Source organism: Francisella sp. SYW-2 (genome assembly GCF_008711475.1).
In the GTDB taxonomy this organism is placed as follows: Bacteria; Pseudomonadota; Gammaproteobacteria; order Francisellales; family Francisellaceae; genus Francisella; species Francisella salimarina.
The window spans coordinates 1-56518 of the sequence record NZ_VXKO01000002.1 but is presented as its reverse complement, the minus strand read 5'-3'; the positions used below and the strand labels follow the sequence as shown (position 1 = coordinate 56518).

Sequence of the window (56518 nt, the reverse complement as noted above, 5' to 3'; positions counted from 1 at the left end):
TTTTATTTACAGCAAATCCATCAACGTAATGCTTTAACACAGCATCTTTACTTGTATAAGGTTTACCTCCGCTCATATACATAAAATCATCACTATAAAAGGAAACCACTTTTTCAAGATCTGCAGAATCCCAAGCTTGCTCCATTTGCCTAGCTTTAGCTCTTATTATAGTAAAGCTTTTATCAGCACAATCTGCGGCAGTTGCACTCAAAGCAATCAACATTGTAGATATCATTATCAATATTTTCTTCATATATACTCCTAGTCTAAAAGTGATAATACTGTCACATCTTTTATTAAAATCTTAGGGTGTTCCTCAAACGGTCGAAAACACTCAAAATGTAATACAATTTTATGAGGCACTTTTCTAAATTTCTTAGTAAGTTTAAGTTTAAAATTATCCATACCGCCCCATTTTGATTTTTCAACATTAACACTCTCATGGGTATAGCCACTATCATCTATATAATCATAATCTGGTGGAATAAGAAACCATCTATATCCATCTATCGAATCTACAGGTAACTCAACATTAAAAGTATAGTGCCTACTATCTAGAATGATTGGTTTTGTATATATCTTTTCTATATCTGCTTGAGTCATTTCTGCCAATCCTAAGCAAGGAAGAAGCAACAAAAACACTAGTATCTTATACATTTTCTAAGTTTAAGCTTACTACCTATATAAAATTATTATATACACAAAAGCACTCTAAATGCATAAATTTGTTCTAATGTATTTTACTAATTATCTAACAATATGATTTGATAGATATCTATATTTCTAGGTATTTTGAGTATATAATTATTGCTGTTATAAATACACATGACAATTTTTAATAAAATGGCTTTGGAAAAATTTGAACTTGAACTAGTTTCATTTAAAGATATTACAGACAATGTTAGACATTTCGTATTCAAAAGAACTGATGGTAAACCTCTTAACTTTATCGCTGGGCAATTTATTACATTCCTATTAACAGATCAGGAAGGTAACCTAAAACGCAGAAGCTACAGCTTAGGCTCACTACCTTCTGATAATATGCTTCTAGAAATAGGTATCACTTATGTAAAAGGCGGTGTAGCAACTGATACTTTCTTTAATATGAAAATTGGTGATACTGCTCCTGCTATGGGACCAGCGGGTAGACTTGTTCTAAAAGAAGAAGAAATTAATAAATTAGTTCTGGTTGGTACTGGTACTGGTATTGTACCATACAAAGCAATGTTCCCAGAGCTGTTAGAAAGGGCTGACAACACTGAAATACATATACTACTAGGAGTCCAATATCGCAAGGATGCTCTTTATCAAGATGATTTTATAGAGTTTGCAAAAAAGCATGATAACATTCACTTTAAGTTATGCCTCAGTAGAGAAACTCAAGATCTTAAAGATTATGAGATCTCTGGATATGTTCAAAATCAATTTGAAAGTATAGGGCTAAACCCTGAGACTGATATTGTTTACGTTTGTGGCAACCCCAATATGATTGATCAATCATATGAGATGCTTACAAATGCAGGTTTTGGACCTAAGAGTGTACGTAGAGAGAAGTATATTTCTTCGAATTAAGCTTGATACTGTGGATATTTTAAGCTACAATCTCTGAGCTATTCTAATAAGGGATATGGTGCTTAGATGAGATAGTCTAAGTGGCGATGTCAGATTATAAATATAAGGAAACTATAAAAATGAGACAAGAAATTCATCCTAAATATACTGAAGTAAAAGTAACTTGTAGTTGTGGAAATACTTTTGTTACTAAATCAACTTCTGGTAAAGATGCTATGAACATCGATATCTGTTCACAATGTCATCCGTTCTACACTGGTAAGCAAAGAATTGTTGATACAGCTGGACGTGTTGATAAGTTCAAGAAGAGATTCGGTGGTATCAAGAAAGTATAGTTTTTTACTTCACTTGTACCATAATATCAAAACCAGCCTTGAGCTGGTTTTTTTATGCCTATCAATTTATACAGAAATAACAAATTAAAACAAAGTTTAACAGCACCCTTTTGAAGATTCGTAATACCTATTAATATATTCGTCTAGAGATATGCTATCATTTGCAACCAACTCTTTTTCTGCAACTTCAGACTGAGAAACTTGACTTTGTAGTTCAGACTCAACATCTGCTGATAGCGCATAGCCTCTAAACTCTTCAGATGCTTTTTGAGATACCTTTAATGCAAATTTTTTATATCCTTGCTCCTCTGCAATCTTAACTATTTTAGATGATGGTGTTCTATTAATATCCAAAATCTTTTGCTTTTCTAGATATACTGCTTCAAGATACTCAGATGACATCTTTTCTGCCGTTGCTTCAATCTTATCAAACAACTCTAATGCATAATCCTTTAATAAGACTTCTCTAGCATCACCTAGTTTTTTTAGCTTAAGCTGTGGATTACGACCCTGTATTGCCACAGCAGTCAAATTTTGCTTAGCCTGCTTGATTTGTTCTTTACTATATCTTACTGCGCCTTCCTCCAAACAAGTCATCAACATTGCTTCAACGAAAAGGGCTGTATTTTTACTTATTCCAACTGGAGTAAACGGGTCAACATCAAGAACTCTAACCTCAATATACTCTACACCTCGGTTATATAATGCACATGCAGGTCTTTCACACCTTTTAGCTATCTGCTTAGGTCTAATCGCACTGTAGTACTCATTTTCTATCTGTAAAATACTCTCGTTTAGTTGCACTCTTTGACCTTCAGCATCATATAAACCCAAATTTCTATAATCATCAAAAATATTATCAGTCGCATGTATCAAATCTTTAACATAAGATTTAACGTCACTATAAGATATAGCCAGATCCTTTTGTGCTGGACTCGTATATCCAAGATCACTCATTCTCAAGCTTGTAGCATATTTGCCAACAAAAAACTCATCATCTAAATCTGACAAGTAGTTAGGCTTATTTTTAACAGAAGTCTTAGCACATATTGGACTAGCTCCAAATAGATATGGTAATAACCACATAAATTCAAAATATTTATTAAGAACATCAAAATAAACATCAGAAACTGAACTTTGCTTATCACTAGCGATATCTTCTATTAGCTTTCTATCAAAAGAGAAATTATAGTGTATGCCTGAGATTATTTGCATAATCTTACCATATCGAACAGACAGTCCCTTGCGATAAACTCTCTTCATCTGTCCAGAGTTCGAACTACCAAAATCAGCCTCTTCTATTTCACTTTCATCAGCTGAAAGAGGCATACTAGTATTAAGTATAATCTCATTATCTGCCATATTCGCTAATGTGAAAGCTGAAAGATCATATAGCTCACAAAAAGTACTTTCTATACTCTCATGAGGTCTAGTAATCAACTCAAGAAGATTCTCCGAAAAATCAACAGTTATACTACTATTAGTCAGTTTATGCCCAAGAGCATACGGGTGACACGAATCAGCAAGCACTCCATCACAAGTGATTCTCAAAGTTTCTCTTTCTATTCCCCTAAGATTATTTATTTTTTTGAAATCGTACATTTTTATCCTAAATAAATTTGTCCTGATAGCTCGATAAAACTATTACTGTTTTAAATCTTTCAAAGATCTAAAACCTCCCAGTACTATCATAACTACAGAATAAGCAATTACACCACTAGACACTATTAGAGCTATACTTTTGAGTCTATCAAACATTGATAAAGTAATCCAATAACTATCACTTAGATTAAATGATTTTAATACTAAAACCATACATATACTAGCAATTGTTATCCTAAAAATTGTCATCAAATCTAAATAACTGTCAACAAATAATCTAATATTAAAATCACAAAGTACCCACATCTGAATAACCAAATTGATTAATGCAACAGAGGAACTTACCAACGCTAAATACAAAAATGCATGATCATCTTTTGCAAACAAATTCACAACTAGCATATCAGCAACTATAGTAATTATTAGACATATTAAACTAATATAAAAAACTATTGAGGTTTTATTCTGTATGTAAAGTGCTGAAACAACTACTCTGACGATTACAAAACAAAACAATGATACTAAATAACCAAGCAAAGCCAGATAAGTAAAATCGATATCCTGCAAATTAAACTTACCATAGAAAAATAGTGAAATAACGATAGGCTTAGCCAATATAAATAGACCTATAACGGCAGGAACTGTTATTATTAAAGTAAACTTCATAATAAAGCTTAATGTCTGGAAAAATTTCTGCTGGTTTCTCTTATAGTTAATTAGGTACGGAATCATAACCGTTGCTATAGCTGTCCCAAAAACCCCATATAAGAATTGATTAACTCTATCTGCATAATATAGCCACGCCAAGCTTCCAGATAGCAAAAAAGATGCAAAAAATGTTTCTATCAATCCATTTATTTGTAATATTGCTGTTCCGAAAAATGCTGAAGGAAGTTTTTTTAAGAATGTTCTTGACCTGAGATCTTTAACCAAAAACACATCTTGATTAAGCTTAACCTTACCCATTAGTCTTTTAAGACTATACCCTCCAATGATAACTTGGATAATCCCTGCTAAGAGAACCGCATAAGCAACACTAAAGATAGGAATATTAAACATTGGTGAGATAATTATACCCACTATCATTAAAATATTTAGTACAATTGGTAGGATTGACGATATTAGATATTTACTATAACTATTTAAGATAGCCGATATCACTCCCATAATCCCATTGAACAACAAGTACGGGATCATGATCACAAACATGCTTTTGACTAAACTCAAAACACTTCTATCATCAACCAAGCCATATGCATATATTTCCACCCAAACATTACTAAAGACTATTGCTACAATAGTCAAAACCAATAACAATAAAGCTATGAAATAAAGTACAGTTATAATAAACTTTCTGTTTCTATCATTAGTACTACCATTTAAATATGGATTAATTATTTGTGTCAAAACACCAGATGACGTAACCTTGCGCATGAATTCAGGAAACCTAAAAGCTACCAAAAACGCTTGTAAAGCTGATCCACTACCAAAAAAACTAGCTAATAATAAGTCTCTAACAAAACCCAATAATTTCGATAAAAATAAGAATACGGATACAATTAAACTATTTGAGAAGAACTTTTTCATTTCCTCAAATCATAAACCTATTCATTAAGATTGACTTGATTCTACTTGTGTTTTTTCGCTAACTTGCTGCTGAACTTCAGAAGATTCCTGCTTTTGCTCTCCCTGTTTAGGTTGAACATTTGGATTCCAATATACTTCTAAACTCTCCTGCTCTTTAACGGCTAATTCTTTCTCTTCTGCTGTGAGCTTTATTTTAGCTAACTCCTGCTCAGCTTTCTTCAGCCCTCGCTTATCAGAAAGATCTGGCATACAGTAAGGATTAAACTGACGCCAGAAACCAAACAACGGATTATTATATAATTTGATAGCTTCTGACAAATAAGCATACTTAGCGACTTTATTATCAGTCAATTCTGCCATAATAACAAATGCTGGAGCATACGGTTGTATTATAGCTTCACGTGCGTACTTATATGCTCGTTGCTTATCATTTTTCGCGATAAGTGCTTGAGCCATTCCTGCATGCTTAAATGCATGCTTACCATGATTAATATTCTTATACTCTTTGTAGTATACTTCAGCCAATCCAGCTTCAATCTCAGCTGAATGGTCTAAATCATATGCTTTTTGGTACCATTTGATAGCATACTCAGGACTCTGAGGAAGTCCACCTGCTCCATTTAAATAAGCATCTGCAATAAAAGCTCTGCCCAGAGACATACAGTATGGATACTCTTGAATAAATTTTTGCTGATTATTAATTAAATAAGCTCCTCTAGCTTCTAAACTACCATTAGCTATAGCAAGTTTATACCACTTATAAGCCTTAGCAACATTCATACCAGGTACTTTATCATTTCTTACATATAAGTTACCTAACTGATTTTGTGCGATATCATAACCCAAATTCGCAGCCTTGGTTATATATTCAATTCCTTTAGGTTGATCAACCTCAACACCATCTGCTCCAAAGAAATACAACTCACCAATCAGATATACCAAATACGAATAAGTTCTAACACCCTCAGGATCAGTTGGAGTACCATTTTTCTCATAGAAATCAGCAGCCCAAAGAGCATAATCCAACGCATTTTTATCACTCATATCAAGTTGAACATTTGCTTCTGCCAAAAGCCCTGTAGCTCTAGCATCAGTTTTAAGATATGGCTTACATGATTCTAAGACTCTTTCATACTCTTGATCGACACCATCTTTATAACACTCTTTTAAAGTTGCGTATGATGAACCAAAGAACATAACTGATAAAAAGGTGATTATAAACCTAACTTTCATCCTTCTCTCCCACAGACAAATAATATAAATACAAAATATTTTTAACAGTATAATATACTTTCATACCATATTTATAGAGATTTTTAACAAAAATCTATTTGCCTACCATTAGGTAAATATTTTATATATATATCAATACTATTTTTTGGCAAGAATCCTTTACCTTTTTCTGGCCACTCAACAAAACAGATTGAATCATTATTAAAATAGTCTCTAACACCTATCCATTCAAGCTCTTCGGGGTCTGCTAATCTATACAAATCAAAATGATAAATATTAAAATTATCAAACTCATAACTCTCAACCAACGTATAAGTTGGACTTTTAACATTACCTTTATAGTCCAAAGACTTAAGCACTCCTTTTACAAAAGTAGTTTTGCCAGCACCCAAGTCCCCATGTAAATATATAATCTGACCTGCTTGAAGTTTTTTAGCATACTCTTGAGCAAACTCAAACATCTGCTTTTCACTTTTCACTATTATGCTTTTCATACTGCTTTATAAACTCTCCAGCTAATACAAATGATCCAAAAACAACTGTTACCGTATCTTTTTTTGACAAATATATACTACCTAGGTCTGTGTTAAAATCAACTCGCACAATTTTTTGTGATTCAAACTCTTGCTTTATTTTGTCTAAATCAGCCGCTCGACCATCTAAATATTTAAGATCCACAATATCCCATTTATGTATACGGTCTCTTGCTATATTTAATATCTCATGCAGATCCTTACTTGCTAAAATCCCAAATACCGCCTCATACCTGACATTATTATTGCCAAATTTTGCATCTAAAAGCTCAAATAGGTGCCTCACAGAAGCTGGATTATGTGCAACATCAACAACAACATAACTATTATTGAAACTATTATTTTTTAATATTGAAAATCTTGCTTTAGCTCTTATCTCTTCTAAATTTGGAATATAAGATATCAACAACTTATTAAAAAGATAATTAGCTATACTTACGGCAATATTATAACTATGTATAAAGCACTCGCTAGAACTATACTCATGATTTTCTTCATAAATTATTGCACCACAAGCTTCTGCATATTTATAAACACTATCAGGCATTTTTGTTCCTAAGAACAAAGGTACTCCTGCCCTAGCTATACCAGCCTTTTCATGTCCAATTTCATCTAACGTATCACCAAGAACTTCACAGTGATCAAAATCAATATTAGTAATAGCTGTAATGTCAGCATCTATTATATTTGCTGCATCTAAACGACCGCCTATACCGACTTCTAAAATCAGATAATCAATAGTAACCTTCTGAGAATACATACAAGCACACAAAAAAGCTATTTGATAATAAGATAGTCGATATTCAGGAGTTATCTCATCTAATCTTTCTAATAGTTCTAATAAAACATTATCTGGAATCGATTGCTTATTCAAAGATATTCTTTCATTAAATTTAAAGACATGCGGAGATGTATGACTTAACACCTGCTTGTTATTCGACACCAATAGCTCTTCTAACATAGCTACTGTAGTACCTTTACCATTTGTCCCCGCAATTGTTATTACTTTAAACTTTTTGGTAAAGTTAAATCTATCAAGAATAAGTAACAGATCTAAAAGATCACAGTTACGAGCATCTGGCTTAGCCATTATTTTAGCTATTTTGACTTCAATGCTCATTTTTAATTTAGGACTATACTTGCTGTTCAGATTTATATTCTAGAGATTGAGAATGATTAATTTTAGTCAAATTAGGCATAAGCTTATCTATTAACTTTGCAACTTCTTCTCTTAAGTTTCTACGATCAACGATCATATCTACCATGCCTTTCTCCACCAAAAACTCACTTCTTTGGAATCCTTCAGGTAATTTTTCTCTTACTGTCTGTTCAATCACTCTAGGTCCAGCAAAACCTATCAGAGCTTTTGGTTCAGCAAGATGTACATCACCAAGCATAGCTAAAGACGCAGATACACCACCTGTAGTAGGATCTGTCAATACAACTAAATACGGTAGCTTAGCTTCTGCCAATTTTTGTAAAGCAGCACTTGTCTTTGCCATCTGCATTAATGAAAATAGAGACTCTTGCATTCTAGCTCCGCCACTTGCTGTAAAGCACACAAAAGGAACTTTTTTCTCGATAGCAAGCTTAACACCTCTAGTAAATTTTTCACCTACAACAGAACCCATAGAACCACCCAAGAACATAAAGTTAAATGCTGCAGCAACTACTGGGAATCCTTTTACAGTTCCTTCCATCACTACCAATGCATCTTGTTCTTCAGTTTTTTTCTGTGCTTGAGAAAGTCTATCTTTATAAGACTTAGTATCTTTGAACTTAAGCATATCCACAGGAGATATATTAGCAAAATGCTCTTTTGTACTCTCTCTATCGAAGAATAAGTTTAGTCTGTGTCTAGCAGATATTCTGTAATGATAATTACAGTTTGGACACACTGACTTATTATTGTGTAACTCTTCAGAGTACAACGTTACTCCACAGCTTGGACACTGACTCCAAACTCCTGTAGGCATATCTTTTTTCTGCGCTTCTAAACCAAGACTTCTACCAATTACTCTAGTTAACCAACTCATTATCAATCTCCTCCTAGGTATTATTCGATATAGACCGGCTTAGCCAACAATCTCTATATCACTAAAGAAATACTTAATTTCTTGTGCTGCTGTTTCTGGAGCATCTGAACCGTGCACAGCATTAGCATCAATGCTATCAGCAAAATCAGCTCTAATTGTTCCAGCTTCTGCTTCTTTAGGGTTTGTAGCACCCATCAACTCACGATTCTTAGTTATCGCATTTTCACCTTCTAATACCTGTATCATCACAGGACCTGAAATCATAAACTCCACAAGAGCGCTAAAAAACGGTCTGTCTTTATGCACTGCATAGAAGCCTTCGGCCTCTGTTTTTGACAAATGTTTCATTTTAGCTGCAACAACTTTCAAACCAGACTTCTCAAAACGTCTGTAAATTTCTCCGATTATATTCTTTTCTACAGCATCAGGTTTAATAATAGATAAAGTTCTTTGATTACTCATTTAATTAATTCTCCAATTCTTAGTTAATTCAGATTATATCACTTTTATTGACAAAATTTCAAAACTAGGGATTATTTATTAGATTTTTCGATAGCTGCTTGAATGTATGATTCAAATAATTTATGCCCATATCTAGGAGTAGATGTAAATTCTGGATGAGCTTGGCAAGCTATAAACCATTTGTGTTCAGAAATTTCTATTAGCTCCATTAACTTATCATCTTCAGATCTTCCTGAGAAAATCAGACCCGCACTTTCTAAACGATCAACATAATTATTATTTACTTCATATCTATGACGGTGTCTTTCAATTACCTCATCTGCCTGATAAATTTCTCTAGCACGGGAACCTGCTTTTAACACACATTTATACCCACCTAGACGCATTGTACCACCTAGATCTGACTCATGAGTTCTTTGGTGTATAGTACCATCCTCTGCTTGCCACTCTGTTATTAAACCTATAACTGGATTAGAGGTTGATGGATCTAATTCACTTGAGTGTGCATCTTGTATACCCAATACATTTCTAGCATACTCCACAACTGCTAACTGCATCCCCAAACAAATACCCAAAAAAGGAATTTGATTTTCTCGAGCATACCTAATAGAGACTATTTTACCCTCAACACCTCTGCTACCGAAGCCACCAGGTACTAAAATAGCATCAGCATCGTTAAAGAATGACTCTACATTAGTATCATTAACCTCTTCAGAGTCAACAAATTTTATTTTCACTTTAACACCTCTTTTATAACCTGCATTATAAAGGGCTTCGTTAAGAGACTTATATGCTTCCGTAAGAGACACATACTTACCTACCATTGCGACAGTTACTTCACCTTTGACATTTCTAATGGTACTTACAACATTTTGCCACTCAGATAGATCTGCTTCTTTTGTGTTAAGGTTTAATAGTTCAACCAACTTAGCATCAAAACCTTGATGATTATATTTAAGTGGCACTTCATAAATAGTATCAACATCTTCAGCTGTGAATATACAATCTTGATCAACATTCGTGAAAAGAGCAATTTTACGCTTCTCACTTTCATCAAACTTTTTCTCACAGCGACAAACCAACATATCAGCCTGAATTCCAATTCCTCGTAACTCTTTAACTGAATGCTGCGTTGGCTTTGTCTTCAACTCTCCAGCTACTTTTATATATGGGAGCAGAGTCAGATGTACAAATAATGTCCTATTTCTACCAAGCTCAATTCTTAGCTGTCGTATTGCTTCTAAAAATGGCTGAGACTCTATATCACCTACAGTTCCACCAATTTCAACAATTGCCACATCGACATCCTCAGCAATCCCTTCAAATACTCGTCTTTTTATTTCATCTGTGATGTGAGGTATTACTTGTATAGTAGCACCGAGATAGTCGCCCTTACGCTCCCTTCTTAAAACACTTTGGTAAACCTTACCAGTTGTAAAGTTGCTTGCTTGAGTCATTTTATTACGAATAAAACGCTCATAGTGACCCAAGTCAAGATCAGTCTCTGCCCCATCTTCAGTTACAAAAACTTCACCATGCTGTAATGGGCTCATTGTCCCTGGATCAACATTTATATATGGGTCGAGCTTCATCATAGTTACATTTAAACCACGACTTTCTAAAAGAGTAGCTAAAGAAGCTGCCGTTACACCTTTACCCAACGACGATACAACGCCACCTGTTACAAAAATAATTTTAGTATTTGGATTCATTTGAACACATGAAAATATAAAAAATCATGGAACATAATAATAACATTTTTAAGGGCATGTTGCTATTTGAAAATATGACAATCTTCGTTAATTTTTGTATCCTTTTTTTATCAAATGCTGATAATCTAAATAAATACTCATAATAAAATTATTCCATAGATGAGAAGTCAAAAAAAAATACAAATGCCTGATACTTTAGTTATACTATTCTGTATCGCAATCCTCGTAGCTATCACAAGCTATTTCATACCAGTTGGTAAATTTGATGTAAAAAAAATCCAATACTCTTCAGATGGCCAAACATATTCTAGAAATGTATTAGTTGCTGATAGCTTTCAATATAAATTAGATTCTCAAGGCAATCCAGAAACATCTCCTGTCAAAGTTTTTGCAGCCGAAAATAATCAAAATCGAGGTTTTACTAATTTTATATATGATGGTATAACTTCAGGCTCAAAAGATGGTGGTGCTGTTGCAATTATAGCTTTCTTATTAATTATAGGAGGCTCTTTCGGAGTTCTTCTTAAAACAAAAGTTATTGACCAATCAATTCTTAGAGTAGTAAATAAATTCCAAAATAACAAAATCATCCTACTGCCTGTTTTATGTTTTATTTTTTCTTTAGGCGGCGCTGTATTTGGTATGGGAGAGGAAACGATTCCTTTTATAATGTTGCTTGTGCCAATTTTTGTACTTATTGGGTTTGACGCTCTGACTTGCACTGTGGTTATCTACTTAGCGACTCAAATAGGGTTTGCAACTTCTTGGATGAATCCTTTCTCAGTTAGTATTGCTCAAGGAATTGCAGAAATTCCAATATTATCAGGCAGCCTTTTTAGAATTATTATGTGGTTTGTATTTACTCTATCTATAAGTATTTTTGCAATCATCTATGCACTAAAAATACAAAAGAAACCTCAATCCTCACCTATGTATATTTATGATAATTTCTATAGAAACTCTGATGAACATAGCTTAGAACAAACACAAAAAATGTGTATTTATTCATGGTTAATACTCTTGAGTTTAATCGCTACGATAATATGGCTAGTGTATGGCGTAGTAGAACTAGGCTATTACATCCCCGAAATTGCGACACTTTTTACAATACTAGGACTATTAACTGGGCTGTTTGCTATAGTTGGTAAAGTAAATGGTATGAACTTAAGCATTGTTATTGATGCTTTCAAAAATGGTGCCAAAGATCTTTTACCTGTTTGTTTAATCATTGGTTTTGCTTATGGCCTGATATATCTTATGGGAGGCTCTAACCCCCAAGATTACACTATGCTAAACACCATATTACACTATGCTTCAGAAGCTATATCAGGTACCAATGAATATGTATCTGCTATAGGGATGTTTTTCTTCCAATCAATATTTAACTTCTTTGTTACATCTGGCTCAGGCCAAGCAGCTCTTACCATGCCAATTATGTCGCCATTAGCAGACCTAACGGGCCTAAGTAGGCAAATTGCTGTCTTAGCATTCCAACTTGGTGATGGCTGGACACATTGCTTAATGCCTACATCAGCTACACTTATGGCTGTACTTGGTGTTGCAAGAATACCTTATGGGTTATGGCTAAAATTCATCTTTAAATTCTATCTATATCTAATGACTTTAAGCTCTATTATGATAATTATAGCTGTGTACATAGGATATAAATAAAATCTCAACCATGTAAATATTTATTCACATTATACGCAATAAAATCCTTGATATCGAATATTAATTTGCTAATATGAATAAATATTCAAATAAACAACTGGTAGTACAAATGTCAATCTCATATCAAAAAGTCGCAAGTCATGAAGCAAAAAAAGGTGATTTCAAACGTTGTCTTCTACTATACTCAGGTGGGCTTGATACATCAGTTATGCTCAAGTGGATTCAAGAAGAATATGATGTTGAAGTTGTTGCTTTAACTATAGATATTGGTCAAGTTGCTGATAATCTAGAACAAATAAAACAAAAAGCTATCAGCTTAGGTGCTATAGATGCTGTGGTGTATGATGCCAAAAATCGTTTTGCAGATGAGGTTATAAGCAAAGCTATTAAAGCAAATGCTGATTATCAAGGTGGCTATGCTCTTTCAACTCCTCTTGGCAGAGTTATTATTTCAGAGATAGCTGTTGAAGTAGCTAAGAAATATGATTGTCAAGTTGTTGCTCATGGCTGTACAGGCAAAGGTAATGATCAAGTTCGTTTTGAAAGCTATCTAACAACATTAGATGAAAATATAAAAACAATTGCTCCTGTTAGAGAATGGGGAATGGGTAGAGAGCAAGAATTAGAATATGCTGAAAAACATGGTATTCCAGTTAAGCAACAAAAAGACAAGCCATACTCATATGATGAAAATATGTGGGGTAATACCGCAGAAGGTGGCGAAATAGAACATTCAAATTTAATTGCTCCTAAAGAGGCAATTTTACAATGGTGTAAGACTCCAGAAAATGCCCTTGATAAACCACAAAATATTACCCTAGAGTTTGTCGAAGGTATACCAACCAAGCTAGATGGAAAAGCTATGCCTTTATCAGAGCTAATAATGCAATCTAATAAAATAGGTGGCGAACATGGTGTTGGGGTATTTAACCTTATTGAAGATAGATTGATTGGTCTAAAAGTTAGAGGTATTTATGAAAACCCAGGTGCTAGCATTATAATAGCTGCTCACAAAAAGCTTGAGCAACTTGTTTCTACCCGTCAGGAAAATGAGCTAAAAACATTTATGGACAACAAATGGGCTTACCTTGCTTATGCTGCTGAATGGTATAACCCTGTTATGAATAATATTCTTGCATTTATCGAAGAGCAAAATAAAAAAGTAACAGGAAAAGTGACTGTATCTTTATATAAAGGTAATATAGAAGTAGTAGCAGTCGAATCACCATTTTCTATGCTAAAACCTGAGTTAGCAACTTTTGAAGCTGGTGGCGATTTATTTAATCATAATGCTTCTGCTGGATTTATAGAACTTCATAATTTAGCTCAACGTACAGCATATTCAATAATGAAAAATAAGAAGTAATATTATGAGCAAAAAACTTTGGCAAACAGAAACAGATAAGCTCTTACCTATAGTTGAAAAATATACTGTAGGTCAGGACCATATACTTGATCAGAAACTATTAAAATACGATCTACAAGCTAGTTTAGCTCATGCAAAAATGCTTTATAAGATGAAAATCATTACTAAAGATGAACTTAATCTTCTCAAAAAAGGATTACAAGAAATACAAGAGCTCCTATCTAACAATGAATTTAGAATAACTCAAGATCAAGAAGATGGTCATACTGCAATTGAACAGTATTTATGTATGCATTATGGTGAAGTTGGCAAAAAGATACACACAGGTAGAAGTAGAAATGATCAGTCATTAGTGATGCTACGTCTTTTCATGATAGATAAGATTCAATTCTTAGAAAAAACTATTCAAGAGAATATCTACACTCTTCGCTCTAAAGCTAGTAAATTCAAAAACATACCCATGCCTGGCTATACGCACATGCAAAAAGCAATGCCAACTACGGTTGCAACTTGGTTGGGTTCTTTTGCTGATGCACTAGCAGACACTCTGTTATTAATATCAGCTACTAGCAAAGTTATTAACCAAAACCCCCTAGGATCTGCATCAGGATTTGGTATCAGCAACTTCAAACATGATAAAGAATATACTACCGAACTACTTGGCTTTAATAGAACACAAGACAACCCTATTTATTGTGCATTCTCTAGAGGATATTTTGAAAAACTGATGCTACAAACATTCTCAAACCCTATAAGCATCTACTCAAGATTTGCTAATGATATGATGTTATTTACAATGGCAGAATTTGATTACTTTAGTCTAAGCAACTCATATACGACAGGGTCATCAATTATGCCTCAAAAACGTAATTATGATTTATTTGAAATTATGAGAGGCAATGCAAAACTGTATCAAGGTTACCTCCAACAAATCACTTCTATAATTGATAGTGTCCCTAGTGGTTATAATCGTGACTACCAACTAACAAAACTACCATTCTTTGAAGCTATAACTCTAATCGAAGATACCGCTTTATTATTTAACTCAACAATCAAGGATTTGAATGTTCATATAGATAAACTAGAGCAAGCAATGACCCCTGACTTGTATGCTACCGAAGAAGTATATAAATTAGTAGAACAAGGTCTGTCTTTCCGTGATGCTTATGTAGCTATCAAACTTAAACTAAATAAATAATTCTAGTATTTTTGCAAAAAATAGATATATTCTTCTGAAAAGCTTATAATTTCGATATCTCAATATCGTTAAAATAACGAAAGCTGAAGTTAGTTTATTTAAGGAAAATTTATGGATAAATCTGATATTTATAACGATCTAAGACAGCTCATTCTTAGCAAAGAATTTTCTTCTCAGAACGATATCTGTGATACTTTGGAGCGCCTAGGCTATAGTGCCAGTCAATCAAAAGTTAATAGAATGCTCAAAAAAATCGGTGCCGTTAAAGTCAAAAATGAAAAAAGTACTCTAGTATATAAAATACCTAATGAGCCAGCTCCTCCAATAATGACTGATAATATTTCATCTTTAGTTATCAAGATTGATGCAAATGAAGCTATTGTTATAATCGATACTGCACCAGGTGCTGCACAATTAGTAGCAAGAACTTTAGACTATAATAAAAATAGCTTTGAAATAATTGGTATAGTAGCCGGTGATGACACAATTTTTGTTGCTCCATCATCAATCAAAAATATTAAAAAATTAAAAACGAACATAGAAAACTTTTTATTTTCAAAGATTTAGATTTTTTATTATACTCACAGCTTCAGTAAGATTTTCTCTATCTATAGTTAGTGGTGGCAATAAACGAATAGTATTATTTCTAGTTTTTACAGCAAGTATGCCTAGATTTAAAAGCTCTTGATAAAAACTCTCAAAATATTGCGGATATATTTGCAAAGCAATAAATAAACCTTTTGCTCTTATTTCTTGGATATATTTAGAATTTATTTTTTTTAACTGATCTACAAATAAGCTTCCTAAAGCTTCTGCTCTCTCAGCTAAAGATTCTTCATCCAAAATACTAAGAGCCTTATACGCTATAGCAGAAGCCAATGGATTTCCTCCAAAAGTACTACCATGATCACCAGGGTGTAACACTTCCATAAGATCTTCTTTGCCTAGAAACAGTGAAATAGGTAATACTCCTCCTCCCAAAGATTTCCCCAATGTCATCCCATCAGGATCTAAACCATAATGCTCTTTAGCAAAATTTTTGCCAGTACGTCCCATACCTGTTTGTATCTCATCTAGAATAAACAACACATTATTCTTTTTGCAAATTTCTTGGCACTTATACAAATACTCCTCATCTGGAATAATCACTCCACCCTCACCTTGGATAGGCTCAATAATTATTGCTGCTGTATTTTTTGTAATAGCTTTTTCAAGAGCATCTAAATCATTATAAGGTATTGAGATAAACCCTTGAGGCATAGGACCAAACTTATCTTTATACGCATGATTCGATGATGTACCTATTGCCGTTATTGTTCTACCATGAAAGCTATTATCAAAAGTTATTATCTCTACCAAACCATCTGGAATCTGCTTTTTTACATATCCCCACTTTCTAGCTACTTTTATTGCAGTCTCTATAGCTTCAGCACCACTATTCATAACTATAGCCTTATCCATACTTGTTAGCTCACAAGCTTTCTTTAATAAATTTGCCAAAGGCTCATTGTGAAAAAGTCTTGGCACAACTGAAATTTTATTCACTTGCTCAAACAGAGCTGACAAAATTTTAGGGTTATTATGTCCAAAATTCACAGATGAAATACCTGTTGCCATATCGATATATTTTTTACCCAAACCATCATATACGTAAGCATTTTCCCCTTTGACTATATTTATAGGCATGGCTGCTACTATATTTGCACCATACTGCTTTGTAATATCAACAACTGTTTCCATAACTTTCTCCCTCACAACAAATGAATAAATAAACACAAATCAATCCTTATTGTAAATTTTTATTCTTTTTTGGTAAATAATTATTCACAGCAAGTTTTTAAAATGTTACAGTGTTCATCAAGTATTATGAGTTGTGAGCAAATAATGATTTCAAAAATATGCATAGCTGGAATAAATGGTTACACAGGCCAGCTTCTTAAAGAATTAATAAGTAAACACCCCCATTTTAAATTAGTTGGGAGCTTAGGAATATCTAAGCAAGAAAATAAAGAATACACATATTCTTTGGATGAATTAAGTGCTGAAAACTTCGACGTGGATTTTTTATTATTAGCTACACCAGCAGAGATTTCTATAGAGATACTACAGAAACTCTATGAGAAGAATATAAAAATAAAGGTCTTAGACTTAAGTGGCGCTTTTAGACTAGATAAAGATTTATTAGCATCTTGGTATGGATTATCTCACTCTATTGAAGGCATAGAACAAGGTGCCAAATATGGACTTTCTCCATATGTTAAATTTACTCAGCAAGATACTATAATAGCGAACCCTGGATGCTATGCGACATGTGCATTATTATCACTACTCCCTCTACTAAAGCATAATCTAATAAAACCCAACAATATAATTATAGATGCCAAATCAGGAGTCTCTGGAGCAGGAAAAAAACCAAGACAAGATTTAATGTTCTCAGAGATGCTTAACAACTTTTTTCCATATAAGATTGGTAAACATCAACATATTCCTGAGATTCTAAAAGCTTTAGCAGAGTTTGATATTAAAGAAGATGAGCTTTATTTCAACACAAGTATGTTACCGATTCATTCTGGCATTGCGATGACAGTTTATGCTGATTTAAATTCAGAAACTACAACTTCAGAAGAGAATATTAGTGATTTAGTTAGCGATGCTTATAACAACGAATATGCTGAGTACCCTTTATTTAAATTCATTGATATTGCAGCAACAACGAATTCAGAAATATCGTCATTTTTATCAATTAAAAGCATCGTTGGCACACCCAACACTCATTTAGGATTTTCGATTAAAAATAATAAAATCATAATTTTTTCTTTTATCGATAACTTACTAAAAGGCGCTGTTACTCAAGCAATTGAGAACTTAAACAATTATTACGGGCTTCCTATAACCACAGGATTATAAAAAAGGAGATAGACATGGAGAGCTTATTTAGAACAAAATTACCAAAAGGATTTTTAGCAGGTGGTGTAAACTGCGGGGTTAGGCTCTATCGTCCAGATCTAGGAGTTATAATTTCAGAAGAAAACTGTAAAGCTGTAGGAGTCTTCACAAAAAACAAATGTAAAGCTGCACCAATTAAATATTGCATGAATTTGTTACCTGCAGATAATATCAAAGCGATCATTACAAATAGTGGTCAAGCTAATGCTGCTACAGGAGAAATAGGCGATAAACATAATCAACAGGTAGTTGATAGTTTAGCGACAGAACTAAACTGTTCATCTGAGCAAGTCTTGATTGCCTCCACTGGTGTTATTGGTCAGCAAATATCTATTGATAAAATAACATCTGCTATACCAAAACTAATAAACAGCGTATCGAATATTGCCGATAAATTTGCGATCTCAATACTAACGACAGACCTACTACCCAAATCAGTTTACAAAAAAATACAGCTATCCACAGGGGAAATCACTATTACTGGAATTTGCAAAGGCTCTGGAATGATAAACCCAAATATGGCAACAATGCTTGGATATTTTCTAACAGATGCTGATATAGATATTCAGCTAGCTCAAGCAATACTTAGAGAATCAAGTGACAACAGTTTCAATATGATCTCAGTAGATGGTGATATGTCTACTAATGATTGTGTATTTATGTTGGCAAATGGCGCAAGTGGTATTGAGGTTTCATCTAATGAAGATATAAATATATTTAAAGAAGCATTACATGAAATAGCTGTGATTTTAGCTAAAAGCATTGCACGCGATGGCGAAGGAGCAACCAAGCTTATCGAGGCAAAAGTTACAGGTCTAAACGATGAAACACTTTCCAAAGAGTTAGCAAAGAAAATAATCTCTAGCTCTTTAGTCAAAACAGCCATATATGGCGAATCTCCAAATTGGGGAAGAGTTTTAGCAAAAATTGGCGAAGTTGATATAGATGAGCAGACTCTAGAAAGTTGCCAAATATTTATGCAAGGACAAAAGATCTTCACTAATGGTTTACCTGTTTTAGATGATTTAACAAATCTTAAAAATGCCATGAAAGAAGATACTGTAACTATTGATGTTACATTTTCTCAAGGAAACCAACAAGCAATAGCATGGGGCTGTGACCTAACTCAGCAATATGTAAATATAAATGCGGATTATTTATCATGAAAGAATTAGCAAATAAAAGAATCTTAATAAAACTAGGTGGCTCAGTACTTGAAGATGAAAAAGTGATGAAAAACCTATGTATTGATATAAAAAACCTAAAAGAAGCTGGGGCAGAAATAATCATTGTCCACGGTGGTGGTAAATTTATAACCAAGTGTCTAGAAAAGCACGATGTTCAAACAAAATTTCTAGATGGTTTAAGAGTTACTCCAAAAGAACATATGGAGATAATTCAAATGGCTCTATACAGAGTTAACAAAAAGCTCTCGCAAATGTTTAGTAGTATCAATTTAGATGGTATTAGCATATCTGGTGAGGATAGTAACTTAATTACTTGTAGCCTAATCGATAAAGATAAATATGGTTATGTTGGTTTAGTCAAAGATGTTGATCCTACAGTTATTCTAAAATCTCTACCTCAAGGGCTAATACCTATAGTTGCAACGATTTGTCTTACTGATAAATTTGAGTCAGTAAATGTCAATGCAGATAATGTTGCATCAGAGCTAGCTATTATTTGTGATGTCGATGAGCTTATCTATATTACTGATCAAAATGGTGTACTTGATAATAATGGTAATTTAATCAAAAGCCTTTCAGTGAAAGATATTTCAAAACTTATTGAAAATAAAACAGCTGTTGGTGGAATGAGTATCAAGCTTGACTCAATAAAAAACTTTTTAAATTGCTCAAAAAAAACCATTAGCATACTAAATGGTAATCAAGAAAAAATTTTAACAAAAAAAATATTATTTAATGCAGAAGAGCTAGGAACAACTTGTGTATTTGGAGGAGGAATATGAAAAACTTATCTTTTAATCATTTACTTTCTGGAGCAGAAATAACATCTAAGGATTTTGAAAATATAATGCAAATAGCCCAGGATATGAAAATTAATCCTCAAAAATATAACCATGCCTTAAAAGATAAGATTATTGCGCTGATTTTTGATAAACCATCTCTTAGAACTCGTTTTAGTTTTTCTGCTGCTATTATCGAAATGGGTGGTAATCTAATCGAGAGCGTCTCTGCCTCTAGAAAAAATGAACAACCCAAAGATTTTATTAGAGTGATACAAAACTATTGTTCTGCTGTTGTGATTAGAACTTTCGCAGATAGCGATGTTGAGGAAATGGTTTCTTACTCTAAAGTTCCAATTATAAATGCTTTGACAGATTTATATCATCCTTGTCAAACATTAGCAGACTTACTAACATTAAAAGAAGTTTTTGGTAGTTTAGACTCCCTAAAAATAGCTTATATAGGTGATTCTAACAATATCTTATACAGCTTGTTATTATTAGCTAATACTATCGGCTTAGAAATACACTACGCTTGTCCAGAAGGTCATAAACCAGATCAAAAGATTTTAGATCAACTTCAAGATCTAAGTATCGTTAAAGATTTTGATGATCCTAAAGAAGCTGTCAAAGGATGTGATGCTGTATATACTGATGTTTGGTGTAGCATGGGCTTTGAACCTACTGAAGATGATGCTTTCGCAGGATTCCAGGTAAATAAAGAACTAATGTCATACGCAAATGATAATGCTATCTTTATGCACTGTATGCCTATGGAAAGAGGCAAAGAAGTTAGCGAAGATCTCCCGGATGACAAATGTTCGGTTATTTTCCAACAGAGTTTAAATAGAAAATTTGTGCAAAAAGCTCTTTTATATATTTTGATGGGAGATTTAAAAACAAATTAAAAAATATATTTCTAGATAAGATGATTAAGAAAAAAGAATAGAATAAAAAGAAAAACTATTTGATATATTTGTTCACAAGCTTAACAAAGGCCATTGGATCTTCTATCTTAGCACCTTCAACAAACATTGCCTGAAGAAGTAAAAGCTCTGATAAGTCTCCAAATACTTCAGTATCAGCTTCATCTTTTAATTTTTGTACTAAATTATGTTCTGCATTAAGCTCAAGAATAGGCTTCATACCCATACCAGGCATAAATCCTTGACCAGCTTCTTCCATCATCTTCTGCATGTGTAGACTCATACCATAGTCATTTACAACCACACAGCTTGGAGAATCTGTCAAACGCTTAGACAAGCGTACATCTTCAACTTTATCTTTTAGAACTTCTTTGATTTCTTTTAAAACTTTCTCAAAGTCTTTCGCTTCTTTCTCGAATTTTTCTTTATTCTCTGGAGTCTCAAATTTATCAAGATCGATATCACCCTTGATAATAGACTTCATATGCTTACCATCAAACTCAGTCAAAGTAGACATCATCCACTCATCGATTCTATCTGTCATCAAGATAACTTCGATACCTTTCTTCTTGAATGCTTCAAGTTGTGGGTTATTTGCAGCAGCCTTATAACTATCAGATGTAATATAGTAGATAGTATCTTGACCATCTTTCATACGTGAGATGTAGTCAGCTAAAGAAACTGTTTGCTTGGCATCACCACTTTCTGTAGTTGCGAATCTCATTAAACCAGCAATTTTCTCTTTATTTGAATGATCATCAGAAACACCTTCTTTAAGCACTTGACCAAAGTTATCCCAGAATTTTTGATATTTCTCAGCATCTTTATTTGCAAGTTTTTTAAGCTCTCCTAATATCTTAGATGCAGTCGCTTTTCTGATTTTATCAATAACCTTGTTATGCTGTAAAATCTCACGCGATACATTAAGTGGTAAATCAGCAGAGTCAATAACACCTTTAACAAATCTTAAATATGGAGGTAATAGTTCTTTATTCTCCATAATAAATACTCTACGCACATATAAAGATAAACCATAATCTTTATCTCTATTCCAAAAATCAAAAGGCTTATTCTCTGGAATATATAGCAAGCTGTTGTACTCAAGATTACCCTCTACTTTATTATGAGACCACATCAAAGCATTAGCAAAATCATGAGATATATACTTATAAAACTCTTGGTACTCTTCGTCACTTATTTCATCTTTTGATCTTAACCAAATAGCTTTAGTATTGTTTACAGTCTCATACTCATCTTTGATTGTTTGCTCACCCTTATCATTAGTTTCAACTTTTTTCATTTGAATCGGTGTATTAATACAATCAGAATATTTATTAACTAAACCTTTTAGTAAGTGATACTCGAGCAGATCTAATTGATCTTCTTTAATATGAAGAGTTATTTCTGTACCACGCTTGTCTTTAGTTATAGTCTCGACTGTAAAGCCATTTTTTGCATCAGAAATCCATTTAGTTGCCTGAGCTTTATCTTGGCCTGCTTTTCTTGTTCTAACTGTAACCTTATCAGCAACGATAAATGAAGAGTAGAAACCAACACCAAACTGACCAATTAACTCATTATCTTTACTCTTGTCGCCTGTTAAGCTTTCTAAGAATTTTTTAGTTCCAGACTTTGCAATTGTACCAAGATTTTCAATAACCTCTTCTTCAGTCATACCAATACCATTATCGCTAACAGTAATTGTTTTTGCATCTTTATCAAAATCAATTCTAATAGCATAATCAGTATCATCCTCATTCAAAGCTGCATTAGAGATACTCTCATATCTTAGCTTCTCGATAGCATCAGAACTATTAGATACAAGCTCTCTTAAGAATATCTCACGGTTTGAATATAGTGAATGGATCACAAGATGAAGTAATTTATCAACTTCTGTTTCAAATGTATATTTTTTCTCTGACATTTATATAACCCTCTTTTGTTATACTTTTTTCAAATAACTTAATCACAAGTATCTATATGAGAGTCATTGCTATTTTTTCAAGATTTTTTAGTATATAAAAAATGTCTTTTTAGATAATTATTCTACTTTTTGTTTATTTTTGGCAGCCAGCTCTCTTTCTTGACGGATTTCGTCAATAAAAGCACCTCCAATCAAACCACTTGGAATAGCAAAAACACCAATTCCCAACATAGAAACTATAGCTGCTATTAATCTACCCAAGAGTGTAATTGGATACATATCTCCATAACCTACCGTTGTTAGAGTAATAACACCCCACCACAAAGTATTAGATATAGATGAAAAAACCTGAGGTTGGGCTTCATGCTCAGCATAAAACATCAAGATACAAGATATTATCAATATCACAAAAATTAAGCAGTATGATACTAACAGTTCGAGATAGATTTTTTTAAATACATTAATCAATCTATTCATTATCGCTGTATTTTGGAAAATTTTGAATACTCTTAGTAACCTCAAGGCTATTAATTCATGAGAGTTAATACCAAACAATGATAATATTAATGGTAAAAATATCGCTATAAAATCAATAACATTATAAAAACCAAAAACAAAAACAAACTTTCTCCGTGCTAAAAAAAATCTGATAATGTATTCTATAGAAAAAATAGCTGAAAAAGCTATATTTATATAATTCAAATAATTAATATCGCCATAATCGATCTGAGCAATTAAAGTAAATGAATTTATAATAACAAGAACAACTATTATACTCTGATAAATTTTTTGTAGCATATAATAAGATAATATTTTTCAAAACTCTATTATTAAGAGTTTAGCAAAATTTATAAGAGTAAGTTAAATTAAAAATAGATATATCTGTTTGAGATAAATATAGAATATAGAAAAAAGATTATTATTCTTCGTCAGCTGCTTCTTCTACTTGAGGTCTATCAACCAATTCGATGAAAGCCATAGGAGCTTTATCACCAAATCTATAACCACACTTAAGAATTCTAGTATAACCACCAGCTCTTTCTGCGTAACGAGCACCAAACTCTTCAAAAAGCTTAGTAACAGCAGCTTTATTTCTTAAGAAATCAAAAGCTTGTCTTCTAAGAGCAACAGATTGTGCTTTAAACTCATTAGAGTTAACATCTAATTCATTTCTTAGCTTATGTTCTCTTTTAGCTAAAGTTACTAAAGGCTCAACTATAGTTCTTAACTCTTTTGCTTTAGGTAAAGTAGTTTTAATAAGCTCATGATTAATCAAAGATGCTGACATATTCTTAAACATAGCTTTTCTATGACTACTAGTTCTTCCGAACTTACTTCCTTTTTTACGATGTCTCATAGTAATTACTCCTTTATAGTTAATATTATATGATTACTATATATTTATTTTCCTTCAACTAGTTCTCTAAAGTTATCAATTTGAACACCTAAAGATAAACTATTGTCTATTAATATTTGCTTGATCTCATTTAGAGATTTTTTACCTAAATTAGGTATCTTCATAAGCTGCGACTCTGAATATTGTACTAAGTCACCTAAATACTTAATATTCTCTGCTCTTAAGCAGTTAGATGATCTAACGGTTAACTCTAGGTCATCAATTGGTTTAAGTAATATAGGATCAATATTAGAATCTAATAGTGCATCTCCAGTCTTACCATTACTAGGTACTCTAAGAGATACAAATACAGATATTTGTTCACAGAAATACTCTAGCGCTTTTGTAACAGCTGCTAGTGGTTCAATAGTACCATTTGTTTTCACAAACACTTCTAATGTCTCACTATTCCCATTATCAAAAATTTCAAAAGCAACTCTTTTTATAGGATTAAAATCCGCATCAACAGCGATGTCTCCAACATTTTCTAGCTCAGTTGGTAGTGCCGAAAGAATTCCGACATTTCTACCCACACTAACAGTAGCTGTCAGACTAAACTCTCTTTCGTTGGTTAGAGTAGCAATAGGTTGATCTTTGTTGATAATTTCTATGCCTTGAGTTGTTTTAAAATCTCCTGCAGTTACAACACCAGATTTAGTTACTGATAGTTCTAATTCTACTTTTGCTACACTTTTATCAAGCTTTATTGCAACTTTTTTTAGATTAGAAACAATCTCAACAACATCTTCTTTAACATCTTCTAAAGTCGAATATTCGTGTAATACACCATCTATATTGACTTTGATTATAGAAGCACCTGATAATGAAGATAACAAAAATCTTCTAATAGAGTTACCAAGGATATGAGCCATACCTTTTTCTACAGGAGAAACTTGAATTTTATATCCAAAAGCCCCTAACTCTTCTTTAAGCTGTATATTAGGTACAAATTCCTGATTTGAATTATTATTACTCACTAAAAAAATCTCCTTGAAATAAGGCTATATACGAGTCTTTAAAAAATAATAAAATTATTACTTAGAGTAAAGCTCGATGATTAATTGTTCATTTATATCTGCAGATAATTCTGATCTATCCGGTGAAGACTTCATAGTACCTTCTAGTGAATCAGTATTCACATCAATCCAAGAAAGTTCTTTTCTGTGCTTAGCAAGCTCAACAGCATTTTGAATTCTTAACTGCTTTTTAGCTTTCTCTCTAACTGCAACTATATCACCAGATTTAACTTGCGCTGAAGGAACATTACAAGTATGTCCATTAAGCATAATACCTTTGTGTACAACAAGTTGTCTAGCTTCTGCACGCGTAGCAGCAAAGCCCATTCTATAAACAACATTGTCTAGTCTTGACTCTAATATCTCTAATAAAGTAGCACCTGTGTTACCTTTTCTTCTATTAGCTTCAAGATAGTATTTTTTGAATTGACCTTCTAAAACACCATACATACGACGAACTTTTTGCTTTTCTCTTAACTGTAAACCATAGTCAGATAGGCGCGCTCTTCTTGCTCCATGTTGACCCGGTGCAGTATTCATTTTACATTTTTCGTCGTTAGCTTTTACACCACTTTTTAAAAATAAGTCAGTACCTTCTCTTCTAGAAAGCTTACATTTTGGTCCTAGATATCTAGCCATTATTAATTTCCCTTTAAAATATTAAACACGACGTTTCTTAGGAGGACGACAACCATTATGCGGTAATGGAGTCACATCTGTTATGCTTGTAACTTTTAAGTTTTTAGCATTTAAAGCTCTAACAGCAGAGTCTCTACCTGAACCTGGTCCCTTTACTAAAACATCTACGTTTTTAACACCATATTCAAGAGCCATATCAGCGGCTCTTTCAGCAGCTACTTGAGCAGCAAAAGGTGTACTTTTTCTCGAACCTCTAAAGCCACTACCACCAGAAGTAGCCCAAGATAAAGCATTACCTTGTCTATCTGTGATAGTTACTATAGTGTTATTAAAAGATGAGTAAATATGAGCAACTGCATCAGTCACTACTCTTTTTACTTTTTTCTTTGATGATCTAACAGACTTAGCCATATAATCTACCCTTTAATCTTTATAGTTATAATTGTATTTTACGCCTTGATTGGCTTTCTTGGACCTTTACGAGTACGTGCATTAGTCTTCGTTCTTTGTCCTCTTACAGGAAGGCTACGACGATGTCTTCTACCTCTGAAACAACCTAAGTCCATAAGTCTTTTTATGTCCATAGAAACTTCACGGCGTAAATCACCTTCTACCGTAAATTTAGCAACTTCTGTTCTCAAAATTTCAATCTGTTCTTCAGATAAATCTTTAATTTTAACAGTTGGATCTACTTTGCAAGATTGGCAAATTTGTTGCGCTCTTGTTTTACCTATTCCATAAATTGAAGTTAATCCTATCACTGTATGTTTATGAACAGGAATATTAACACCAGCTATACGAGCCATCTAATTCACTCCTAATAATTATTCTTAATTTAGTTACTATCTATCGCATTTTGTAACTTGCTAGGATAGCTTTTTAAAAACAAATAATCAAGCTTTATTTAATTTGCTTGATTGTTTAACCTTGTCTTTGCTTATGTCTAGGGTCTGTACATATCACACGAACTACTCTATTACGTTTGATAACTTTACAGTTTCTACACATTTTCTTAACTGAAGCTCTAACTTTCATTTTAATTTCTCCAATAATATTTCTCTATTTTCTCTTACCACTAAGATTTGCTTTCTTTAGTAAAGAATCATATTGTGTTGACATCATATGAGATCTAACTTGAGCCATAAAGTCCATCATCACAACTACTACAATTAGCAAAGATGTACCACCAAATGTAAATGAAAGTCCTTGAGCGAAGAACTTAACCACAAAAATTGGTAATAAACATATAGCTGTAATATAAAGTGAACCTACTAAAGTTAGTCTAGTCATAACTGCATCAATATACTTAGCTGTCTGCTCACCAGGTCTTACACCAGAAATGTAAGCTCCAGATTTTTTCAGATTATCTGCTGTTTCTTTTGGATTAAACACCAATGAAGTATAGAAGAAACAAAAGAAAATAATTGTCGCAGCAAATACTACAGTATAGACAATACTTCCAGGTTGCAACATTTCTGCAACATCTGCAAACCAACCAAGTGAATTATAGTTAGATAACCAACCAAGCAACACACCAGGCACCATAAGTATAGATGAAGCAAAGATTGCTGGAATCACACCTGCCATATTTAACTTTAATGGTAGGTGGCTAGTCTGAGCAGCAAACATTTTTCTACCCTGCTGCCTTTTAGCATAGTTTACTGTAATTTTTCTTTGAGCACTCTCCATGAATACTACAAAAGCAATAACAAGCAAAAGAAGTATCAATAGAACCCAAACAGATAAATAAGATATTACATGTTGATTAGCTTGAGATAGCGTATTAGAAATTTCAAATGGTAGATTAGCAACGATACCAGAGAAGATTAGTAGTGATATACCGTTACCTACACCTCTTTCTGTAATTTGCTCACCCAACCACATTAAAAACATACTACCAGTAGTGACAGAAACAATTGTAGTTAAATAAAATAATCCCATATTGTTTGTAGTCACTAAGCCATCTTGATGCAATACAAATGCAACAATACCAAATGATTGTACTATAGCCAAAGCAAGTGTTAAATATCTTGTATATTGGGTTATCTTCTTTTGACCAGATTCACCTTCTTTTTTAAGCTCTATAAATTTAGGATATACAGCTGAAAGCATCTGAAAAATAATAGATGCCGAAATATATGGCATCACACCCAATGCAAAGATACTCATTTGAGTAAGAGCGCCACCAGAGAACATATTAAACATACTCATCAAACCACCTGTTGATGAGTGTTGATTTGATATAATCTCGACCAATTTAGTAGGATCAATATTTGGAATAGGAATATATACCCCTAATCTAAATACTAATATAGCGATAACCACAAAAATTAATCTAGATTTTAATTCACCTGTTGTACCAGAAGCACTGTTATACTTTGACATATCTTAAATCTTACTCTACCTTACCACCAGCTTTTTCGATAGCTTCTTTAGCACCTTTTGTGCAAGCTATACCTTTAAGGCTAACAGCTTTTTGGATTTCTCCACTTGCTATTACTTTTACTGATTTAATATCTTTTCTTATAAGACCAGAGTCTTTTAAAGCATCAAGAGTTACTTCTTCTAGAGCTACATTATTCAATTCATGTAGTCTAATTTCAGCAACAAATCTTTTAGATGCAGAAGTAAAACCAAACTTTGGTAGTCTTCTTTGTATAGGCATCTGACCGCCTTCAAAACCTACTTTATGATAGCCACCTGAACGTGCTTTTTGACCTTTGTGACCTTTACCAGAAGTTTTACCTAATCCACTTCCAATACCACGCCCAAGTCTTTTCGGAGCACTCTTAGAGCCAGCAGCAGGAGCAATTGTATTTAATTTCATCTTATACTACCCCTCTATCTTAACCATATAATATATTTTGTTCGCCATACCACGATTTTCAGGAGTATCTAACACCTCGACAGTATGGTTTATTTTTCTAAGACCTAAACCTCTAGCTGATGCTATATGGTTTTCTTTACGGCCAATTAAGCTTTTTGTTAAAGTAACTTTAAATGTTTTAGCTTGAGTCATTTTTAATTACCCCTGAATCTCTTCAACAGACAAACCTCTTTTCTCAGCGATCTCTTCTGGTGATTTAATTTTTGCCAAACCAGCTATCGTTGCTCTTACAACGTTTGCAGGATTAGTTGAGCCATAAGTTTTTGCTAAAACGTTGTGTACACCAACAGCCTCAAAAACCGAACGCATAGCACCACCAGCAATAATACCAGTACCAGCAGATGCAGGTTGCATAAATACTTTTGAAGCACCATGATTAGACATAGTAGCATACCATAACGTATCGTTATTAAGATTAACTGATACCATGTTTTTCTTAGCGTTTTCCATAGCTTTTTGGATAGCAGCAGGTACTTCTCTAGATTTACCTCTACCTACTCCAATTCTACCTTTACCATCACCCACAACAGTTAAAGCGGCAAAGCTCATAATTCTTCCACCTTTTACTGTCTTAGAGTGTCTCTTAACACTAACTAACTTTTCAATCAGCTCTTCGTTTTTTTTCACTTCATTAGACATAATGAATAATCATCCATATTTTATTTATTAAAACTGAAGACCATGCTCTCTAGCAGCCTCTGCTAAAGCTTTAACACGTCCATGATACTTATATCCAGATCTATCAAAAGCAACCTGTGAAATACCCTTTTCCTTACATCTGTTAGCAATAACTTCGCCAACAATTGCAGCAGAATTAACATTACCAGTATATTTACACTTTGCCTTCACGTCTTTTTCTACAGTAGACGCCGCAGCTATTACAGTAGAACCATCACCAGATATTACTTGAGCATATACATGCTTAGGTGTTCTATAAACACACAGTCTAGTATGACCAAGCTCTTTTAGTTTAATTCTAGTACGTTTACTACGACTTAAACGAGCAGTTTTTTTATTCATAATTATACTATCCCTTACCTAACTACTTCTTCTTAGCTTCTTTCTTCGCTACATACTCATCTTCGTAACGAACACCTTTACCTTTATATGGCTCAGGCTTTCTATAATCTCTGATTTCAGAAGCTACTTTACCTAAAAGCTCTTTATCAGCACCTTTAAGAACAATTTCTGTTGGAGCTGGAGTTTCAGCTGTTATACCCTGTGGTAATTTGTAAACCACAGGATGTGAAAAGCCTAAAGTAAGATTAAGTTCGCTACCCTGAGCTTTAGCACGATAACCAACCCCAATAATCTTCAATTTTCTTTCAAAACCTTTACTTACACCTTCAACCATATTGTTAAGTATAGCTCTTGCAGTACCAGATTGAGCAACAGCATTCTTACCGCTATTATTAGGTGATACAGTTGCAACGCCATCTTCAACATTAAAAGTTACTTCTGTAGAAAAAGTTTTGCTTAAAGTTGCTTTAGCTCCTTTAACTTCAACCTGATTACCAGCAGCAACATTTATCGTAACACCACTAGGGATAGCAACAGGTTTTTTACCTATTCTTGACATATCAAATCTCCTTGCTAACTTAAGCTACGTAGCCGATAATTTCGCCACCAACACCAAGATCTCTAGCCTTTCTATCACTTACCAAACCTTTAGATGTAGAGATAATAGCAACACCAAAACCACCATATACCTTAGGTAGCTCTTCATGAGACTTATAAATTCTCAAACTTGGTCTAGAAACTCTCTTTATCATCTCAATTACAGGCGTACCTGCATGATACTTAAGTTCAATTTCAATTGAAGGATGACCTGCTGAAGTTGTGCCTTTTGAACAACCTTTAATATAACCTTCGTTAACTAAAAAGTTCGCGATTTCCATCTTCATTTTTGAAAATGGTACAGAAATAACTTCCTTCTCTGCAGAAAGACCATTTCTAATTCTTGTAAACATATCCGCGATAGGATCTTGCATACTCATAACTTAAATTCCTTATTACCAACTAGCTTTTTTCAAACCAGGAACATCACCTGCCATTGCATACTCTCTAAGCTTATTACGGCATAAACCAAACTTTCTGTATACAGCATGTGGTCTACCTGTAACTTTACATCTTCTTTGAACTCTAGAAGCTGAAGAGTTTACCGGTAACTTCTGCAGTTTAATTTGAGCTTCCCATTTTTGTTCTTCAGTAGAGTTTGTATCAAGAATAATAGCTTTTAGCTCAGCTCTTTTTTGAGCATATTTAGCTACTAATTTTTCTCTCTTCAACTCTCTCTGAATCATTGATTTTTTTGCCATTTAAAACCCCAATTTAAATTAAGACTTAAAAGGAAAACCAAATGCTTTAAGCAAAGCTCTTCCTTGATCATCATTTTTAGCTGTAGTAGTTATCGAAATATCTAAACCTCTGATAGAGTCAACTTTATCATAATCAATTTCAGGGAAAGAAATTTGCTCTCTCATACCTAAGCTATAATTACCTCTTCCATCAAAAGATTTAGCACTTAACCCCCTAAAATCTCTGATTCTAGGAATAGCAATTGTTATAAGTCTATCTAAAAATTCATACATACGCTCACCACGTAAAGTAACTTTAGCACCTATTGGCCATCCGTCACGAATTTTAAAACCAGCAATTGATTTTTTAGACTTAGTAACAACTGGTTTTTGACCAGCAATCGCTGTCAAATCATTTAACGCAAAAGTCATAATCTTCTTGTCTTTTGCAGCATCACCAACACCCATATTAAGAGTAATTTTCTCAATAGCAGGTACTTCCATTATATTATCTAGCCCTAGCTCAGACTTTAACTTAGCTACAAGCTCTTTTTGATAATAATCTTTTAATCTTGCCATAAAAACTTAGTCCTATAAGTCTACAAGCTCGCCATTAGATTTAAAGTAGCGAACCTTTTTCTCATCAACAAACTTGTAACCCACTCTATCTGCTTTTTCAGTAGCAGGGTTAAAGATAGCAACGTTAGAAGCATCAACAGGAAGTTCTTTCTCAACAACTCCACCTTCCACACCTCTATTAGGGTTAGGCTTAACATGTTTCTTAACAATATTAATACCTTCCACCAAAACTAAAGAACCGCCTTTAGCGAATGATTTAACAACGCCTCTACGACCCTTATCTTTACCAGCAATAACTATTACGTCATCACCTTTTTTTAATCTATTCATTATCTACACCTCAATAAATATAACTATAGTACTTCTGGTGCTAAAGATACGATCTTCATAAACTTCTCTGTACGTAGTTCTCTAGTAACAGGGCCAAAAATACGTGTCCCGATAGGTTGACCGTTAGCATTTAGAAGCACGGCAGCATTGCCATCAAAACGGACTTTAGAACCATCTTTTCTACGAACACCTTTAGCTGTTCTAACAACTACAGCATTATATACAGATCCTTTTTTAGCTTTACCTCTTGGAGCAGCTTCTTTCACAGTCACCTTTATAACATCTCCAATAGATGCATATCTGCGATGTGAACCACCCAAAACTTTAATACACTCTACTCTCTTAGCGCCACTGTTATCAGCAACTTGGAGTTCTGTTTGCATTTGAATCATACAAATAACCCTTAATTATTATTATATAAGACTGCTGAGTAATTTGCAGTCCGATAAATATACCAATAAACAAAAATAAAATCAAATTTATTATTTTTCTCTATGGATAATATCGACTAAACACCATTTCTTAGTTTTTGAATACGGTTTAGTTTCTTTGAACTTGATAACATCACCTTCTTTACATTCATTTTTCTCATCATGAACATAGTATTTTGTAGTTTTTTTAACAAACTTACCATATAAAGGGTGCTTAACATATCTTTCAGCTCTTACAACTACAGTTTTATCCATAGCTACGCTAGAAACTTTACCTTCTAACAATCTAATTTTATCGCTCATCTTCAAGGCACCTATTTATTCTTTTCTGATATTATTGTATTTATACGAGCAATATCTCTTTTTGCACTTTTAAACAAGTGATTCTTTTTTAATTGCCCTGTACCCTTCTGCATACGAAGAGAAAATAACTGTTGCAATAACTCTATTTTCGCTTCTTGCAATTGGTCAATACTTTTACCTCTATAATCTTTTAAAGTATCTTTTCTTTTCATTACATCACCTGCTTTTCAACAAAAGTTGTCTGCACTGGCATCTTAGCAGCTGCTCTAGCAAAAGCTTCACGCGCTAATTCTTCTTTTACACCAGTGATCTCATATAGTACACGACCCGGCTGAATTTGAGCAACCCAATATTCAACAGAACCTTTACCTTTACCCATACGAACTTCAAGAGGTTTTTGTGTAATTGGCTTATCTGGGAAGATTCTAATCCAAACTTTACCACCTCGCTTAATATGACGAGTAATAGCTCTTCTTCCTGCTTCTATTTGTCTAGCAGTAACTCTACCTCTAGATGTCGCCTGTAGACCAAACTCACCAAAGCTTACTTTATTACCTCTGTGAGCCAAGCCTCTATTACGCATCTTCTGCTGTTTACGAAACTTTGTACGCTTAGGCTGTAGCATTATTTAGCTCCTTTTTTATTATTTTTCTGATTCAATTGACCAGGAAGAACTTCACCCTTATAGATCCAAACTTTAACGCCTATGATACCATAAGTCGTCAATGCTTGAGCTGTAGAATAATCCACATCCGCTCTAAAAGTTTGTAGAGGAACTCTACCATCTCTAGCCCACTCAGAACGAGCAATCTCAGCACCGCCTAAACGACCACTAACCATAATCTTGATACCTTTAGCACCTGATTTCATAGCAGCTTGCATAGCCTTTTTCATAGCTCTTCTGAACATTACTCTTTTTTCTAATTGCTGAGCTACACTATCAGCAACTAATTTAGCATCAATCTCTGGCTTACGCACTTCTTCAATATTAATCTGAACAGGTATACCCATTAACTTATTAACATCAGAACGTAATTTTTCAACATCTTCGCCCTTCTTACCAATCACGATACCAGGTCTTGCTGTATGTATTGTGATTTTAGCATTTTGAGCAGGTCTCTCAATTTGAATCTTACTAACTGCTGCTGATGCAAGTTTTTTATGCAAAAACTCTCTAACCTTAATATCTTCATTAAGCTTAGTAGCGTAGTCAGAAGAGTCAGCATACCACGTTGAATTATGCTCTTTTACTATGCCTAATCGAATTCCATTAGGATTTACTTTTTGACCCATTTTTACTACACCTCTTAATTTTTCTCAGCAACTTTCACAGTGATATGTGAAGTTCTTTTTAAAATACGATTTCCACGACCTTTTGCTCTAGCTTCAAAACGCTTCATAGTAGGACCTTCATCTACAAATACAGTTGAAACAAACAATGAGTCAACATCCATACCATCATTATGCTCTGCATTAGCGATAGCTGAATTTAAAACATCTTTAATTAGCACTGCTGCTTTCTTATTACTAAAAGTCAAAAGATTAATAGCTTGCTCTACAGGTAAGCCCCTGACTTGGTCTGCTACTAGTCTTGCCTTTTGAGCTGAGATTCTAGCATTTTTTAATTTAGCTTGTACTTCCATGTGTATAACCCCAACTATTTCTTCTTAGCTTTTTTATCAGCTGCATGACCACGGTAGTTACGAGTTACAGCAAACTCACCTAACTTATGACCTACCATTTCTTCAGTCATAAGAACTGGCACATGCTGTTGACCGTTATGTACAGCTATAGTTAAACCTATCATATCTGGCACAATCAATGATCTTCTCGACCATGTTTTGATTGGCTTTTTAGAATTACTTTCTTGCGCTTCAAAAACCTTCTTTAAAAGATGATGATCTACAAAAGGTCCTTTTTTTAATGAACGAGGCACAACCTTCTCCCTAATTACTTACGTTTTTGAACAATCAACTTATTAGAACGCTTATTTTTACGCGTCTTATAACCTTTAGTAGGCACACCCCATGGAGACACAGGATGTCTACCACCTGAAGTACGGCCTTCACCACCACCATGTGGGTGATCTACTGGGTTCATCGCAACACCTCTTACAGTAGGTCTTACTCCTCTCCAGCGCTTCGCACCAGCCTTACCTAAAGATTTTAAGTTGTGCTCAGAATTTGATACCACACCAATAACAGCTCTACAATCAAGAAGCACCCTTCTCATCTCACCTGATCTTAAACGAATAATTGCATAAGCATTATCTTTACCAACCAGCTGAGCGAAAGTACCAGCACTTCTGATCATTTGCGCACCTTTCATAGGCTTCATTTCGATATTATGAATAACTGTACCAAGAGGGATATTTCTCAATGGCATACAGTTACCTACAGCAACATCTACTTTTTCACCAGAAACTATAGACATATCTTTCTTTAGTCCTTTAGGAGCGATGATATATCTTCTTTCACCATCAGCATAAAGTACTAAAGCAATATTTGCACTACGGTTAGGATCGTACTCGATTCTCTCAACCTTAGCTACGATATTATCTTTGTTTCTTTTAAAGTCCACAACACGGTAATGCTGCTTATGTCCGCCACCTTGATGACGAACTGTAATTCTACCAGTATTGTTTCTACCAGCCTTACTCTTCTTAGCTTCTACCAAACCCTTAAACGGCTTACCTGTGTGTAATTCTGTATTCTTTACGCTCACTACGTGGCGACGGCCAGGTGAAGTAGGTTTAGCTTTTTTTATTTCAATCATGATTACAAACCTTCTCTAAGTTACTCTGCACCAACAAAATTGATGTCATGTCCTTCAGCAAGCTTTACATAAGCCTTTTTCCAAGCCTTTGTTCTACCCTCAACACGACCAAATCTACGAGCTTTACCTTTAACATTAAGGATGTTCACAGATTCAACTTTAACCTCAAAAAGCTTCTCTACAGCACTTTTCACATCTTGCTTAGTCGCAGTTCTTGCTACTTCGAACACTATAGTAGAGTTAGCATCTGAAAGACCATAAGTCTTATCAGAAACGTGAGGTCTAACAACTGTCTTTAATAATTTTTCTTGAGAACTCATACTAGTTTCTCCTCTACTTCTTTAATAGCTTGCTTAGTGAATACAACATTCTCAAAACAAACTAAAGAAACTGGATTAATTTCCACAGAATCACATACTGCAACATTCTTAAGGTTTCTAGAAGATAAGTATAAATTTTCATTAAACTCTTCTACACCAACAACAAAAAGAACATCTTTAACACCTAAAGAATCAACAATTGTCTTGAATTCTTTTGTCTTAGGAGTATCTAACTTCAACTGCTCAACAACAGTCATTCTGTCAGATCTAACCAATTCAGATAGTATTGATTTAACAGCACCTGAATACATTTTACGATTTACTTTTTGCTTATAGCTCTTAGGCTTAGCTGCAAATGTAACACCACCCTTTCTGAAAATAGGTGAACGGATCGTACCCGCTCTCGCTCTACCTGTACCTTTCTGTCTCCAAGGCTTAGCTCCACCACCAGATACTTCTGATCTAGTCTTCTGAGCTTTAGTACCTTGACGAGCGCCTGCCATATAAGCAACAACAACCTGATGAATTAGGGCTTCATTATAGTCAGCTGCAAATATACCATCTGCAACACCCACTACACCAGCCTCTGCACCAGCTAAAGATTTTATATTTAAGTCCACAACAACTCTCCGGTATAATTAATATTTATCTACTAACTTTTAACAGCTGGAGTAACGATAATATCTCCACCAACTGAACCTGGAATACCACCTTTCAAAAGTAATAAACCATTTTCCGCGTCCACTCTCACAACTTCAAGTGACTGAATAGTAACGTTTTCGCTACCTAAGTGACCAGCCATCTTTTTGTTCTTGAATACTCTACCTGGAGTCTGGTTTTGACCAGTAGAACCATGAACCCTATGAGAAAGAGAGTTACCATGAGTAGCATCTTGAGTAGCAAAGTTGTGACGCTTAACACCACCTGCAAAACCTTTACCTTTAGACACGCCTCTGACATCTACTTTCTGACCTGCTTCGAAAATAGTAGCATCAATAGATGCACCAACTTCGTACTCAGAAGCATTATCAATAGCAAACTCCCACAAACCTCTGCCCGGCTCAACACCAGCTTTCGCATAATGACCTGCAGCAGGCTTGTTTACATTAGAACGCTTTTTAAAACCAGTAGTTACTTGAATAGCACTATAACCATCCGTCTCAGCAGTTTTAACTTGAGTAACTTTGTTTGACTCAACTTGAACAACTGTAACAGGAATAGAAACACCATCTTCAGTAAATATACGAGTCATACCACATTTGCGACCAACTAATCCTAAAGACATTATTATATCCTCTATTATTATTATATTAACTCTGCAATTACGATTGACTGCAGAGACCTAACCAATACTATTTTCTGGAATTTCCAAAAAAGTATCGTATATATTAGCTTAAACTGATCTGAACATCAACACCTGATGCCAAATCAAGCTTCATTAGAGCATCTACAGTTTTATCCGTAGGTTCAACAATATCAATCAATCTCTTGTGAGTTCTGATCTCATATTGATCTCTTGCTTTTTTGTTTACGTGCGGAGAAATAAGAATTGTAAATTTCTCTTTACGAACTGGTAGAGGGATTGGTCCCTTTACTTGAGCCCCTGTTTTCTTAGCTGTATCAACAATTTCTTGAGTAGAAATATCGATAAGCTTATGATCAAAGGCTTTTAATCTAATTCTAATACGTTGATTATTTATAGCCATTTTAATTATATCCTTTTATTATGAGTTACGTGATTTGATTATTTCATCAGCAATATTATTTGGCACTTCAGAGTACTTCTTAAACTCCATAGAGAATGATGCTCTACCTTGGCTCATAGAACGCACATTCGTAGCATAACCAAACATTTCTGAAAGAGGAACTAGAGCATTAATAACTCTTCCGCTTGGGTTTTCGTCCATCCCTTCGATAATACCTCTTCTTCTGTTAAGGTCACCCATAACATCACCTAAATAATCTTCAGGAGTCACAACCTCAACCTTCATGATTGGCTCAAGTATACAAGCATTTGCTTTCTTAGCACCCTCTTTAAGAGCCATTGAAGCAGCAATTTTAAACGCCATCTCAGATGAGTCAACATCATGGTAAGAACCATCAAATAAAGTAGCCTTAACACCAATCATAGGATAACCAGCTAATACACCATTTTGCATCTGCTCTTCGATACCTTTAGCAACTGAACTAATATACTCTTTTGGTACCACACCACCAACAATCTCGTCAACAAACTCAAAAGTTTTCTCTTCACCAGCATCGTTAGTCTCAACAGCCAATGGTTCAAACTTGACAACAACATGACCATATTGCCCTCTACCACCAGACTGACGAACAAACTTACTATCTTGATCCACAGTTCCACGGATAGTTTCTCTGTAAGCAACCTGAGGGTTACCAACATTTGCTTCAACCTTGAATTCACGCTTCATACGATCAACAATAATATCTAAATGAAGCTCACCCATACCAGAGATAATTGTTTGACCAGACTCTTCATCTGTCTTAACTCTGAAAGATGGATCTTCCGCAGCTAGTTTACCTAACGCAATAGACATCTTCTCTTGATCAGCCTTAGTCTTAGGCTCAACAGCAACAGAAATTACTGGCTCAGGGAATTCCATTCTTTCTAAAATTACTGGCTTATCAAGATCACAAAGAGTATCACCAGTAGTAACATCTTTAAGACCAATACAAGCAGCAATATCACCAGCTCGCACTTCTTTAATCTCTTCACGTTTATTTGAGTGCATCTGTACAATACGGCCGACACGCTCTTTTTTACCTTTTACAGGGTTATATACAGCATCACCAGACTTAAGCACACCCGAATAAACACGTATAAATGTTAGGTTACCAACAAACGGGTCCGTAGCAAGCTTAAACGCAAGAGCTGCAAATGGCTCTTCATCAGATGAAGGACGAGAAGCTAGCTCACCATCTTCTGTCTCACATTTGATAGCAGCAACTTGATTAGGAGCTGGTAAGTATTCGATAACACCATCAAGTACAGCTTGAACACCCTTGTTCTTAAACGCAGATCCACAGAACGCCAATACGATTTCGTTAGCTAACACTCTAGTACGAAGACCTTGTTTAATCTCATCTTCAGAAAGCTCGCCTTCTTCAAGGTACTTTTCCATAAGCTCTTCAGAAGCTTCTGCAGCAGCCTCAATCATCTCCATACGAAGTTCTTCAGCCCTATCTTGAAGCTCAGCCGGAATATCAACAAGATCATAAGTTAGACCCATGTCTTCTTCATTCCACATGATAGCCTTCATCTTCATAAGATCAACAACACCTTTGAAATCTTCTTCAGCACCAATATTTAACTGAACCGGAACAACATTTGCTTTTAAACGCGTTCTAATCTGGCCACACACTCTTTCAAAGTCAGCACCAGATCTATCCATTTTATTTACAAATACGATTCTTGGTACACCATACTTATTAGCCTGACGCCATACAGTCTCTGACTGAGGCTCAACACCAGATGAACCACAGAAGACAACTACCGCACCATCTAGTACACGTAGTGAACGCTCAACCTCAATAGTAAAGTCAACGTGACCCGGAGTGTCAATAATATTTATACGATGCTCTGGAAACTGCTGATCCATACCAGACCAGAAAGTTGTAGTAGCAGCAGAAGTAATTGTAATACCTCTTTCTTGCTCTTGTTCCATCCAATCCATAGTGGCAGCACCATCATGCACCTCACCAATCTTATGAGAAAGACCAGTATAGAATAGAATACGCTCTGTAGTAGTTGTTTTACCTGCGTCAACGTGAGCGCAGATACCAATATTTCTATATTTTTCTAAAGCTGTTTTACGAGGCATTTTCTATTCTCCTATTACCATCTAAAGTGAGCAAATGCTTTGTTAGCTTCAGCCATCTTATGAGTGTCTTCTCTCTTCTTGACAGCAGCACCTCTACCTTCTACAGCCTCTAGAATTTCCGCAGCAACTCTATCACCCATAGTATTTTCTTTTCTCTTACGAGCAGCATCAATTATCCATCTCATACCTAGAGTTTGACGACGCTCTGGTCTAACCTCTACAGGAACCTGATATGTAGCACCACCAACGCGACGAGACTTAACTTCCACCATTGGACTAACACTTTCTAAAGCATTCTCAAACACTTCCACCTCGTTAGCGGATGCATCTTTAGCTTTAATTTTATCAAATGCACCATACACAATCTTTTCTGCCACAGACTTCTTACCATCTAGCATAATATGGTTCACAAACTTAGCAACAACCTGACTCTTAAACTTAGGATCAGGTAGAATATCTCTTTTAGGAGCTCTATTTCTTCTAGACATTTTTACACCTTCTTCAAATGTTAAACTTTAAACACAAATTAAGACTTAGGACGCTTAGTACCATACTTTGAACGACCGTGCTTACGATTATTAACACCTGAAGTATCTAAAGCACCCCTAACAATGTGGTAACGCACACCTGGTAAATCTTTAACCCTACCACCTCTGATAAGCACAACACTATGCTCTTGTAGGTTATGACCTTCACCACCAATGTAGCTTGTTACCTCAAATCCGCTCGTTAATCTTACACGAGCTACTTTTCTAAGTGCTGAGTTAGGCTTCTTAGGAGTTGTAGTATACACCCTAGTACACACACCTCTTCTTTGTGGACACGCCTTTAACGCAGGAACCTTAGACTTAACAACCGATCTCTTGCGAGGGTTGTTCACCAACTGATTAATAGTTGCCATTAGTTATTATTCTCCGTTTTTTATCAGTTTTGTTTTAAATTGATTTCAAATGCCTGACAAGGATGTGATCCCTGCAAAAATAGCATTAGACAGACATAATAACAAAAAAGCAAAAGAAAGAAAAGAAAAAGTATTATTTATCAGAGTTGCCAAAAACAGACTTAAACGCAACATAAAGATAGTTACACATAGAGTAAACCGTAAGAATTACCGCAACATAAAGCATTAAAAAACCTAATAAGATAAACCAAGTATTAAAGCTAGCATAATCCAAAGAGTGCCTAAAATCTATCGCAGGCTTAATCAAAAATATAAATAAAGCCGCCATCTGGGCTGTTGTTTTGATCTTACCCCAAACACCTACCTTAACGACACTACGCTGACCAAGCTCAGCCATCCACTCACGCAGTGCTGATACCAAAATCTCTCGACATATCATAATAATTGCTGGAATTGTTGCCCACCAATAAGGATACATTTCAATAAAAAGACATAATGCAGTAGCCACTATCAACTTATCAGCAACAGGATCCAAAAAAGCACCTAATTTACTTGTTTGCTCCCACTTACGCGCTAAATAGCCATCCAACCAGTCAGTAGCTGCCCCAAGCAAAAATAAAGTAGCTGTAATACCATGATGATGAGGAAAGTCAAAATAATAACAAACTACAATAAAAGGTATTAGAAATAAACGTCCAAAAGTTAGAATATTTGGAATATTAAAAAACATAAATCAAACTCCAGTGTGACCAAACCCACCAGCCGCCCTGACTGTCTGCTGGGAAAAGTCTTCTACAACATCAAACTTTGCTTGAACCACGGGAACAATAACAAGCTGAGCAAATCTCATCAGAGGCTCTATCTCTATAACTTCTTGAGAACGGTTAAAACAAGAAACCATCAACTCACCTTGATAATCAGAGTCAATAAGGCCTGTACCGTTACCCAATACCAAACCTTTCTTGTGCCCCAAACCTGATCTAGGTAAAATCATAGCTGCATAGCCTGAATTTGCGATATTAATTGCAATACCAGTACCAACAAGTTTACACTCCCCAGGATTCAAAAACTCTTTTTGAGATATGCAAGCCCTAAGGTCAACTGCGGCCGAACCTTCTGTACCATATTCAGGCACCTCTTTGACAATGTCTTTATTTAAAATTTTTAGCTCTATATTCAAAACAGCTCTCCTACACAACAAATACACCTGCCAGGTAACCCAATGTAACAAAAATAGGCAGAGCAGGCATATAGCCATCCAACCTATCAAGCACACCACCATGACCAGGCAAAATATTACCACTATCCTTTACACCAGCGATTCGCTTCATCATACTCTCAAAAACATCTCCAACCACTGACAAAGCAGCAACCACAGCCGAAATAACAACCATAGATACATATTCAAAAATGCTCAAATCCATAAATAAAAGAAATATAACCGCAATAACTACCGCACAAGCCATACCACCCAAAAGGCCTTCAATAGTTTTATTTGGGCTCAAGCGAGGAAGCATTTTACGCTTACCCATTGCTTTACCTGTAAAATAAGCTCCACTATCAGCCCCAGCCACAACCAAAATAAACATAAATATCCAAGCAATTGAATTGGTGTGCAACACATATAATGAAGCAGCAAATGGCGAAATCGCAAAAATACCAAGTATCAACATTTCATTGGTAGACAATGCATCAAACTTCTGGCGCTCATATCCGCTAAGTCTATAAATCGCATACAGCCAAAATATTGGAAAAACATACTGAATATAAACAAAAAACTCAGAAACAACAAACAAGATTATCATAAATATCACAAGATAATTAACCGTCTCTTGCTGACTAATCTTTGTGAACTTTAGCCATTCATATGCCGAAAGCATTGCGACCAAAAAGACACCAACACCAAAAAGATAGTCACTTGCATACACAAGCCCCGCAAAAACAAAAATTACTAACAATACTCCTGTTATTATCCTTTCTTTCATACATCCCTCTTATCAAGTTGTTCACCACTCTTACCAAATCTTCTCTGGCGTGAGTTAAAATATTCTTCTGCCTTCTGAAATTCAAACTTAGTAAACTCAGGCCACATAACATCAGTAAAATACATTTCAGCATACGACAGCTGCCACAACATAAAATCACTCAACCTAACCTCGCCACTAGTACGAATAAGTAAATCAACCGGCATCTCGCCAGCGATCGTATAACTAGCAAAATTTTCTTCTGTCACATCACTCAAACGCATCTTACCATTACTTACATCTTCAAAGATAGATTTCATAGCAGTAACAATATCCCATCTTCCAGCATAATCAACTGCCAACCTAAGCTGCAACCCAGTATTGTCTTTTGTAACAGACTCACCATACTCTATCATACGTACAAGCTTGTCTGGCAACCTAGATCGATCACCAATAACTTTAAGAACAATATTATTTTTATGTAGTTTTGGAGTCTTATCTTTGAGAGTCTTATAGAAAAGATCCATCAAATCAGAAACTTCTTTAGCAGGCCTAAGCCAATTATCTCGACCAAAAGCAAAGAGAGTCAGCATCTGAATATTACGCTCAGCACAATACTCTATAGAAGCATCTACACTAGATATAGAATTTCTATGACCAAATATTCTTGGCTTTAGCTTACTTTTAGCCCAACGCCCATTACCATCCATAATTATAGCAACATGCTTAAGAGCATTTTCCTTAGCCAAGGTCATGACAAATACTTATATAAATATTTAAACTACGTAAATAATAAGAAAGAATAGAGTGAAATACAAGTTTTATTAAGAAATCTAATAATTAGACAGCCATTAAATCTTGCTCCTTTTTAACCGCTAACGCATCAGCTTGAGCAATCATTTTATCTGTAATTTTTTGAATATTATCTTCTGCTCTCTTAGCTTCATCTTCAGTTATTTCTTTTTCTTTAAGAAGCTCTTTAATGTCACTATTAGCATCACGACGAATATTTCTAATAGAAACTCTACCACTTTCTGTTTCAGACTTAACAAGCTTAACCATTTCTTTTCTACGCTCTTCATTAAGAGCAGGCATTGGAACTCTCAAACTATCACCAAGGTTAGTTGGGTTAAGACCAAGATCAGAAGTCATAATAGCCTTCTCAATTTGCCCAGAAAGGCCTTTCTCCCATGGAGTAATACCCAACGTTCTTGCGTCAAGCACTGTAACATTTGCCACCTGAGTAATCGGTGTGGCAGAGCCATAATAGTCTATAGTTACATGAGCCAAAATATCAGGATGAGCACGACCCGTTCTGATTTTAGCCAAATCATCGGCTAAAACCTCTAAAGACTTAGTCATTCTGCTTTCAGCATCTTTTAGAATTTCGTTTATCATAAAAACAATCCTTTTTAAAAATCAATTAGTCTAAAGTAACCCACGTACCATGTTTTGAATCAGCAACAGCATCAATCAAAGCATTTGGCTGAGTCAGATCAAAAACATATATTGGAATACCAAAATCCCTGCATTGAGTAAATGCACCCAAATCCATAACATTCAACTCTTTACTAACAACCTCTGAGAAAGTTACTTTTTCAAAGCGCTTAGCATCTGAATGCTTATTAGGATCCTTATCATACACACCATCAACAGTTGTGGCTTTCAACAAAGCATCTGCACCAACCTCGACCGCTCTCAAACTAGCCGTAGTATCTGTAGTCACAAATGGGTTACCAGTACCACCAGCAAATATCAAAACCTTACCCTTCGCAAGCTCCTGATTGAATTCATGTGCACTAGCCACCTTTAACAAACCATCGACACCTTTTGCTGAAAAAGCTTCGGCATCGACACCTTCGCTAATAAGCATATCACGCAAAGCTAAAGCGTTGATTATGGTAGCAATCATACCCATAGAATCAGCGGTAGCTCTTCTGATTTTATTACCAAAATTAGCTCTGCCACCACGCAGGATATTACCACCACCAACAACTATTGCTAGCTCAATACCCGCGTTAACAAGAGTTTTGATTTGATTTATGATAGGGGCAGCAGATTCAACATTTATACCAAAACTTTGATCTGCCGATAAAGATTCTCCACTTAACTTAAGAAGGACCCTCTTAAGCTTTGGAACATTTTGAGAACATTCTAACGAATCATTAGACATATATTAACCTTTGATTTGGCTCATCACCTCTGCCGCGAAGTCTTCTTCTTTCTTCTCGATACCTTCACCAACATCTAGACGGATAAAGCTAACTACTTTAGCTCCCTTGTCTTTAACAAGCTTTTCAACTTTGATGCTAGGATCTTTCACGAAATCTTGACCAGTTAAGCTAACTTCACCAGTGAACTTCTTCATACGACCCACAACCATCTTTTCAGCGATTTCTTTAGGTTTACCAGACTGCATAGCAATCTCTACTTGAATAGCTTGCTCTTTTTCTACAACATCCGCTGGAACATCACTTGGATTAACATACTGAGGATTAGCAGCTGCAACATGCATAGCGATATCTTTAGCAAGCTCATCGTCACCACCTTCTAAAGCAGCAACAACACCGATTCTACCACCATGAATATAAGCACCTAAATTACCAGCTTCGATAGTTTTAACTCTACGAACCTGAATATTCTCACCAATCTTAGCAATTAAAGATTTACGAGCTTCTTCAACTGTTTCACCAGACTCAGTTTTAGCAGCTAAAACTTCTTCGATAGTTGTAGCTTTTGAAGCATGAGCAGCTTTCACAGCGTTTTGAGCAAATGCTTTGAAAGTATCATCTCTAGCAACGAAATCTGTCTCTGAGTTGATTTCAAGTAGAACAGCTCTACCATCAGCAGCATAAACTTCGATAACACCTTCAGCCGCCACACGAGAAGCCTTCTTGTCAGCTTTCGCCTGTCCAGAAATTCTCATTTCTTCAGCAGCTTTTTCAATATCACCAGCAGCAGCAACTAGAGCTTTTTTACACTCCATCATACCAGCACCAGTTCTTTCTCTAAGTTCTTTCACTAATTTAGCAGAAATATTTGACATTGTTTTATCCTTGTTTGTTTCTTATGCTTCTGTAGTTTCTTCAGCTTTTGCTTCTACTGCTCTATCTAAACCTTGTGCATCGATAACAGCATCTGCAAATTTTGCCATATAGAAAGATATTGACTTAACAGCATCATCATTACCAGGGATGATGTAATCAATACCTTCAGGGTTTGAGTTAGTATCTACGATAGATACAACTTTGATACCTAATTTTTGAGCTTCTTGAATAGCGATATGCTCTTTGTTACTATCAATAACAACGATAGCATCAGGTAAGCCACCCATCTCTTTGATTCCACCAAGAACTTTTTCTAGCTTCTCGATAGTTCTGATATTTTGAAGCATTTCTTTCTTAGTTAATGAATCTAAAGTACCATCTTCTTTCATCTTTTCTAACTGAGCAAGTCTTTTGATAGATTGTCTAACAGTCTTATAGTTAGTCAACATACCACCTAGCCATCTATGACTCACAAATGGCATACCACATCTTTTAGCTTCTGCTTCTATGATATCTTGTGCTTGTCTTTTTGTACCAACAAAAAGAACCTTACCGCCATTAGCTACAGTTTTACCAACAAAGTTAACTGCATCTTGGAAAAGAGGAACTGTTTTCTCAAGGTTAATAATATGTACACCATGGTTAATACCGAAGATATATTCTTTCATTTGAGGGTTCCAGAAAGCTTTTTTGTGTCCAAAGTGAACACCAGCAGATAACATTTCTTTCATTAAAGACATTTTGATTTTCCTTATTTGGGTTATATCTAGTATCTTAGTCACGCCAAATATCGAAACCGACACCCTTTGACATAACTTTTGGTTAAAAGATACATGATTTATTAATTAAACATTCTACTTATAATACATAAGCCGTAAAATTTTATCACACTTAATTTATAAATTACAAAAGGTATTTTATATTTATTTAAAATGCTAAAATATTGCAAAATAATTGTAAAAACCCAACATCAAAATGATTTCACTAATAGTAGCTTATGATAAAAACCTTGGGATAGGCAAAGAGAATACATTAGCCTGGAAACTTTCTGAAGATCTTAAAAACTTTAAAAAGATAACTGAGAATAATTATATAGTAATGGGAAGAAAAACCTTTGAATCAATTGGTCGCCCACTCCCTAACCGTAAAAATATCATACTAACTAGAGATAAAGACTACAAGCAGGACAAATGTTTAATAATTAACAGTGTTCAAGAAATCCTAAACTTCGCGCAATCAAAACCTCATTATGAGATTTTTGTAATTGGTGGTGCTCAGATTTATAAGGAATTTTTGCAATATGCCGATAGACTATATATAACTGAAGTCGACACAGAAATGAGTGATCTTGATGCTTTCTTTCCTAAGTGGGACAAATCTAAATACAAACGCATAGGCCATAAACAATTCAAAAAAGATGATAAAAACGAGTTTAACTTTACATTTGCCGTATATGAAAAAACCTCTATCTAATCTTCGGTAAATAAAGCTGTCGATAGGTATCTCTCGGCACTAGACGCAAAGATAACTACTATCAATTTATTCTCATTCTCTATACGTTGTGCTATTTCAATTGCCGCTTTCAATGCTGCACCTGATGAGATACCAGCAGGCACACCCTCTTCACGCGCTACTAAACGAGCATACTCTAAAGCATCCATATCACTAACTGTAACAATATCATCGATCACAGATGTATTTAGAATCTCTGGAACAAAGCCAGCACCTATACCTTGAATTTTATGCGGACCAGATTTACCACCGGATAAAACAGGACTAGATGTAGGTTCCACAGCCACTGCCTTAAAACTAGATTTCTTATGTTTGAGAACTTCGGCAACACCTGTAATGGTACCACCCGTGCCTACACCTGCAACCAAAATATCAATCTCACCATCAGTATCTTGCCAGATTTCCAAGGCTGTTGAAGCCCTGTGTGCTTCTGGGTTAGCTGGATTAGTGAACTGACCCAATATAACACTATCTTTTAATTCTTTTAACAAGTCATTGGCTTTGGCAATTGCTCCAGTCATGCCCTCTGCCGCAGGAGTTAATATAAGCTTGGCTCCAAAGTGTTGTATTAATTTTCGCCTTTCAATCGATACAGTCTCTGGCATAGTAATAATTAGATCATAACCTTTTGCAGCAGCAATAAATGACAGTCCAATCCCCGTATTGCCTGACGTTGGCTCTATCAAAGTTGTAGCACCAGGCTTTATATCGCCAACCTTTTCAGCATTTTCGATAAGATTCAGAGCCACCCTATCCTTTACAGATGAGAGCGGATTAAAAAACTCTAACTTAGCAATTAACTTGGCTTTTAAGTCAAACAATCTCTCAATTTTATGTAACCTAAGCAATGGAGTTTTACCAATAGTTTCACTGAAATTGTCACATATATTCATAGCACAACCTTTTGATACTCTATACAAATAACAATTGATATTCTACCCTATTTGGATGGCTAAAACATCGATTTTATAATAGTATAATAAAACCACAACAACGCTTAGAGGCGCCATGATTAAACTAATACAGCACTATCGAGATCAAGATCCTGCTGCTCCAAGCATTCTTGAGACAATATTTGCATATCCTGGATTACATGCAATATTACTTCATAGACCCGCAAATCTACTATGGCGTTGTAAATTAAAATTTTTGGGTAGACTCCTGTCTCATATATCTAGATTTCTAACAGGAATCGAAATACATCCTGGGGCAACTATCGGCTCATACTGTTTCATTGATCATGGTATGGGTATTGTAATTGGTGAAACAGCAATAGTTGGAAATTATGTATCACTATACCATGGTGTAACTCTTGGCTCATCTGGAAATCCAAAGCTGAGATACACAAAACGTCACCCAACAGTTGAAGATGAAGTAATAATTGGAGCTGGCACTAAAATCTTAGGTGATATAACTATTGGCAAACACTGCAGAGTATCGCCAAACAGTGTAATAACTGAAAGTATGGAGCCATATACTACTGCTCTACCCACACAAACAGAGATAGTTCCTCAACCAACTCAATAAAGCTTCTATAAAAACGGATAGAGAGAGTACTCTTTAATGACACAAAAAAAGCCACTCAAGGTGGCTTTTTAAATTTGGCATCCCGTAGGGGATTCGAACCCCTGTTGCCGCCGTGAAAGGGCGGTGTCCTAGGCCTCTAGACGAACGGGACATAAGACTTTTCAAACCACTGTCTCCAGCGGAATAATGAGTATTATAATGACTTTTAGACTCTAGTCAAGCAGTTTTTAAAAATTTTTGCTTTTTTTATGCTATGACCAATTAATATAGTGAGCTATTAATATAAAAATCCAAGATACGAAGTACATAAAAATAATAAAAGGTATAATCGCTCTTAACCACTTCACATACGATACCCTAGCTAAAGCTAACATTGCCAAAGTCCCTCCTGCTGTTGGAGATATCATATAAGTAAAGCCATCTCCAACTTGGAATGCTAATATCATAAGCTGTCTTTTCATTTCTACCATATCAGCGACAGGAATTAGGATAGGCATAGTAGCCAGAGCCTGTCCAGACCCACCAGGGATAAAGAAATTTATAACACTTTGAACTAATGTCATCAAAATAGCGGAAACAGAAGCTGGAATATAACTAAGCATATCACCTAGGTAATAAATAATAGAATCTATTATTTGACCCTCTTTAAGAATCACCTGAATAGCTGCAGCCAGACCAATAACTAAAGCTCCAGGAGTAACTCTCGACGCTCCCTCCATCATAAACTTCACATACTGATTAGGGTTATATTTACAAATAACTGCAACAAGCATAGATATAATTAAAAATACCGCAGCAATCTGATTAATATACCAAGGCATACCTAAGACTGATCGCCCATCAGATTTTGTTATACCTGAAAGGATTGAACAAACAGCTATAACAAGTATTCCTAAAGCAAAAACCAGTATGATCAAAATATCTCTTAGGCTCATATGATAATCTTCAATATTTTTAGATAAAAGCGCTTTCCCTTCTTGACACTCTTCTTTAGGAGCTATGAATTTTGCTATATAAAAACCCAATATAGTCAAAGCTACAAAAACCATAATAGTTCGTAAACCAGCTCCTGAAAATAATGGTAAATCAGCTATTTTTTGCGCAACCCCAATAGTATATGGATTTATAGGAGACAGAGCAAAACCCATGCCTATACCACCAACAGCAATACATACACCAACAACTCTTGAAAGACCAAGAGCTGCTGATATTATCAAAGCTACAGGCACTAGTGCGATATTATTCTCATAACCAACAGCTATTCCAAAAATACCATAGATATAAGTAGCCAAAAAGATTAGCAATGTCTTTCTCTTAAAACCTATATGCTTAACTGCGGTTCCTATGGCATGCTCTAATGCTTGTGATTTATCAAGAAGGTGAAATAAACCTCCAGCAATAAATACTATAAACAAATATTCCGAAGCTGATTCTAGCCCTTTTGGAATTGCTTCAAACACGCCAAATAAACTAATACCATGATTAGGTAAACGATGAAAAAACTTAGTACCAACTGTAGTAACTCCACTAGCTACATCTTTTGTGAATTCGCCTGCTGGAATAATATATGTCAAAATCGAAGCCAGGATTATAACAATAAATATTATAACCATTGGGTCACTAATTTTGTGATACCACTTTGACTCCAATCTAGCTTTATCACTCATAGTATTACTTCCTATGAGTAATCAATTTTTTGCAAGAATCTCTGTATAACTTTAGCAGCTATAACAGCATCATTATAATCTATCTCTTCTTCAAAATGATGGCTTAAACCATCTTTACAACGCAAGAATAACATTGAGATAGGAGTAAGATTAATCATAGCTAAACCATCATGACCAGCACCACTAAACAATGAAAAAGGAGCTTCACCTTCTTCTTTTATAGCATCAAGAAGTTGATCTTGCATCTTCTCATCACAGAAAGGTCCTTCCATCTCATAATTTTTAGTATAAGAAATTTTCACACTATATTCTTGTTCAACACTTTTAAAGAATTCAGCAATTTTTTCCATTGCTTCTTTTCTCAAACTACTATGTGGAGAGCGTATTTCAATCGTCATATCAACATGATCAGGAATCACATTAACAGCATTAGGAGATACATTTAGCTCACCAACAACACCAACTAAATCTTCTGTTGATTTGAATAGTTTATCGACGAAACGAATAATCTCTGCTCCAGCAACCAAAGCATCTTGTCTCATATTCATAGGAGTTGTACCAGCATGGTTTGCCTTACCTTGAATATTTACAGCATACCTTTGTATCCCTGTGATAGCAGTTACCACGCCAACTGGAAGCCCTTTTTGTTCAAGAACTGGACCTTGCTCAATATGTGCTTCAAAGAACCCAAGAACATCATCTTTATTTCTTTTACATTTAGCAATTTCATCTGGATTGGCTCCGATTGATTTAAGAGCATCATAAATTGATATACCATCTTTATCAGTCGCTTTTATTAAGGCATCTAGAGATACATCTCCATTTAAAGCTTTACTTCCCAATAAAGTCTCTGGAAAGCGAATACCTTCTTCATCACCAAAAGCTATGAGCTCAATACTATAATCAAGCTCAATACCCGCATCGTGCATTTTTTTCAGCACATATAATGGTAAAAGTACACCTAATATTCCATCATATTTTCCACCTTCAATAACACTATCTTGATGAGATCCTATAATTAAGGTTTTAGAGGTTTTTTTACCTTGCTTTCTGCCAACAACATTTCCCAAAGCATCTAAATGAGTTTCAAAACCTGCTTCTTGCATCCAGCCATCTATAACAGGGATAATTTGCTTATGCTCTTTACTACAAAATAATCTAGTAACTCCTTTTTGTGATGAGCTAAAAGTTGCTGCTGTATCAAAGTACTTTTTTAACTCTGCAATATCATAATTAATCTTCATATTTATCTCTCTTATAGTTTTTCTTATTAAAAAATATCTTCTATCCAGCTTTATGTGGATTATTTATAGTTGGTATGGATTTTATAAATTCTTGATAACTGTTTGCAGTATAATATGAATATAGTTTTCGAATATCGGTTATAACTCCATTTTCAGAATAATCGACCCTTAGGTCACAAGGTGGAAGGTCTTCACTAACAACCCTTATAGCTATTGAAACAGCTCCTTGTTTATCTCCTCCAGCTAACAATCCTGCCTCTAGCGAATCTATAATTTGTTCAACAAAATCATCACTTTTTGAGTTCTCATACGCAGAAATCATATTATCTAAAACCCGCTTACCAACTAGACGATTCCCTGCAACAGCTAAATTCTTCTTAAGGATATGTCCACAGAATGAATCGTTAAACTCACCTGTCCAACCAGCTGTATTACCCTGCTTATCCATGAGAATAAATTGGCGATAATTTGAATTAAGATCTTTTTCAATAATTCTATTAAGAACTTGTGTTGAGTTTTGGTCTTTTAGTAACTCTTCTGCCCAATAGTGGTAAAGATGGTTGGTATAATACCCCTGTGTAGCTGAAACTATCTGATTTGGTAAAGCGTGATGAACAAAGCCTCCTACAGCAACAGATGCTGTAATAGTCCCTACGCCATACTGTTTACCTTTTTTAGCAATAATTGAATAAGTCAAAACAAAACCAAAAGTTAAGTACTAAACTTAAATACTAAATGTTTTGTATACAGATATCTAGATATTAACTTTTAGATTTTATAAAAAATGAAGAAGGTAAAAATATAGGATTATAGTTCACAAAGCTCTTTGATTGCTTTTTGCAGTCTGGACAACACTTTTTCTTTACTCAAAAGCTTCAGAGTAATACCAATATCAGGTGATTGTCCCGATCCTGTAATAGCAATACGTAATGGCATACCAACTTTACCCATACCAACTTCACATTGCTCTGCTGTAGCACTTACAACTCCATGTAAAGCACTAGGATCTTGCCATTGCTCTTGCTTTAATGATTCAAAATTCTCTAGAAGTTGAATAAATATTGTCCCCGTTGCTGCTTTGATATGCTTCTTAACCGCTTTTTCATCATAACAAACATCTTCACTATAAAAATAATCAGATTTTTCCGCAAGCTCTACTAAAGTATCAACTTTTTCTGCCATAACAGCTACTAGATCTTGAAGCTCAGGGCCGTTAGAGATATCCAAACCAGCTTTGACAAAATGATATTCAACTTCTGTCCTAATATCCTTAAAGTTAGATTCTTTGATGTAGTGTTTGTTTAACCACTTAAGTTTCTCAAAATCAAAACGTGATGGCGATGCACTGATGTGCTCCAAATTAAAGGATTCTATCATTTCATCTATAGAAAAAACCTCTTGATCCCCATGCGACCACCCAAGTCTAACTAAATAATTAAGTATAGCCTGAGGTAAATAACCATCTTCACGGTACTGCATAACATTGACCGCACCATGTCGCTTAGACAACTTCGCCCCATCTGGACCAAGAATCATTGGAACATGTGCAAATACGGGAACATGAGCATTTAAGGCTTTGTATATGTTGATTTGTTTAGGAGTATTATTAACATGATCATCTCCACGAATAATATGTGTAATATCCATATCTATATCATCAACAACCACACAAAAATTATAAGTAGGTGAACCATCTGCTCTTTGGATAATCATGTCATCAAGCTCTTGATTAGCAATTGAAATCCTACCCTTTACAGCATCATCCCAACTTACAACTCCGTCAGTAGGATTTTTGAATCTAACTACAAAACTATCGCCCTCTTTTGGCACATAGCCTGTATCACGACATTTACCATCATAACCAGTTTTAAGATTATTTGCTTGCTGGTACTCTCTTAGCTCATCCAGCCTTTCTTTAGAACAATTACAATAATATGCCTTACCTTCTATTATCAATTGCTTAATAACTTCATGATATCTATCAAAACGCTTTGTCTGATAGTAAATTTCGCCATCATTTTCTAACCCAAGCCAGCTCATACCATCTAAAATCGCATCCACTGCTTCCTGAGTAGACCTTTCTAAATCAGTATCTTCGATTCTTAAGATAAAATTACCTTTTTTATTCTTAGCATAAAGCCAACTGAAAAGCGCTGTACGCACCCCCCCAACATGTAAAAAACCTGTTGGACTTGGTGCAAATCTTGTTGTGATCATATAATAAGTACCTTGAATATAAAATTGCTTAAAGATTAAACTAGAAATAGGTTTCTTGCAAGAGTTAGCAGATCGAATTAGGATACTGTTTTTGGAAAGAGTTATCCATTATATAATACCACCTTTTGTCATTTTGTATGGATCAACGGCTCGACTAAACTCCTCTTCAGACAAAAAACCAAGAGCTTTATTTGCCTCAGCTAACGATAAGTTGTTACTATCTGCATAATGCGCCATTTTAGAAGCTTTATCATAGCCTATCACTGGACTAAGAGCTGTAACAAGCATCAATGAATTTTTGAGATAAGAATCTATTTTGTCATGATTTGGCATCATTCCTTCTAAAAGATATTTTGTAAAGTTCACACAACTATCTGAAATAATCTTAATCGATTGAATAATATTAAAAATAATCAAGGGCTTATAGACATTCATTTCAAGATATCCTGCAGAGCCACCGATACCAACAGCAACATCATAACCCATTACTTGAGCAGCAACCATTGCCATAGCTTCACATTGTGTAGGATTAACCTTTCCAGGCATAATTGATGATCCAGGCTCATTCTCAGGGATTAACAACTCATGAAACCCTGCTCTAGGGCCACAGCTTAATAAGCGAATGTCATTAGCAATCTTAAATAGTGAATTTGCTAAAGTTTTGAGCTGACCCATAATCGCAACTAAAGCGTCATGTGAACCTTGCACCTCGAATTTATTTGTGGCTGTAACAAATGGTAACCCAGTAATAGAAGCGATATGTTTCGCTACAATTTCAGCAAAGCCATTAGGTGCATTTAAGCCAGTACCAACAGCTGTTCCTCCGAGAGCTAACTCATATACATCTTTTAAAGATTGTTTGATTCTTTCAATATTTTTCTCAAGTAGCGCCGCATAGCCTGAAAACTCCTGTCCGAGAGTTAGTGGCACAGCATCTTGCATATGAGTTCTGCCAATCTTAGCGATAGCTTGCCAGTCGTTGCTCTTTCTTTTTAGATCCTCATACATGTATTCGAGAGTTGGTAATAATTGTTTATTTATCTCAAAAGCAGTAGCAATATACATCGCACTTGGAAAGGCATCATTTGATGATTGTGACATGTTGACATCATCATTTGGATGAATAGGAGATTTACTACCCTTTTTGCCACCTAGTAGCTCAATCGCTCTGTTTGAAATAACCTCATTGACATTCATATTTGATTGCGTACCACTGCCGGTCATCCAAACATGTAGTGGAAAATGATTATCAAGCTGGCCGGAAATTATCTCATCAGAAACTGTAACAATGATATCTCGCTTATTTGTAGGCAAAGTACCTAGCTCATTATTGGTAATTGCCGCTGCTTTTTTGATAATGGCTAAAGCCTTGATAACTTCTATAGGCATCAAATCCTTACCTATAGAGAAATGCTCTATAGATCGCTGAGTTTGAGCACCCCAATAATATCTGTCATCAACTTTGACTTCCCCCATACTATCAGTTTCTATTCTATACAAAGCCATCACCCACAGTGAACATCTTGATAAATCTAAGATAACATCAATAACACTAAAAACAAACTTAACAAATAGCATAATAGATCACTATTGAATTTAGTAACTAAAGAATATTAAATATTGCTTATAAGCTAATTATGGATATCAGTTACCATGGAATTATTTGAATTTTTGATTGATCCTAACTACAAGTTACTATTAGTTATCCCTGTAGCAATACTCTATTATGCACTTAATTTTTTATTTGGTGAAACTGAGAAAGTAAATGTCTTTAGTCATCATAAGATAAAAGATATGGCTGAAATAATAGAGAAAATAAACTCTACTACAGACCCTATCGCTAGAGCAGCTTTGTATTTACAATTTAAGATAGATCATAAAAACTTTCTCAAGCGTGAATTTGCAATAGCTCCACCGAGATTTAGAGATATTTACTTACTAAATAAACTTACTGAGTACCTTTCTTTTCAAGAAATAAAAAAATTAAACAAACTAAAAGCCGTTATTTTTGATAATAAAAACAATACTTTTTATATTACTCCAAGTTTAAAAATCCTAAGGAAAGTAATAACTAGTTTCATTACGTTTATACTTTTAACACTATTAGCATTTTTAGTGTTAATAGTCTTTGATAAAATCATCTATCTAAACTTTGAAATAAAAGGCAGTATAAAAATAATGAGATATTTCTATGAAACTATGATCTCAATATTTATGTTACTAATGTATATAAAAACTTTAAGATCAATTTCACTAATAATATTTCTAAAAAAAGATTTCCCAAAAATAATAACTAAGCTACCAGAAAACTTTAACTGGAAATGTCCTATAAGGGTTAATTGCTAAATAACTTTAAGATGAGTCTATAACTCAAAAAACATTGTTGTATATTTTTGAATCAAATATACTGAGTTAATCTTTTGATAAAAAAGGCTGTTGAGTTAATGAAAGCCCTTTTTCATATGTTTTAATATTGAGTATTTTTTAGATAAATCTGACTCAAAATCTTACTTTTGTGTTTCATATCAGCATTTTATGCTGATATGAATACACCT

71 protein-coding genes and 1 tRNA gene (1 of these 72 cut by a window edge) are annotated in these 56518 nt (G+C 34.7%); 13 read left to right on the top strand and 59 right to left on the bottom strand.

The features are described from left to right. Positions 1-253, bottom strand: the 5' portion of a protein-coding gene (locus tag F3D57_RS01330; protein ID WP_150464920.1) for a nuclear transport factor 2 family protein. The gene continues 197 nt to the left of window position 1, outside the view; 253 of the gene's 450 nt are visible here — the first part of the coding sequence; its start codon is at positions 251-253; its stop codon lies off the left edge, out of view. Positions 254-261: 8 nt separating this feature from the next. Continuing rightward, a complete protein-coding gene (locus F3D57_RS01325; RefSeq protein WP_149369162.1) occupies positions 262-657 on the bottom strand; it encodes a hypothetical protein in 396 nt (131 codons plus the stop codon). Positions 658-843: 186 nt separating this feature from the next. Here F3D57_RS01325 and F3D57_RS01320 point away from each other — a divergent pair, with 186 nt between their 5' ends. Both F3D57_RS01320 and rpmE read left to right on the top strand, forming a co-directional pair. Further along, the gene (locus F3D57_RS01320; RefSeq protein WP_150464919.1) at positions 844-1572 is read left to right on the top strand and encodes a ferredoxin--NADP reductase; all 729 of its coding nucleotides are present in this window, start codon (positions 844-846) and stop codon (positions 1570-1572) included. Between the two features lie 119 nt (positions 1573-1691). Continuing rightward, positions 1692-1907 carry a 50S ribosomal protein L31 gene (gene rpmE / locus F3D57_RS01315; RefSeq protein WP_013922062.1) on the top strand — a complete coding sequence of 72 codons (216 nt, stop codon included), beginning with the start codon at positions 1692-1694 and terminating at the stop codon, positions 1905-1907. Positions 1908-2003: 96 nt separating this feature from the next. On the opposite strand, the gene gshA is transcribed toward rpmE, so the two are convergent. The 8 genes from gshA to F3D57_RS01275 form a co-directional block, all read right to left on the bottom strand. Then, positions 2004-3509, bottom strand: a complete 1506-nt coding sequence (gene gshA / locus F3D57_RS01310) for a glutamate--cysteine ligase (RefSeq protein ID WP_150464918.1) — start codon at positions 3507-3509, stop codon at positions 2004-2006. Between the two features lie 42 nt (positions 3510-3551). Next, positions 3552-5096 (bottom strand): murein biosynthesis integral membrane protein MurJ, encoded by a 1545-nt coding sequence (gene murJ / locus F3D57_RS01305; RefSeq protein ID WP_150464917.1) that lies wholly within the window; start codon positions 5094-5096, stop codon positions 3552-3554. Positions 5097-5120: 24 nt separating this feature from the next. Then, a complete protein-coding gene (locus tag F3D57_RS01300; protein WP_150464916.1) occupies positions 5121-6329 on the bottom strand; it encodes a tetratricopeptide repeat protein in 1209 nt (402 codons plus the stop codon). Between the two features lie 83 nt (positions 6330-6412). Next, positions 6413-6823 (bottom strand): tRNA (adenosine(37)-N6)-threonylcarbamoyltransferase complex ATPase subunit type 1 TsaE, encoded by a 411-nt coding sequence (tsaE, locus tag F3D57_RS01295; protein ID WP_150464915.1) that lies wholly within the window; start codon positions 6821-6823, stop codon positions 6413-6415. Next, positions 6798-7982: a bifunctional folylpolyglutamate synthase/dihydrofolate synthase gene (locus F3D57_RS01290; RefSeq protein WP_150464914.1), complete on the bottom strand. Its 1185-nt coding sequence runs from the start codon at positions 7980-7982 to the stop codon at positions 6798-6800. The genes tsaE and F3D57_RS01290 overlap by 26 nt, the downstream gene beginning before the upstream one ends. A gap of 13 nt (positions 7983-7995) precedes the next feature. Next, positions 7996-8898, bottom strand: coding sequence for an acetyl-CoA carboxylase, carboxyltransferase subunit beta (gene accD, locus F3D57_RS01285; RefSeq protein WP_146421746.1), 903 nt, complete (start codon positions 8896-8898; stop codon positions 7996-7998). Between the two features lie 39 nt (positions 8899-8937). Beyond that, entirely contained in the window at positions 8938-9360 is a 423-nt protein-coding gene (ndk, locus tag F3D57_RS01280; RefSeq protein ID WP_150464913.1) for a nucleoside-diphosphate kinase, read from the bottom strand. Positions 9361-9431: 71 nt separating this feature from the next. After that, on the bottom strand, positions 9432-11072 hold the full coding sequence (locus F3D57_RS01275) for a CTP synthase (protein WP_150464912.1): 1641 nt from the start codon (positions 11070-11072) through the stop codon (positions 9432-9434). Positions 11073-11231: 159 nt separating this feature from the next. Here F3D57_RS01275 and yfcC point away from each other — a divergent pair, with 159 nt between their 5' ends. From yfcC to F3D57_RS01255, 4 genes are all read left to right on the top strand, one after another. Then, the gene (gene yfcC / locus F3D57_RS01270) at positions 11232-12743 is read left to right on the top strand and encodes a putative basic amino acid antiporter YfcC (protein WP_150464911.1); all 1512 of its coding nucleotides are present in this window, start codon (positions 11232-11234) and stop codon (positions 12741-12743) included. A gap of 109 nt (positions 12744-12852) precedes the next feature. After that, positions 12853-14109, top strand: a complete 1257-nt coding sequence (locus F3D57_RS01265) for an argininosuccinate synthase (protein ID WP_150464910.1) — start codon at positions 12853-12855, stop codon at positions 14107-14109. A gap of 4 nt (positions 14110-14113) precedes the next feature. Continuing rightward, on the top strand, positions 14114-15307 hold the full coding sequence (gene argH / locus F3D57_RS01260; protein WP_150464909.1) for an argininosuccinate lyase: 1194 nt from the start codon (positions 14114-14116) through the stop codon (positions 15305-15307). A 111-nt stretch (positions 15308-15418) separates the two neighbouring features. Continuing rightward, positions 15419-15874: an arginine repressor ArgR gene (locus F3D57_RS01255; RefSeq protein WP_013922047.1), complete on the top strand. Its 456-nt coding sequence runs from the start codon at positions 15419-15421 to the stop codon at positions 15872-15874. Here the strand turns inward: F3D57_RS01255 and rocD are convergent. Continuing rightward, the gene (rocD, locus tag F3D57_RS01250; RefSeq protein ID WP_150464908.1) at positions 15863-17047 is read right to left on the bottom strand and encodes an ornithine--oxo-acid transaminase; all 1185 of its coding nucleotides are present in this window, start codon (positions 17045-17047) and stop codon (positions 15863-15865) included. The two genes, F3D57_RS01255 and rocD, sit on opposite strands and share 12 nt — an antisense overlap. 102 nt (positions 17048-17149) lie before the next feature. Between rocD and argC the strand changes: the two genes are divergently transcribed. The 4 genes from argC to argF are packed head-to-tail and all read left to right on the top strand — an operon-like array spanning position 17150 to position 21127. Beyond that, positions 17150-18214: an N-acetyl-gamma-glutamyl-phosphate reductase gene (argC, locus tag F3D57_RS01245; protein WP_224728133.1), complete on the top strand. Its 1065-nt coding sequence runs from the start codon at positions 17150-17152 to the stop codon at positions 18212-18214. A gap of 14 nt (positions 18215-18228) precedes the next feature. After that, positions 18229-19419, top strand: coding sequence for a bifunctional glutamate N-acetyltransferase/amino-acid acetyltransferase ArgJ (gene argJ / locus F3D57_RS01240; protein WP_150464907.1), 1191 nt, complete (start codon positions 18229-18231; stop codon positions 19417-19419). After that, the gene (gene argB, locus F3D57_RS01235) at positions 19416-20222 is read left to right on the top strand and encodes an acetylglutamate kinase (RefSeq protein ID WP_150464906.1); all 807 of its coding nucleotides are present in this window, start codon (positions 19416-19418) and stop codon (positions 20220-20222) included. The genes argJ and argB overlap by 4 nt, the downstream gene beginning before the upstream one ends. Further along, on the top strand, positions 20219-21127 hold the full coding sequence (gene argF / locus F3D57_RS01230; protein WP_150464905.1) for an ornithine carbamoyltransferase: 909 nt from the start codon (positions 20219-20221) through the stop codon (positions 21125-21127). The genes argB and argF overlap by 4 nt, the downstream gene beginning before the upstream one ends. Before the next feature lie 55 nt (positions 21128-21182). Here argF and htpG read toward each other — a convergent pair whose 3' ends face one another. The 41 genes from htpG to rpsB all read right to left on the bottom strand — a co-directional run bounded on the left by htpG (position 21183) and on the right by rpsB (position 46536). Beyond that, a complete protein-coding gene (htpG, locus tag F3D57_RS01225) occupies positions 21183-23069 on the bottom strand; it encodes a molecular chaperone HtpG (RefSeq protein WP_149369149.1) in 1887 nt (628 codons plus the stop codon). A 117-nt stretch (positions 23070-23186) separates the two neighbouring features. Beyond that, positions 23187-23867, bottom strand: coding sequence for an ion transporter (locus tag F3D57_RS01220; RefSeq protein WP_150463536.1), 681 nt, complete (start codon positions 23865-23867; stop codon positions 23187-23189). Positions 23868-23988: 121 nt separating this feature from the next. Further along, positions 23989-24426 (bottom strand): 50S ribosomal protein L17, encoded by a 438-nt coding sequence (rplQ, locus tag F3D57_RS01215; protein ID WP_013922039.1) that lies wholly within the window; start codon positions 24424-24426, stop codon positions 23989-23991. 44 nt (positions 24427-24470) lie between these two features. Next, positions 24471-25442 (bottom strand): DNA-directed RNA polymerase subunit alpha, encoded by a 972-nt coding sequence (locus F3D57_RS01210; protein WP_146421730.1) that lies wholly within the window; start codon positions 25440-25442, stop codon positions 24471-24473. Between the two features lie 57 nt (positions 25443-25499). Further along, positions 25500-26120, bottom strand: a complete 621-nt coding sequence (gene rpsD / locus F3D57_RS01205; protein WP_146421729.1) for a 30S ribosomal protein S4 — start codon at positions 26118-26120, stop codon at positions 25500-25502. Positions 26121-26141: 21 nt separating this feature from the next. After that, positions 26142-26531 (bottom strand): 30S ribosomal protein S11, encoded by a 390-nt coding sequence (rpsK, locus tag F3D57_RS01200; RefSeq protein WP_003021583.1) that lies wholly within the window; start codon positions 26529-26531, stop codon positions 26142-26144. Between the two features lie 38 nt (positions 26532-26569). Further along, a complete protein-coding gene (gene rpsM / locus F3D57_RS01195; RefSeq protein ID WP_013922036.1) occupies positions 26570-26926 on the bottom strand; it encodes a 30S ribosomal protein S13 in 357 nt (118 codons plus the stop codon). 115 nt (positions 26927-27041) lie between these two features. After that, positions 27042-27155 carry a 50S ribosomal protein L36 gene (gene rpmJ, locus F3D57_RS01190; RefSeq protein ID WP_003017816.1) on the bottom strand — a complete coding sequence of 38 codons (114 nt, stop codon included), beginning with the start codon at positions 27153-27155 and terminating at the stop codon, positions 27042-27044. A 24-nt stretch (positions 27156-27179) separates the two neighbouring features. Continuing rightward, entirely contained in the window at positions 27180-28505 is a 1326-nt protein-coding gene (gene secY / locus F3D57_RS01185; protein ID WP_004286597.1) for a preprotein translocase subunit SecY, read from the bottom strand. Between the two features lie 10 nt (positions 28506-28515). After that, entirely contained in the window at positions 28516-28947 is a 432-nt protein-coding gene (gene rplO / locus F3D57_RS01180; protein WP_146421727.1) for a 50S ribosomal protein L15, read from the bottom strand. A gap of 6 nt (positions 28948-28953) precedes the next feature. Further along, the gene (gene rpmD, locus F3D57_RS01175; protein WP_004286599.1) at positions 28954-29139 is read right to left on the bottom strand and encodes a 50S ribosomal protein L30; all 186 of its coding nucleotides are present in this window, start codon (positions 29137-29139) and stop codon (positions 28954-28956) included. 6 nt (positions 29140-29145) lie between these two features. Continuing rightward, the gene (rpsE, locus tag F3D57_RS01170) at positions 29146-29646 is read right to left on the bottom strand and encodes a 30S ribosomal protein S5 (RefSeq protein WP_013922033.1); all 501 of its coding nucleotides are present in this window, start codon (positions 29644-29646) and stop codon (positions 29146-29148) included. 27 nt (positions 29647-29673) lie between these two features. Then, on the bottom strand, positions 29674-30027 hold the full coding sequence (gene rplR / locus F3D57_RS01165; protein WP_013922032.1) for a 50S ribosomal protein L18: 354 nt from the start codon (positions 30025-30027) through the stop codon (positions 29674-29676). A gap of 22 nt (positions 30028-30049) precedes the next feature. Further along, entirely contained in the window at positions 30050-30586 is a 537-nt protein-coding gene (gene rplF, locus F3D57_RS01160) for a 50S ribosomal protein L6 (RefSeq protein ID WP_150464904.1), read from the bottom strand. Between the two features lie 19 nt (positions 30587-30605). Next, positions 30606-31004: a 30S ribosomal protein S8 gene (gene rpsH / locus F3D57_RS01155; protein ID WP_149369146.1), complete on the bottom strand. Its 399-nt coding sequence runs from the start codon at positions 31002-31004 to the stop codon at positions 30606-30608. Positions 31005-31019: 15 nt separating this feature from the next. Then, positions 31020-31325 carry a 30S ribosomal protein S14 gene (rpsN, locus tag F3D57_RS01150; RefSeq protein ID WP_013922029.1) on the bottom strand — a complete coding sequence of 102 codons (306 nt, stop codon included), beginning with the start codon at positions 31323-31325 and terminating at the stop codon, positions 31020-31022. Positions 31326-31343: 18 nt separating this feature from the next. Continuing rightward, complete coding sequence (gene rplE / locus F3D57_RS01145; RefSeq protein ID WP_013922028.1) at positions 31344-31883, bottom strand: 50S ribosomal protein L5; 540 nt, start codon at positions 31881-31883, stop codon at positions 31344-31346. Positions 31884-31895: 12 nt separating this feature from the next. Further along, a complete protein-coding gene (gene rplX, locus F3D57_RS01140; protein ID WP_004286606.1) occupies positions 31896-32213 on the bottom strand; it encodes a 50S ribosomal protein L24 in 318 nt (105 codons plus the stop codon). 23 nt (positions 32214-32236) lie between these two features. Beyond that, a complete protein-coding gene (gene rplN, locus F3D57_RS01135; RefSeq protein WP_013922026.1) occupies positions 32237-32605 on the bottom strand; it encodes a 50S ribosomal protein L14 in 369 nt (122 codons plus the stop codon). A 90-nt stretch (positions 32606-32695) separates the two neighbouring features. Beyond that, a complete protein-coding gene (gene rpsQ / locus F3D57_RS01130) occupies positions 32696-32947 on the bottom strand; it encodes a 30S ribosomal protein S17 (protein WP_013922025.1) in 252 nt (83 codons plus the stop codon). Positions 32948-32958: 11 nt separating this feature from the next. Next, the gene (gene rpmC / locus F3D57_RS01125) at positions 32959-33159 is read right to left on the bottom strand and encodes a 50S ribosomal protein L29 (RefSeq protein ID WP_003017801.1); all 201 of its coding nucleotides are present in this window, start codon (positions 33157-33159) and stop codon (positions 32959-32961) included. Beyond that, a complete protein-coding gene (gene rplP, locus F3D57_RS01120; RefSeq protein ID WP_013922024.1) occupies positions 33159-33572 on the bottom strand; it encodes a 50S ribosomal protein L16 in 414 nt (137 codons plus the stop codon). Before rplP ends, rpmC begins: the two co-directional genes overlap by 1 nt. Beyond that, on the bottom strand, positions 33572-34240 hold the full coding sequence (gene rpsC / locus F3D57_RS01115; protein WP_013922023.1) for a 30S ribosomal protein S3: 669 nt from the start codon (positions 34238-34240) through the stop codon (positions 33572-33574). Before rpsC ends, rplP begins: the two co-directional genes overlap by 1 nt. Positions 34241-34254: 14 nt before the next feature. Beyond that, positions 34255-34590: a 50S ribosomal protein L22 gene (rplV, locus tag F3D57_RS01110; RefSeq protein WP_013922022.1), complete on the bottom strand. Its 336-nt coding sequence runs from the start codon at positions 34588-34590 to the stop codon at positions 34255-34257. A gap of 14 nt (positions 34591-34604) precedes the next feature. Next, positions 34605-34883 (bottom strand): 30S ribosomal protein S19, encoded by a 279-nt coding sequence (gene rpsS, locus F3D57_RS01105; RefSeq protein WP_004286613.1) that lies wholly within the window; start codon positions 34881-34883, stop codon positions 34605-34607. A gap of 14 nt (positions 34884-34897) precedes the next feature. Next, entirely contained in the window at positions 34898-35722 is an 825-nt protein-coding gene (gene rplB, locus F3D57_RS01100) for a 50S ribosomal protein L2 (RefSeq protein ID WP_013922021.1), read from the bottom strand. A 20-nt stretch (positions 35723-35742) separates the two neighbouring features. After that, positions 35743-36042 (bottom strand): 50S ribosomal protein L23, encoded by a 300-nt coding sequence (rplW, locus tag F3D57_RS01095; RefSeq protein WP_013922020.1) that lies wholly within the window; start codon positions 36040-36042, stop codon positions 35743-35745. Continuing rightward, positions 36039-36662, bottom strand: a complete 624-nt coding sequence (rplD, locus tag F3D57_RS01090) for a 50S ribosomal protein L4 (RefSeq protein ID WP_146421724.1) — start codon at positions 36660-36662, stop codon at positions 36039-36041. Before rplD ends, rplW begins: the two co-directional genes overlap by 4 nt. A 32-nt stretch (positions 36663-36694) precedes the next feature. Beyond that, positions 36695-37327, bottom strand: coding sequence for a 50S ribosomal protein L3 (gene rplC / locus F3D57_RS01085; protein ID WP_150464903.1), 633 nt, complete (start codon positions 37325-37327; stop codon positions 36695-36697). A gap of 103 nt (positions 37328-37430) precedes the next feature. Next, positions 37431-37742, bottom strand: coding sequence for a 30S ribosomal protein S10 (gene rpsJ / locus F3D57_RS01080; protein ID WP_024533505.1), 312 nt, complete (start codon positions 37740-37742; stop codon positions 37431-37433). 24 nt (positions 37743-37766) lie between these two features. Further along, positions 37767-39884 carry an elongation factor G gene (fusA, locus tag F3D57_RS01075; RefSeq protein ID WP_150464902.1) on the bottom strand — a complete coding sequence of 706 codons (2118 nt, stop codon included), beginning with the start codon at positions 39882-39884 and terminating at the stop codon, positions 37767-37769. A gap of 14 nt (positions 39885-39898) precedes the next feature. Beyond that, positions 39899-40372 carry a 30S ribosomal protein S7 gene (rpsG, locus tag F3D57_RS01070; RefSeq protein ID WP_013922016.1) on the bottom strand — a complete coding sequence of 158 codons (474 nt, stop codon included), beginning with the start codon at positions 40370-40372 and terminating at the stop codon, positions 39899-39901. A 38-nt stretch (positions 40373-40410) separates the two neighbouring features. Beyond that, a complete protein-coding gene (rpsL, locus tag F3D57_RS01065) occupies positions 40411-40785 on the bottom strand; it encodes a 30S ribosomal protein S12 (RefSeq protein ID WP_003035357.1) in 375 nt (124 codons plus the stop codon). 133 nt (positions 40786-40918) lie between these two features. Then, positions 40919-41515, bottom strand: coding sequence for a CDP-diacylglycerol--glycerol-3-phosphate 3-phosphatidyltransferase (gene pgsA / locus F3D57_RS01060; protein ID WP_150464901.1), 597 nt, complete (start codon positions 41513-41515; stop codon positions 40919-40921). A 3-nt stretch (positions 41516-41518) separates the two neighbouring features. Then, positions 41519-41965 carry a dUTP diphosphatase gene (gene dut / locus F3D57_RS01055; protein WP_146421723.1) on the bottom strand — a complete coding sequence of 149 codons (447 nt, stop codon included), beginning with the start codon at positions 41963-41965 and terminating at the stop codon, positions 41519-41521. A gap of 10 nt (positions 41966-41975) precedes the next feature. Further along, entirely contained in the window at positions 41976-42770 is a 795-nt protein-coding gene (locus F3D57_RS01050) for a phosphatidate cytidylyltransferase (protein WP_150464900.1), read from the bottom strand. Then, positions 42767-43504, bottom strand: a complete 738-nt coding sequence (uppS, locus tag F3D57_RS01045; protein WP_013922012.1) for a polyprenyl diphosphate synthase — start codon at positions 43502-43504, stop codon at positions 42767-42769. The genes F3D57_RS01050 and uppS overlap by 4 nt, the downstream gene beginning before the upstream one ends. Positions 43505-43589: 85 nt before the next feature. Further along, a complete protein-coding gene (gene frr / locus F3D57_RS01040) occupies positions 43590-44147 on the bottom strand; it encodes a ribosome recycling factor (protein WP_013922011.1) in 558 nt (185 codons plus the stop codon). 25 nt (positions 44148-44172) lie between these two features. Beyond that, positions 44173-44922, bottom strand: coding sequence for a UMP kinase (gene pyrH, locus F3D57_RS01035; protein ID WP_150464899.1), 750 nt, complete (start codon positions 44920-44922; stop codon positions 44173-44175). Positions 44923-44925: 3 nt separating this feature from the next. Further along, complete coding sequence (gene tsf, locus F3D57_RS01030; RefSeq protein WP_149369141.1) at positions 44926-45795, bottom strand: translation elongation factor Ts; 870 nt, start codon at positions 45793-45795, stop codon at positions 44926-44928. Between the two features lie 21 nt (positions 45796-45816). Further along, on the bottom strand, positions 45817-46536 hold the full coding sequence (rpsB, locus tag F3D57_RS01025) for a 30S ribosomal protein S2 (RefSeq protein WP_013922008.1): 720 nt from the start codon (positions 46534-46536) through the stop codon (positions 45817-45819). 235 nt (positions 46537-46771) lie between these two features. Between rpsB and F3D57_RS01020 the strand changes: the two genes are divergently transcribed. After that, the gene (locus F3D57_RS01020; RefSeq protein ID WP_150464898.1) at positions 46772-47269 is read left to right on the top strand and encodes a dihydrofolate reductase; all 498 of its coding nucleotides are present in this window, start codon (positions 46772-46774) and stop codon (positions 47267-47269) included. Here F3D57_RS01020 and cysK read toward each other — a convergent pair. Next, positions 47266-48201 carry a cysteine synthase A gene (gene cysK, locus F3D57_RS01015; protein WP_150464897.1) on the bottom strand — a complete coding sequence of 312 codons (936 nt, stop codon included), beginning with the start codon at positions 48199-48201 and terminating at the stop codon, positions 47266-47268. The genes F3D57_RS01020 and cysK overlap by 4 nt on opposite strands. Before the next feature lie 115 nt (positions 48202-48316). Here cysK and epsC point away from each other — a divergent pair, with 115 nt between their 5' ends. Continuing rightward, the gene (gene epsC / locus F3D57_RS01010; protein ID WP_150464896.1) at positions 48317-48835 is read left to right on the top strand and encodes a serine O-acetyltransferase EpsC; all 519 of its coding nucleotides are present in this window, start codon (positions 48317-48319) and stop codon (positions 48833-48835) included. 75 nt (positions 48836-48910) lie between these two features. On the opposite strand, the gene F3D57_RS01005 is transcribed toward epsC, so the two are convergent. The 6 genes from F3D57_RS01005 to fumC form a co-directional block, all read right to left on the bottom strand. Continuing rightward, positions 48911-48986: transfer RNA gene (locus F3D57_RS01005), tRNA-Glu, on the bottom strand. 100 nt (positions 48987-49086) lie between these two features. Next, positions 49087-50502 carry a YfcC family protein gene (locus F3D57_RS01000; protein WP_150464895.1) on the bottom strand — a complete coding sequence of 472 codons (1416 nt, stop codon included), beginning with the start codon at positions 50500-50502 and terminating at the stop codon, positions 49087-49089. Between the two features lie 11 nt (positions 50503-50513). Then, complete coding sequence (locus F3D57_RS00995) at positions 50514-51746, bottom strand: M20 family metallo-hydrolase (RefSeq protein ID WP_150464894.1); 1233 nt, start codon at positions 51744-51746, stop codon at positions 50514-50516. Positions 51747-51786: 40 nt separating this feature from the next. After that, positions 51787-52443 carry a DUF1028 domain-containing protein gene (locus F3D57_RS00990; protein ID WP_150464893.1) on the bottom strand — a complete coding sequence of 219 codons (657 nt, stop codon included), beginning with the start codon at positions 52441-52443 and terminating at the stop codon, positions 51787-51789. Positions 52444-52553: 110 nt separating this feature from the next. Further along, positions 52554-53963 (bottom strand): glutamate--tRNA ligase, encoded by a 1410-nt coding sequence (gene gltX, locus F3D57_RS00985; RefSeq protein ID WP_150464892.1) that lies wholly within the window; start codon positions 53961-53963, stop codon positions 52554-52556. Between the two features lie 108 nt (positions 53964-54071). Continuing rightward, complete coding sequence (gene fumC, locus F3D57_RS00980) at positions 54072-55463, bottom strand: class II fumarate hydratase (RefSeq protein ID WP_150464957.1); 1392 nt, start codon at positions 55461-55463, stop codon at positions 54072-54074. Positions 55464-55616: 153 nt separating this feature from the next. Here fumC and F3D57_RS00975 point away from each other — a divergent pair, with 153 nt between their 5' ends. Beyond that, a complete protein-coding gene (locus F3D57_RS00975; protein WP_150464891.1) occupies positions 55617-56309 on the top strand; it encodes a hypothetical protein in 693 nt (230 codons plus the stop codon). Positions 56310-56518 lie beyond the last annotated feature (209 nt).

Excerpts from the sequence above, each read along its gene's own strand:
- argJ (WP_150464907.1), top strand. The coding sequence starts at position 18,229 with ATGGAGAGCTTATTTAGAACAAAATTACCAAAAGGATTTTTAGCAGGT.
- accD (WP_146421746.1), bottom strand. The coding sequence starts at position 8,898 with ATGAGTTGGTTAACTAGAGTAATTGGTAGAAGTCTTGGTTTAGAAGCG.
- rpmC (WP_003017801.1), bottom strand. The coding sequence starts at position 33,159 with ATGAAAAGAAAAGATACTTTAAAAGATTATAGAGGTAAAAGTATTGAC.
- F3D57_RS00995 (WP_150464894.1), bottom strand. The coding sequence starts at position 51,746 with ATGAAGATTAATTATGATATTGCAGAGTTAAAAAAGTACTTTGATACA.
- gltX (WP_150464892.1), bottom strand. The coding sequence starts at position 53,963 with ATGATCACAACAAGATTTGCACCAAGTCCAACAGGTTTTTTACATGTT.
- F3D57_RS01275 (WP_150464912.1), bottom strand. The coding sequence starts at position 11,072 with ATGAATCCAAATACTAAAATTATTTTTGTAACAGGTGGCGTTGTATCG.
- pyrH (WP_150464899.1), bottom strand. The coding sequence starts at position 44,922 with ATGTCTAATGATTCGTTAGAATGTTCTCAAAATGTTCCAAAGCTTAAG.
- rpsE (WP_013922033.1), bottom strand. The coding sequence starts at position 29,646 with ATGTCTAATGAAGTGAAAAAAAACGAAGAGCTGATTGAAAAGTTAGTT.
- argB (WP_150464906.1), top strand. The coding sequence starts at position 19,416 with ATGAAAGAATTAGCAAATAAAAGAATCTTAATAAAACTAGGTGGCTCA.
- pgsA (WP_150464901.1), bottom strand. The coding sequence starts at position 41,515 with ATGTTTTTTAATATTCCAAATATTCTAACTTTTGGACGTTTATTTCTA.
- htpG (WP_149369149.1), bottom strand. The coding sequence starts at position 23,069 with ATGTCAGAGAAAAAATATACATTTGAAACAGAAGTTGATAAATTACTT.
- epsC (WP_150464896.1), top strand. The coding sequence starts at position 48,317 with ATGATTAAACTAATACAGCACTATCGAGATCAAGATCCTGCTGCTCCA.
- rplE (WP_013922028.1), bottom strand. The coding sequence starts at position 31,883 with ATGGCAAGATTAAAAGATTATTATCAAAAAGAGCTTGTAGCTAAGTTA.
- F3D57_RS00975 (WP_150464891.1), top strand. The coding sequence starts at position 55,617 with ATGGAATTATTTGAATTTTTGATTGATCCTAACTACAAGTTACTATTA.
- tsf (WP_149369141.1), bottom strand. The coding sequence starts at position 45,795 with ATGTCAAATATTTCTGCTAAATTAGTGAAAGAACTTAGAGAAAGAACT.
- F3D57_RS01290 (WP_150464914.1), bottom strand. The coding sequence starts at position 7,982 with ATGAGCATTGAAGTCAAAATAGCTAAAATAATGGCTAAGCCAGATGCT.
- rpmD (WP_004286599.1), bottom strand. The coding sequence starts at position 29,139 with ATGACTCAAGCTAAAACATTTAAAGTTACTTTAACAAAAAGCTTAATT.
- rocD (WP_150464908.1), bottom strand. The coding sequence starts at position 17,047 with ATGGAAACAGTTGTTGATATTACAAAGCAGTATGGTGCAAATATAGTA.
- F3D57_RS01325 (WP_149369162.1), bottom strand. The coding sequence starts at position 657 with ATGTATAAGATACTAGTGTTTTTGTTGCTTCTTCCTTGCTTAGGATTG.
- rplB (WP_013922021.1), bottom strand. The coding sequence starts at position 35,722 with ATGATTGAAATAAAAAAAGCTAAACCTACTTCACCTGGCCGTCGCCAC.
- rpsC (WP_013922023.1), bottom strand. The coding sequence starts at position 34,240 with ATGGGTCAAAAAGTAAATCCTAATGGAATTCGATTAGGCATAGTAAAA.
- gshA (WP_150464918.1), bottom strand. The coding sequence starts at position 3,509 with ATGTACGATTTCAAAAAAATAAATAATCTTAGGGGAATAGAAAGAGAA.
- rpsM (WP_013922036.1), bottom strand. The coding sequence starts at position 26,926 with ATGGCTCGTATAGCTGGTGTTAATATTCCTGTTCATAAACATACAGTG.
- rpsQ (WP_013922025.1), bottom strand. The coding sequence starts at position 32,947 with ATGAGCGATAAAATTAGATTGTTAGAAGGTAAAGTTTCTAGCGTAGCT.
- rpsL (WP_003035357.1), bottom strand. The coding sequence starts at position 40,785 with ATGGCAACTATTAATCAGTTGGTGAACAACCCTCGCAAGAGATCGGTT.
- F3D57_RS01000 (WP_150464895.1), bottom strand. The coding sequence starts at position 50,502 with ATGAGTGATAAAGCTAGATTGGAGTCAAAGTGGTATCACAAAATTAGT.
- F3D57_RS01220 (WP_150463536.1), bottom strand. The coding sequence starts at position 23,867 with ATGCTACAAAAAATTTATCAGAGTATAATAGTTGTTCTTGTTATTATA.
- frr (WP_013922011.1), bottom strand. The coding sequence starts at position 44,147 with ATGATAAACGAAATTCTAAAAGATGCTGAAAGCAGAATGACTAAGTCT.
- secY (WP_004286597.1), bottom strand. The coding sequence starts at position 28,505 with ATGTCAAAGTATAACAGTGCTTCTGGTACAACAGGTGAATTAAAATCT.
- F3D57_RS01265 (WP_150464910.1), top strand. The coding sequence starts at position 12,853 with ATGTCAATCTCATATCAAAAAGTCGCAAGTCATGAAGCAAAAAAAGGT.
- yfcC (WP_150464911.1), top strand. The coding sequence starts at position 11,232 with ATGAGAAGTCAAAAAAAAATACAAATGCCTGATACTTTAGTTATACTA.
- argH (WP_150464909.1), top strand. The coding sequence starts at position 14,114 with ATGAGCAAAAAACTTTGGCAAACAGAAACAGATAAGCTCTTACCTATA.
- rpsB (WP_013922008.1), bottom strand. The coding sequence starts at position 46,536 with ATGTCTTTAATGAAAGAAATGTTATCTGCTGGTGTTCACTTTGGACAC.
- F3D57_RS01320 (WP_150464919.1), top strand. The coding sequence starts at position 844 with ATGGCTTTGGAAAAATTTGAACTTGAACTAGTTTCATTTAAAGATATT.
- F3D57_RS01255 (WP_013922047.1), top strand. The coding sequence starts at position 15,419 with ATGGATAAATCTGATATTTATAACGATCTAAGACAGCTCATTCTTAGC.
- rplV (WP_013922022.1), bottom strand. The coding sequence starts at position 34,590 with ATGGAAGTACAAGCTAAATTAAAAAATGCTAGAATCTCAGCTCAAAAG.
- argF (WP_150464905.1), top strand. The coding sequence starts at position 20,219 with ATGAAAAACTTATCTTTTAATCATTTACTTTCTGGAGCAGAAATAACA.
- rplC (WP_150464903.1), bottom strand. The coding sequence starts at position 37,327 with ATGTCTTTAGGATTAGTTGGTCGCAAATGTGGTATGACTCGTATATTT.
- murJ (WP_150464917.1), bottom strand. The coding sequence starts at position 5,096 with ATGAAAAAGTTCTTCTCAAATAGTTTAATTGTATCCGTATTCTTATTT.
- rpsH (WP_149369146.1), bottom strand. The coding sequence starts at position 31,004 with ATGAGTATGCAAGATCCTATCGCGGATATGTTTACAAGAATTAGAAAT.
- rpmE (WP_013922062.1), top strand. The coding sequence starts at position 1,692 with ATGAGACAAGAAATTCATCCTAAATATACTGAAGTAAAAGTAACTTGT.
- rpsK (WP_003021583.1), bottom strand. The coding sequence starts at position 26,531 with ATGGCTAAGTCTGTTAGATCATCAAAGAAAAAAGTAAAAAGAGTAGTG.
- ndk (WP_150464913.1), bottom strand. The coding sequence starts at position 9,360 with ATGAGTAATCAAAGAACTTTATCTATTATTAAACCTGATGCTGTAGAA.
- rpmJ (WP_003017816.1), bottom strand. The coding sequence starts at position 27,155 with ATGAAAGTTAGAGCTTCAGTTAAGAAAATGTGTAGAAACTGTAAAGTT.
- rpsN (WP_013922029.1), bottom strand. The coding sequence starts at position 31,325 with ATGGCAAAAAAATCAATGATTCAGAGAGAGTTGAAGAGAGAAAAATTA.
- rplX (WP_004286606.1), bottom strand. The coding sequence starts at position 32,213 with ATGAATAGATTAAAAAAAGGTGATGACGTAATAGTTATTGCTGGTAAA.
- rpsG (WP_013922016.1), bottom strand. The coding sequence starts at position 40,372 with ATGTCTAGAAGAAATAGAGCTCCTAAAAGAGATATTCTACCTGATCCT.
- rpsD (WP_146421729.1), bottom strand. The coding sequence starts at position 26,120 with ATGGCTAGATATCTAGGACCAAAATGTAAGCTTTCTAGAAGAGAAGGT.
- F3D57_RS01020 (WP_150464898.1), top strand. The coding sequence starts at position 46,772 with ATGATTTCACTAATAGTAGCTTATGATAAAAACCTTGGGATAGGCAAA.
- rplO (WP_146421727.1), bottom strand. The coding sequence starts at position 28,947 with ATGAAATTAAATACAATTGCTCCTGCTGCTGGCTCTAAGAGTGCTCCG.
- rplW (WP_013922020.1), bottom strand. The coding sequence starts at position 36,042 with ATGAGTTCTCAAGAAAAATTATTAAAGACAGTTGTTAGACCTCACGTT.
- argC (WP_224728133.1), top strand. The coding sequence starts at position 17,150 with ATGTTACAGTGTTCATCAAGTATTATGAGTTGTGAGCAAATAATGATT.
- uppS (WP_013922012.1), bottom strand. The coding sequence starts at position 43,504 with ATGACCTTGGCTAAGGAAAATGCTCTTAAGCATGTTGCTATAATTATG.
- rplR (WP_013922032.1), bottom strand. The coding sequence starts at position 30,027 with ATGAATAAAAAAACTGCTCGTTTAAGTCGTAGTAAACGTACTAGAATT.
- F3D57_RS01050 (WP_150464900.1), bottom strand. The coding sequence starts at position 42,770 with ATGAAAGAAAGGATAATAACAGGAGTATTGTTAGTAATTTTTGTTTTT.
- rplF (WP_150464904.1), bottom strand. The coding sequence starts at position 30,586 with ATGTCAAGAATAGGTAAAAAACCTGTTGCTATCCCTAGTGGTGTTACG.
- cysK (WP_150464897.1), bottom strand. The coding sequence starts at position 48,201 with ATGAATATATGTGACAATTTCAGTGAAACTATTGGTAAAACTCCATTG.
- rplQ (WP_013922039.1), bottom strand. The coding sequence starts at position 24,426 with ATGAGACATCGTAAAAAAGGAAGTAAGTTCGGAAGAACTAGTAGTCAT.
- rplN (WP_013922026.1), bottom strand. The coding sequence starts at position 32,605 with ATGATTCAAATGCAAACAGAACTCCAAGTTGCTGATAACAGTGGCGCT.
- rplP (WP_013922024.1), bottom strand. The coding sequence starts at position 33,572 with ATGCTACAGCCTAAGCGTACAAAGTTTCGTAAACAGCAGAAGATGCGT.
- fusA (WP_150464902.1), bottom strand. The coding sequence starts at position 39,884 with ATGCCTCGTAAAACAGCTTTAGAAAAATATAGAAATATTGGTATCTGC.
- F3D57_RS01300 (WP_150464916.1), bottom strand. The coding sequence starts at position 6,329 with ATGAAAGTTAGGTTTATAATCACCTTTTTATCAGTTATGTTCTTTGGT.
- tsaE (WP_150464915.1), bottom strand. The coding sequence starts at position 6,823 with ATGAAAAGCATAATAGTGAAAAGTGAAAAGCAGATGTTTGAGTTTGCT.